The organism is Bacteroides sp. Marseille-P8574 (assembly GCF_902825465.1).
Taxonomy (GTDB): Bacteria; Bacteroidota; Bacteroidia; order Bacteroidales; family Bacteroidaceae; genus Bacteroides; species Bacteroides uniformis.
Genome location: NZ_CADEBE010000001.1, coordinates 1,326,447 through 1,384,117, shown reverse-complemented (window position 1 = coordinate 1,384,117; position 57,671 = coordinate 1,326,447). Strand labels below are relative to the sequence as shown.

Below are 57,671 nucleotides of genomic sequence, written 5' to 3'. Positions count from 1 at the left end.
TAAGAATAAAGGTTATATTCTTAAGAATAAAGGCTGTATTTCTAAGAATAAAAGCTTTATTCTAAGATTGCATTGCATCTTGGCGGACTTTAAATCCCGCCTTTTGCAAGTCTTCCCAGTAAGCAGGGTAAGATTTGGTAACGACCTGTGGTTCATTTATCCGTATTTGGGGCAGTACAAGGCAGGCGGGGGCAAATGCCATTGCCATACGGTGGTCTTCGTAGGTGGCGATGACGGGGTTAGCGTCTGCCGGGCAGCGTTCGCCATCCCACAACAAGATGCTGTCTTGCTCGGAGCGCACGACGTAACCCAGTTTACGCAGTTCCCTAATGAGGGCGGTGATACGGTCGGTCTCCTTTATTTTGAGGCTTTGCAGTCCGGTGAAGCGGAAAGGGATGTCCATCAGGCAGCAGGTGACGACAAAGGTCTGCGCCAGGTCCGGGATGTCCACCATGTCTTCGTCGAGACGGGTGGCGGGAGTACCCTTACGGGTCAGTTTTACTCCCCGGTCTGTATATTCGGTATGGACGCCGAGGCGGGCAAAGACTTCCGCGCCGCGGCTGTCGCCTTGATAGCTGTGGGCGAAGAGACCGAGTAGTTCGATTTCTGCCGTGTGCGCTTCTTCCTTCGTGCTGTCTTCACTTTCTTTTGCGCTACTTCTGTCTCCCCCTTTTATTTTTTCATTTTTAATTCCTTCTATTGCCATCATCTGATACCAGTAAGAGGCGGCGCTCCAATCGCTTTCTACGGTGAAAGGGGTATCCGTGTATCCGCCGGGGCTGACGGTGATGCAATCTTCGGAGACCCAGTCGGCTTGGGCGCCGAAGTCGCGCATCAGTTGCAGGGTCAGGTTGATGTAGGGGCGGGAGATGATGTCACCCGTCAAGTGCAGGCGCAGGCCTTTGGGAAGGACGGCACCAATCATCAGCAGGGCGGATATGTATTGTGAGCTGACATTGCCGGCGAGGGATATTTCGCTGCCGGTCAGTTCTGTTCCGGTGATGCGCAAGGGAGGGAACCCTTCGTTTCCGACGTATTCTATGCGGGCGCCGAGCTCTCGCAGGGCGTCTACCAGTATGCGGATGGGGCGTTGCTGCATGCGTTGCGTACCGGTGATGATTCGGGTGCCAGGAGTTACGCTGAGGTAGGCGGTGAGGAAACGCATGGCGGTGCCGGCGGCAAGGATATCTATATGTCCGGGATTTCCGTCGAGGGCGCGAGTCATCACTATGGTGTCGTCACAATCGCTCAGATTGCAGGGCAGGATATTGCCGTGGGCAAGGGAGTGGAGGATGAGTGCCCGGTTACTGATGCTTTTGGATGCCGGGAGCTGTATGGCTGCGTGCAGTGAGGCAGGAGCGGAAACGGTATATCGCATGGTCGTATTTGTTAAGTTACGGTGGTAAGGCGTTTTTTATTGTCACTGCAAAAGTAGGATAAATCTTTGGGAAATGGAAAAAAGGAAACTTGTTTCTGTGGTTTCAATCTTTCGTTTATCTTTGCGGAAGTAAGTCCTGCTATCGGGACGGATAGATATAATTAAGCATCATTCTTATGGAAATAGATTTAACCACCCCCGCTTTGCTGTTTTCGGCCATATCGCTGATTATGCTGGCCTATACTAACCGTTTCTTGTCCTATGCCCAACTGGTGCGCACCTTGAAGGAACAGTACATGGAGAACCCGTCTTCGGTGAAGGCGGCGCAGATTGCCAACCTGAGGAAGCGGCTCTACCTGACGCGTGCCATGCAGGTGGCGGGTATCGGAAGCCTGCTGCTGTGCGTGGTCAGCATGTTCTTTGTCTATATCCGTCTCCATCTGCTTTCGGCCTATATCTTCGGTTTAGCGCTGATATTGCTGATTGTTTCGCTGGCCATATCAGTGTACGAAATATATATATCGGTGAAGTCTTTGGAGATACATCTCAACGATATGCACGAGTAGCGGCTCTATGGGATGATGTTCCGTACGGGGAGCTCCAGTTCTCCCCAGTCAATCATGGCATTGAATAGTCTGACGGTAGAGAATGAAGGCAAGTCTTCCGGTCTGATGTCTTTTTCCTGCAAGATTCCTTCTTCCAGCAAGGCTGCCCGTTTGGTTCCTTTCAGCAGGGGATGTGCCGGCGTGTACCAGTGGGTGCCGTCGGAAAGGGCGATGTTGGCGATGGAGGTGTCTGTCAGCAGGCCTTGTTTCACAATCAGAATGTCGTCGCATGCGCCGCGCAGGGCAAAGAGGCGGTTCAGCGGTTCGCGTCCGGTGCTTTTGTAGGTGTAGTCGATGTGGTCTGCCTGTATCAGTGCCAGCGAATGCACGTGCCGCATGGTGTAGGGGGAGTAGCTGACATCTTCAATACCTTTCTCACCATACACTACGCGTGCCTTGACGATACCTGCCTCGCAGCCGAGAGACGACAGATGGTCACGCAGTTGTAGCGGTGTACTTTCCGGCCAGAAGTGGGCGCGGGTATCGTTCAGCCTCCGATTGTGGCGGGAAAGGTTGCAGGCTTTTCCGTGGTCGATGCGTATGGTTTCAATAAATAGGCACATATATTTTCTGTATTACTTCGTTGTATTCGCTTTCCCACCGGCTTTTGGCGGTGATGCCGCCTCCTGCCTTGAAGTGGAGCCGGCCGTTTTCCTGCTCGATGAAGCGTATCATGACTGCGCTGTCTAGCTGTCCATCGGCATAATGCCCCATGATGCCGGTGTAGAAGCCCCGTTCGTAATCTTCGGCTTCGGCAATGATTTCCACGGTTTTGGGCTTGGGGGCACCGGTGATGGAACCGGCGGGAAGCAGGCGGAAGAGGATGTCGCCGATGTGTGCGGTATAATCTTCGGGGAGGGTCCCGCATATTTCGGAGCTGGTCTGGAGGATGGGGCCTTTGTTGGTTTGCAGGCGGTCTATGTATCGGTAGGAGGTTACCTCTACGTGCTCTGATACCATACTTAGGTCGTTGCGTATCAGGTCGACGATGGTGGCGTGCTCGGCGGCCTCTTTGGCATCCTGCATCAAAAGCTGTTCCGCATCAGGCAGGGTAGCGTCGATGGTGCCTTTCATGGGGAAGGACTTTATCTTGCCCTTCTCTATGCGGACAAAGATTTCGGGGGAGAAGCAGACGAATCGGTCTTTCAGCCACAGCTTGTACAAGGCTTCGGAGTGGAGGAATATTTCGTCCATTGTCAGATTGGTGCTGACGGGCACCCGGCAGGTGAGGTTTGTCAAGTAGCTGTTGCCCGCCAGTAGATTTTGCTTCACGAGGTCAAACGAGTGTTTGTATGCGGCGGGGGAAGGGGGAGTGATGTCCCACTGAATAAGACCGGCGTATCGGGCGGCTGTTGCAGCTACCCCCACGTTGCCTGCCTTCGGGAATTGGAAAAGGCAAGTGGCGGGATTTATCTGGTCGAGGGGCTCTACGTGCGACTGCTCTTGTGCGTAGTCTACGATGAAGAGGAAGGGCACATTGTCCCCGGCCAGTGCGTTCATGCGGGCGATAGCTTCTGTTCGGTTGTAAGTTTTCATATATCAGTAGACTGCAGAGGATATCACCTGGATTATCAGAATGAGGAATACCATTGCAATGGGATATACCGTGGCATAGGCTACGCTCGGTATGTTGCTGTCCGTCATGGAGTCGGCGGCGGCAAGGCCGGGCGTGCTGGTCATGCCACCGGTGATGGTGCCCAGCAGGTCGAGAATGTTTATCTTGAATACGAACAGTCCGACGATGACGGCCACCAGCATGGGTACCAGCGTGATGGCGGCACCTACGCCGAACAAGAGCCAGCCGCTTTCCTGGAATGTGGCTACCAGGTTCCGTCCTGCCGAGGTTCCCACTTCGGCCAGGAAGAGCAGCAGTCCCAGCTGGCGCAGCAGTTGGTTGGCTGGGCCGGACATAGACCACAGAATGGGACCGGTCTTTCCGATGGCACTGAGGAAGAGGGCCACCATGAGGATGCCTCCCGTCAGTCCCGGTGAGAACGACAGACTGTCCGAGAAGGAGATGTTCAGCTTGCCGAAGAGCACGCCCAGCACGATACCCAGGGCGATGGGAAAGAAGTCGGTGTCGGACAGTTGCTTGTTGTCGTTGCCCAGCAGGCGTGCCACGCCTTTAATACCGTCTTTCTCGCCTACCACCATCAGCTTGTCGCCGAACTTCAGTGCCAGATCTGGCGAGGGGGAGAGGTCGATACCGCTTCGGCGGACGCGGGTGACGGTACAGCCGAAGTTCTTCATCAGGTTGAGGTCGCCCAGTTGTTTGTTTATCATGTCCTTCTTGGTGAGCAGTAGAGATTCAATCTCCTGCATGTCTACGAGTGGCAGTTCGCCTTCTTCGCGCTGGCCCACGAGGACGGCGAGCTGGTTCAAGGCCTCTTCGCTGCCCACGGCTTGTATGTAGTCTCCCTCGTGAAGTATGGTCTGGGCGGTGGGGATGGCTATCTGCTCATTGTGCTTATGGCGTGAGATGACAGCTCCGGTCATGGCGCGCGCATTGATTTGCATCAGGCTCCGGTCGAAGACGGCGGGGTTGGTTACACGGAACAGGCAGGTTGTCAGTTCCGGGAACTGGCTGCGGCGTTCCTTCTCCAGTCGGCGCGCCTCCTTGTCGAGGTCGATGCGCATAATGCGGGGCAGCAGCTTGACGAAGAGGATGACGCCGATGACACCGAAGGGATAGGCGATACCGTAGGCGATGGAGGCTAGCGGAGAGTGGGTGCTGTCGATGGCTACGGCGAGTCCCGGCGTACTGGTCAGCGCGCCGGCTATGAGACCGACCACGCTGGGTGTGTCTATATCGAAAGCGTACTTCAATCCTACGGCTGTGAGGGCGGCAGAACAGATGATGAGCAGGGTGATGACGATAAGTGTCTTGCCCTTGCTCCGGAAGGAGTCGAAGAATCCGGGACCGGCCTGGATACCGATGGTGAAGATAAACAGCACCAGTCCGAAGTTGCCTAACTCTTTGGGGATGATGACGCCGAAGTGTCCGAACAGCAGGGCAATGAAGATGACAGCGGAGACGTCGAGTGAAAGCCCTTTAATCTTGATTCTTCCCAACATGAAGCCTAAAGCCACAATAAGAAAGAGCGCGAAATAGGAGGAGTTTAACAAGTCAGCAAACATAATCAGTTAAAGAGTTAGGAGTTTATGCCACAAAGATAGTGCAAAAAAGTGAGATAGAAAAAGGCATTGTTTTCTTGTGGTATATATTAAGGAGTTAAACCACGGTTTAACTCCTTAATATATATTGGCCTATATGGCCGGTATTCCTGCGTGGGGCAGGGCGGTACTTATTTTTCGAGTTCCTTCAGCAGTTCCTCTACGGCAGCTTTCAGTTGTGTGTCTTCTCCCTTCACGATGGTCTCGGGTGAATTGGCTACCTTGATGTCCGGCTCCAGCTGCGAGTTCTCCAGATAGCTGCCGTCTGGTAGGCGGTAGCCTACGACGGGGATGCCGAATACCAATGACGGGTCTTGCAGGCGCTCCCACGACACGCTGGTCATGGTTCCCGGCACGGGCATACCTACCAGCTTGCCGATGCCGCGGTGGCTGTATACCCACGGCGTGCCGTGCGCATTGGAGTAGTTGGCCTCGCACATCACCATGATGGAGGGTTTGTTCCAGCGGCGGCTGGGCATGTCGCACGCCTCGCGGCCGCGCACCACCTGGGTGAAGTATTTCTGTCCGCTGAAAAGTATTTCTATATCCTCGTGCAAGCGTCCGCCGCCATTGAAACGGGTGTCGATGACGATGCCTTCGCGGTTGTTGTACTTGCCCAGGATGTCCGAGTAGACAGAACGGAAACTGTCGTCTCCCATAGACTCAATGTGCACGTAACCCAATCGGCCACCCGACCATCGGTCAACGTCTGCCGCGCGCTGTTTCACCCAGCGGCTGTAGAGTAAATCGCTGAACGCACCGTTCGTAATGGGGATAATGACCTCTTCCCAGTGCTCCTTGGTCTGCGGGTCGAAGAGAGAAACAAGTGTTTTCTTCCGTGCCTTGTTGTTGAGCAGCGTGTAATAGTCCGCATCGGGGGTGATTTCCACGCCGTCTATCTTTTCGATGACTGTGCCGGCTTTCACCCGGGTGTTGGCTGTGTCGAAGGGGCCTTTCTCTACTACTTCGGCAATGAGCATGCCCCGGCCCGTGTAGTTCCAGTCGAAGAACAGTCCCAGACTGGCAGTAGGCTCGGACTGCCCTTTGGGATAGAAACGGCCGCCGGTGTGAGATACGTTCAGCTCGCCCAGCCATTCGCTCAGCAGTTCGGCAAAGTCATAATTGTTGTCGATATGGGGCAGGAAGCGGCGATAGGCGGCGGTCATCTTCTCCCAGTCCACTCCGTGCATATTGGTATTGTAGAATCGCTTCTGCTGCTGGCGGTACACGTGGTCGAACATGTATTCGCGCTCCGCAGCCAAATCCATCTTGGCATCTACCTGGAAGGTGATGGGGGTCAGCGCATCGGATGAAGTGTCCATTTTCTGCATCTTACGGCTGCCCAGCAGGAAGAGGTTTTTACCGTCCTTGTCCAGCTGCATGTCTGCCCATCCGGCATCCATCTTGTGCAGCAGTTTGGTTTCCTTCTTGCGGAGGTTCATCTTCCAGAGGTCGTAGCCACCTTCGAAGGCTGCCAGGTAGTAGAGTGTCTCGCCATCCTTGGAGATGATGGTGCTGCCCATGTCGGAAGAGTTCGGGGTGAGGCGCACCACACGGTCTTCGATGCCTTTCAGCTCTACGACGATGTCTTTCGGCTGGTCATCTTTTTCGTCAGCATTGCTGTCTTTCTTGTCGTCTTTCTTCTTTTTATCCTTGTTTTTGCCTTGGGGGGTGTCCTTCCCGGCAGACTTCTTCTGTTCCTTCTCCAGCTCCTTGCGCAGTTCGTAGTCTTCCTTGCTCAGGCAGTATTTGTCGTAGGCGTCTTGGTTGAGGAAGACGAGCATGGCGTCGTTCAGCGAGCCCCATGAGGCGTGGGCACGCATGCCGTAGCGTTCGGTGGTGAAGAGGATGGCGTTGCCGTCCAGCGCAAAGCGGGGATAGCCGCTCATGTAGCCGCTATTGGTGAGGTTGATGATGTCTTTGCCTCCCTCTGCGCTGACCAGGCCGATGTCGGAGTAGGGGTCGTGCTTGTTGCCGGTGAACTCAAGTGTAAACCACTTGCCGTCCGGCGACCATGCGTAGTCAAATCCTCCGCCGGTGCTGTACCAGGTGGAGCCGTCCGTAATCTGGCGCACCTTCTTCGTTTCCAGATTGAGCACCATCAGCCGGATGCGGTCTTCGATAAAGGCGAGTTCCTTACCGTCGGGCGAGAATTGCGGATGGGCACGTTCCACGGTGGTGGAGGGCAGCAGCACTTCTTCTTCAATCAGCGTGGCGTTCGGGAAGTTAGGGTCTTCCTTGCGGGCTATCTTGGCAAGGTAGAGCTGCCAGTTGCCGCCTCGCTCGCTGGCGTAGGCCAGGGTGCGGTTGTCTGGCGCAAAGGAGAGGCCCGCTTCGCGTGCCGGTGTGTGCGTCACCTGCTTGGTAGTGGCATAGTCTGCCGAAGTGACAAAGACTTCGCCGCGCAGAGTGAAGGCAATCTGCTTTCCGTCCGGGGACACAACGGCAGAAGTGGCTCCGTCGGAAGACTGCAGGTTGGCGAATTGCGGCCGGTCATCGCGCACCAGTTCTATGGCGACTTTCTTCGGGGTGGCATCCGGCTGCTGGGTATAGATTTCGCCGTCGTAACTGTAGCACAACGTCCCGCCGTCACTCATGGAGAGGAAGCGCACGGGATGTGTCTTGAAGCTGGTGATGGGCTTCACCTCTCGGGGCTGTGCCAGCGGGAAGGCATACACGTTGAATGAGCCGCCGTTTCTCTCACTCAGAAAGTAAACCGTTCTTCCATCGGGTGACAACACCGGGTTGCGGTCTTCGCCCGCGTGGTCGGTGAGGTTGGTATGGGTACCCGTCTTTGCATCATACAGCCAGATGTCGCGGGTGATGGAGGAGATGTGATGCTTTCTCCATTCATCTTCAAATCCCTTGCGGTCTTGGTAGAGGAACTGATGGCCCGCCTTGTCGAAGCAGACCGCTTCGGCAGGGGTGCCCAGCACTTGCTCCGTACGCCCTCCCGTTGCAGGTACTTTGTAAAGCTCGGTCATGGCCGAAGTGGGGAAAAGAGCGCTGCTTGCCGGGTCCTGGATGGAGGCGGAAAACAAGATATACTTTCCGTCCGGAGTGAATGTGGAGGGTATCTCACCGGTGGAGTGGGTAGTGAGCCGTTGGGCGGTTCCGCCGTCTGCCGGCATCACGAATACGTCGAAGTTGCCGTATCTGTCGCTGGCAAAGGCTATTTGTTTGCCGTCCGGCGACCATATGGGGGTACATTCGTAGCTCTCTTGGGTAGTAAGCTGTGTGGCGGTTCCACCTTTGGCCGGCACCTTGTAGATGTCTCCTTTGTAGCAGAATGCGATTTCCGTACCGTCGGGAGAGATTTGCACATCGCGCATCCAGAGCGGCGTGGCGGCATGTCCGGCAATGGCAGTAAGGCCTAGTGCAAGGATTGCAAGGGTTTTCTTCATAAGTGTGTGGGTTGATGTTAATATAGAATGTTTATAAACGTCATGATGCTGTCCACAAGGCAAGGAGCGAGGTACGTCATTTCATACCTCGTGCCTTGTATATCTGTTCTTTGGCATTGTTGATGCTTTGGAACTTCTCTTCTGCGGCTTTCTTGATGTCTTCGCCCAGCGTTGCCACCCGGTCGGGATGGTGTTTCAAGGCTAGGCGGCGGTAAGCGGCACGCACTTCGTCATTGGTGGCAGTGGGTTCAATTTCAAGTACTTTGTAGGCCTCGTTCAGTGAGCTACCGCCTAGGTTAAGCATGGATTCCACTTCCTTGACGGATAGTCCCATGTACATGGCCACTTCTTTCAAGGCTTCTATCTCCTCGTTGCAGACGTGTCCGTCGCTTTTGGCAATTTCTACCAAGAATACCAGCAGTTGCAAGCGTTCCTCGTATGTCAGGTTGGCGGCAATCTGCGTTCCGCAGTCACGGATGGTGTTTTTAAATGCCAGTGGGTTTTGTCTGTCCATCTGCTTGCGCTGTTCGAAGAGGTTGAGTAATATCCGTTCTCCCTCGCCCACGGCAGCCTCACCGAATGTGCTTCTCAGAAAGCGGCGGACGAATTCCATTTCACTATGCATGATGCGCCCGTCTGCACGGATAATGTACGAAGCCATCACGAGCATGGAGAAGAGGAAACTGTTCCGTTGCCCGGTATAGGTAGTGCCGTGCGTTGGTTCTTCTCCATAATAACTGCCTGCGTCACTTGAATCGGTGTCGAACAGTGAACCGAATACAAAACCTGCCAAGGCTCCCAGCGGTCCTCCGGCCATGAAGCCGATGATGCCGCCTATCCATTTAGCTGCTCCCATAATTTTTCTTGTTTAAAGTGCAAAAATAGAGATTTCTTACGAGAATTCCAGTAATTTGATGAGCTATTCCCGCTGAAGCGAATAGGCACCGTCTTCTTTTTGTACATATTCAGCATATTTATGGCAGCAAGTCTGTCATTAAGAAATACTATAAAAATTAAGGAGTTAAGTCTTAGACTTAACTCCTTAATGCTCAACAGTCGGGATGACAAGATTCGAACTTGCGACCACACGCCCCCCAGACGCGTACTCTACCGGGCTGAGCTACATCCCGAATTGCGGATGCAAATGTACGGCTTTATTTTAAAATAGCAAATATTTATAGTGCTTTTTTTATTGAATGAACTTATAATTTGCAGTTTCAAGGCTTTCGGCCAACGTGCCCTGCTCTCTTTTTACTTGTATGCCTGCTTCGCAAGGCAATGGCTTTGAGCGGGCAGGCATACTTTGAATGAAGTTATTGCAGGTTTAGGCTGTTTCTTACGGAAGTGATAGCCGGACTTTCGGGCGTTACGGATTTCCGGGTACAATAATCGAATTCCGCAGATTTTTCGCCGCTAAATGATTTCCACTTCAGTTTCAATTTAACGGTCTTGCCTTCTGTATCAGGCAGGGCATCCAACTTGAAAGCAACCAGTCCGTCCGCATACCTGCCGTAAATGTCGCCCTTGGCATTGTGGCGGAATTCTACTTCATACGGGTTTTCCGGATTCTCGCTCAGCAGCAGATTGACAAAGTGCTTTGTTTGATAGTCTCCTTGCTGAGTTCTAAAGCGAAGGGTCAGATAACCGTCTTCTGCGATGGTTACCCAATCGTTCACTATTTCCACCGGGTCGGTGCCGTATACGGTATCGTTCTCTTCACCCAAATCCGGGGCGATGGGTTTGGTAAGGATACTGTCTATCCAGTTTATATGTACAGCTTGGGTGTAGATATCGCTGGGCTCGTCCACTTCCTTGTAGTTTACCAAAGCGCGGACTTCCTTCTCGCCGTAGGGAGATTTCGTCATGTTGGTAGGCAGCAGAGTGGTCTTGTCATCCAATTGCAGAAAGACTGTCTGGTCTGCATCGGTCTTTACCGTTACCAGGGCATTGGGGAATCTCATGGCATAATTATCATCGTCGTCCAGGCACGATTGGAGGCTTAAGGAGCTGATGGTTGCAATAGCGATTAAAATTTTCTTGTTAAAGATTGACTTCATTTTCATAGTGTACTCTTTTAAATTAAACATTTGGAATAGGTCTTGCTTTTATAGAAATAGCATATTTGCGAAAACCCTGCATGCAGCATTGTTAATTAATGATAAGAGCCGGAGTAAGCTGGTGCGGAATATTATTCCCCGATACATGAAAGATATTTGTATATCAGGTGGAATATGATTACCTTTGCTGTATGAGATGCACATCTCGCGTGTGTTGAGATGTATGTCTCGAACTGCATGAGATGTGCATCTCGTGCATGTTGGGGAATAGCTGTCCGGCCGTATGGAAACTGGCTTTCTGTTGAGGGGAAGTAAACTTCGGGTGGGGTGTCGGCAGTCTGGTTGCAGTAAGAAACATTATGTTCATTGTGAAAAGAGTATGAGTATAGTCTATTTGGTTCGAAAGAAGGTTTTCCGCACGGCGGAAGGGGTGAAGCAACTCTATTATGCTGTGCAGCGTGTGTTACAGCGGCGTGGAGGTGTGACGGCAGAGCTGCTGGCGCAGCGTATGGCATCCAGAAAAGGGATGAGTTCGGGAGACGTGCAGAGTGTATTGATAGATTTGCCGAAGTTTATAGAGGAAGCGCTGATGGAGGGAGAGTCGGTGACCATTAAGGGGCTGGGTTCCTTCCATGTGGCGGTGACGAGTGACGGGTTTGAGCATCCCGACGATGTGATGCCGGGCAAGGTGCGCTTATCTCGTGTCTATTTTCGTCCGGATAAGTCGCTGGTGGCGAGGCTGAACAGCGGGATGGATTTCTACCGTTATCCGCTTAGCCGATATTTCCCTCACGATATGTTGCGGCCGGAAACGCTGCGAAAGGAGCGGGCCGAGGGAAAGACGGGAATTCCGGATGAAGACCCGGTTGGGATGGAAAATGATACGGAGGACTTTTCGGGGGAGGAGTGAGCGATGAATGTGGAAGAATTCAGAGAATACTGTCTCTCCTTGCCGGGAGTGCTATGCTCCCATGCACTCCCTATAAAAGTCGAACATCTCGAAGATAGTATCCTTGTCTGCCGTCTGGTTGAGACAGATGTTACCCACTTCTTTCAATAGGGTGAAGTTGATGACTCCGGCGGTATTCTTCTTGTCATGCTTCATCAGTTCGTACAGCTGGTCGTACTGTTTGCAGTTGAAGGAGAAGCTGCCATAATTCTCTTTGACGAATTGGATGGTCTGGCGCATCTTGTCCTTCGGGAATCCGGTCTTTATATAAGAAAGGTATAGTTCGCAGACCAGCCCCCATGCCACTGCATAGCCGTGCAGCACCGGACGGTTTTCGGCAAGGGCGAGGCTTTCGAAGGCGTGTCCCACGGTGTGCCCCAGGTTCAGGGCTTTGCGGATGCCATGTTCCTGCGGGTCTTCTTCTACGATGTGTTCCTTTACCTGCACGGAACGTCCTACCATGGACTTCAGCAAGGCATAATCTATCTTCTCCGTATCGAAGGCCAGCAGTTCCGCCAGATGTTCCGGGGTACTGATGAGGCCGTGCTTCAGCATCTCCGCATAGCCGGAGAAGAAGTTATGGGCATCGAGGCTGCGCAGGAACTCGGTTTCCAGCAGCACGCAGGCGGCAGGAGCAAAGACGCCGATTTCATTCTTCAGACCGTTGAAGTTGATGCCCGTCTTGCCTCCCACGGAAGCGTCGACCATGGCGAGCAGCGTAGTGGGAACGTTGATGTAGGCGATGCCCCGCTTGAAGGTGGAAGCGGCAAAACCGCCAAGGTCGGTCACCATGCCACCGCCCAGGTTGATGAGCAGGGAGTGGCGGCTGGCCCCTTTCTCACTCAGGGCTTGCCATACGGCAGCCAGCGTTTCCAGATTCTTGTGTACGTCTTCTGCACCGATAATAATTTCTTCCGCTTCTTCCAAGGCGGGGATACCGTCCAGATGCGGGCGGCAGAGGCGGTGGGTATGCTCGTCGGTAAGGATGAAAAGCTTGTCATGGGGACACTTCGCTATGGCATGCGTCAGGCTGTTTGCCAGTCCTTCGCAAAGGATTACTTCTTGTTTACTCATCTTGTTAATTACAAATTACGAATTACCAATTACTGATGTTACGGATTATGAAGGAAAGGGGGCCTTCTTCATTATATTGTGGCACAAAGATAGCTCTTTTGGCAATAAAACGTTATCTTTGTCCCGTGAAATTCTATGGGTGGCAAGGCGTTTCCGTCATCTGCCTCCCACTATTTGTAATTAGTAATTTGTAATTGATTGATAGAAATGAGAGCATTACTTCCCGTTTATTGCCGTCCGCTGGGTTATTTCATCATAGCTTTGGCGTTGTTCCTCCCTTTCATATTCCTATTGTGGGGAAAAGTGACAGATGCCAACTTGCTGTTTTACAAGGAATGCTCCAAACTCCTGATGATGATGGGGGCACTGATGATAATCTTTGCCTTGACGAAGAACGAGAATAAGGAGATAGAGCAGGTGCGCAACAAGGCCACGCGCAATGCCATCTTTCTGACCGTTCTTTTTATCTTCGGCGGTATGCTCTACCGGGTGGCGCAGGGTGACCTCCTTTCGGTCGATTCTTCTTCTTTTCTCATATTTCTTATATTGAATGTGCTTTGCTTGGAATTTGGTATAAAGAAAGCGACAGTTGATAGATTATTTAAGCGGAATAGTCGATAAACGGAGCAAATCGTCATGTGGGGCATTAAACCTTTTGCCCGGAAGTCTGTCAAATGAAACAGTGAATAAAAGGCATTGTTCATTTAAGAATAGACAAAGAATAGACACATGAAGAAAATTATCACGGGGATGGCGTTGCTGTTGGTAACAACGCTGTCTGCATTCTCACAGACCAAAAACATTACGGTATCGGGCCGTGTCGTGGAGGACACCAAGGAGCCCGCGATACAAGCTACCGTGCAGTTGCTTTTGTTGCCAGACAGTGTCCAGGCATCGGGTACGGCTACTACGGCACAAGGTTATTTCACTCTTCCCAAAGTCAGTGCGGGTAAATACGTGCTAAAGGTTTCTTATATCGGGTTCAAGAGCCGGTACATCCCTTTACATCTTTATGCCACGACAACCGCCAAGAACGTGGGTACCCTGACACTGGAAACGGATGCGGTGATGCTGGCCGAGGCTGTGGTTACGGCAGAAGCGCCGCAAGTGCAGGTGGTGGAAGATACATTGGTCTATAATTCCTCTGCTTATCGTACCCCCGAGGGAGCCATGCTCGAAGAGCTGGTGAAGAAGTTGCCCGGTGCGGAGATTGATGACGAGGGGAATGTGAAAATCAACGGTAAGGACTTGTCGAAGATTATGGTCGACGGGAAGGAGTTCTTTGGTGGAGACGTAAAGACCGGTTTGAAGAATCTGCCGGTAGATATGATAGAGAAGCTGAAAACCTACGACAAGAAGTCCGATTTGGCACGTATCACCGGTATTGACGACGGTGAGGAGGAGACGGTGCTCGACCTGACCGTAAAGAAAGGCATGAACCAGGGGTGGTTCGGTAATGCCGATGTGGCCGGAGGTACGGAAGACCGCTACATGGGACGTGTTATGCTGAACCGTCTTGTTGAAAATACTCAAGTTACTCTTATTGGCTCTGCCAATAACGTGAACGACCAAGGCTTTTCAGGCGGTGGCGGTCCTCCGCGCTGGCGCAGGAACAACGGACTTACTGCAACGAAAATGCTGGGTGTAAACTTCGCTACCCAGACCGATAAACTGGAACTGGGTGGTAGTGCACGCTACAACTATCAGGATGGGGACATTGCAAGCATTGGCTCTACCGAGGACTTTCTGCCGGACGGCAACTCTTACTCCAACTCGAACAGCAAGCAACGTAACAAAGCCAAGAATTTCAATGCCGATTTCCGTATGGAGTGGAAGCCGGATTCGATGACGAATATTATTTTCCGCCCCAACTTCTCGTATGGTAAAACGGACAATCTCTCCAATTCTGAGAACGGTACGTTCAATTCCGACCCTTACAGTCTGGTGAGCGACCCCAATAACTGGCTGAATCTGGAGAAGATTCTCAATCCGGACGATGACCCGTTGAGAAGTATCCGTATAAATGCCATCAATAGCGGTTCGCTGAGTGACAATAAGAGTGTGTCTACGGATGCAACCTTGCAGTTGAACAGAAAGCTGAATGACAAAGGACGCAATGTCACGTTCCGTGGAAGGTTCGGTTATACCAATACTGACAACAACCAGTATACGGAGTCGGAAACGCACTACTTCCAGTTGTTGAATGCTTTGGGAGGAGACTCCATCTTGGTACGTAACCAGTACATCACTACTCCTACCAAGAACTACAATTACAGTGCACAGCTGACTTACAGCGAACCGATAGCCCGTGCCACTTTCCTGCAATTCAGCTATCAGTTCCAGTACAAGTACAGTGAGAGTGACAAGACGACGTACGATTTGCAGGGCTTTCCGGATTGGGGATTGTCAACCCAGCTTCCCACGGGATATGAAGAGCATGCGGTGGACAGTCTGGGTAAGTATGCGGAATATCGCTACTACAACCACGATGCATCCGTGTCCTTACGCTTTATCCGCGAGAAGTATCAGCTGAGCGCAGGTATGTCGTTTCAGCCGCAACATTCTGTGTTGTCCTATAAACGTGGCGACTATATGATTGATACCACCCGCAATGTGTTCAACTTCGCTCCGAACCTGGACTTGCGCCTCCGTTTCTCCAAAGTGAGCCAGCTGCGTATAACATACCGCGGGCGTAGCAGCCAACCGAGTATGGAGAATCTGTTGCCGATTGTGGACAACTCCAATCCGCAGAATGTGCGTATCGGTAATCCGGGCTTGAAGCCTTCCTTCACGCACAGCATGAGATTTTTCTATAATACGTATAATGCCGAAAAGCAACGCGGTATTATGTCGCACGTCAATTTCTCGGCAACGCAGAATAGCATCAGCAACAGCCGTGTGTACAATTCGGAAACCGGTGGATGGACTACAACTCCGAAGAATATCAACGGTAATTGGAATGCGTTCGGCTTGTTCGGCTTCAATACAGCGCTGCCCAATAAGAAGTACACCATCAGTTCTTTCTCCAATGCCAGATATCAGAACAATGTGGCTTATCTGACGTCCGGTAAGGGAGCAGATGCCGTGGAACGGAAGAATACGACCACCAACCTGACGCTGGGCGAACGTCTGAATGCCGCCTATCGTAACGACTGGTTTGAATTCGGCTTGAACGGAAGCATTTCCTATTCAATAGAGAAGGATAAACTGACGCCTGACAATAACCAGGAGCCCTATACCTTCTCCTACGGTGCCAATACGCAGATTTCCATGCCGTGGAACATGACGCTCTCTACCAACATTGCCAATCAGAGCCGTCGCGGATATACGGACAGTAGTATGAACCGTAATGAGCTTATCTGGAATGCGCAGTTGTCGCAGACTTTTCTGAAAGGAAATGCCACTGTCAGCTTCGAGATGTACGACATTCTGAAGAGGCAGAGCAACATCAGTCGTTCGCTGACTGCAAGCGGTCGCTCGGTGTACGAATATAACGGCGTGAACAGCTATTGCATGCTTCACTTCATCTATCGTCTGAATATTTTCGGCAGCAAGGCCGCACGCGACAAGATGCAGGGTCGACGTGGCTTCGGTGGTCCGGGCTTTGGTCCGGGGCATGGTCCTGGCCGTTTCGGAGGGCATAGGCCGTTCTAAAATCCTTTTCTGTATAAGGTTTGTAAAAGACACAGAGGCACAGAGCTTATTCTTTATATTATATAAGCTCTCTGTATCTCTGTGTCTTTGTGATTTTCCTTTTCTTTTTCTTTCATTTCATTTTTTGTACTTCATTTCTTTTTCCTACATTTGTTTCACACTTAATTGTCTGTGAACATGCTTGATTGGAACTTCATTGCCAGCCAGATTGCTACGATAGCCTTCGACATTGTTTATTTCGGTGCCATCATCGGAACGATTGTCGTCATTATCCTCGACAACCGCAATCCGGTGAAAACCATGGCATGGATACTGGTATTGATGTTCCTTCCTATCGTGGGGCTGGTGTTTTACTTCTTCTTCGGGCGTAGTCAGCGCCGTGTGCGCATGATAGGGAAGAAGAGTTACAGCCGCTTGTTGAAGAAACCTATGGCGGAATATCTGGCGCAGGATTCATGTACGCTTCCCATCAATTACAGCCGTCTCATATCTTTGTTCCGTAATACCAACCAGGCTTTCCCCTTCGATGGAAACCGGGTGGAAGTCTATACCCTGGGGCTCTCCATGCTGCAATCCCTGCTGCGCGAATTGGGGAAAGCAACGAAGCATATCCACATGGAATTCTATATCTTTGAGGACGATGCCATCGGGCGCTTGGTGCGTGATGTCCTGATGGAAAAGGCGCGTGCCGGGGTAGAGGTACGTGTGATTTATGATGATGTGGGTTGCTGGCATGTTCCCAACCGTTTTTTTGAAGAGATGCGCGAGGCCGGTATCGAGGTACGCAGCTTCCTGAAGGTACGTTTTCCGCTTTTTACCAGCAAGGTGAATTATCGTAATCATCGGAAAATAGTTGTCATTGACGGGCACATCGGCTTTGTGGGGGGGATGAATCTTGCCGAACGCTATATGCGCGGATTCTCATGGGGCATCTGGCGGGACACACATCTGCTGCTGGAGGGCAAGGCTGTTCACGGATTGCAGACCGCCTTCCTGCTCGATTGGTACTTTGTGGACCGTACACTGATTACGTCTACCCGCTATTTCCCGAAAATAGAAAACTACGGTACTTCCTTGGCACAGATTGTAACGAGTGAGCCCGTGGGCCCATGGAAAGACATTATGCAGGGCCTTGCCATATCTATTTCCAGCGCGAAGAAATACTTCTATATCCAGACTCCCTACTTCCTGCCAACCGAAGCCGTACTTGTTGCCATGCAGACAGCTGCCTTATCAGGTGTGGATGTGCGTCTGATGCTGCCCATGCGTGCTGATAATCGCTTGACACATCTGGGCTCCTGCTCTTATCTGGCAGATGTGCTCTATTCGGGAGTCAAGGTCTATTTCTATAAGAAGGGCTTCCTACACTCCAAACTGATGGTTTCGGATGATGAGTTGTCCACGGTAGGCTCCACGAATGTGGATTTTCGCAGTTTTGAACATAACTTTGAGGTGAATGCCTTCATCTATGACACAGAAACAGCGCTTCAGATGCGCGAAATCTTCCTCCAAGATCAGCGCGACTGCGTACAGGTATTCCTGAAGAACTGGGTGAAGCGCCCTTGGTATCGTAAGGCTGCAGAGAGTGTGGTGCGGCTGATGGCGCCGCTTTTGTAATTGTGATAATTATCAATTAAAGAACGTGAAGTTCACGCTACCGTACACCCTTCTCTCCACAAAGTGCGGATGTCCTTCGAAACTGTTTTTCTTCCCGTGTTCCAGAACGAAGAGGCCGTCTTCTTTCAGCAGGTTGTTTTCGAAGATAAGGTCGGGCAAAGTTTCCAGCCCGGCAAGTTCGTAGGGAGGATCGGCAAAGATAAAGTCGAATTGCTCCCGTCCGCTTTTGAGGTATTTGAATACGTCACCGCGTATGGGCAGGCACTTGTCCGTCTTTAATTCCTGCATAATCTTGCAGATGAAGGCATAGTGGTCGCGGTCTTTTTCCACGCTGATTACTTGGTCGCAGCCTCTGGACACAAGCTCGATGCTGATGCTGCCCGTACCGGCAAATAGGTCGAGGGCACGGATGCCGTCCTCAAAGTCCATGTAGTTGGAGAGTACATTGAACAGATTCTCTTTGGCAAAGTCTGTGGTGGGGCGTGCCTTGAAGGAGTGGGGCACGTCGAAACGTCGTCTTTTGTATATTCCACTGATTACTCGCATAGGGTTATGGCTTGCAGGTCAAGATTAGTGGCGGGGTTCATGATGAATACCTGCCGGATGAATTTTCGCAGTTCGGGCAGTAGCAGCTCTTTGTCGTTCAGGTCACCGGTTAGGTGCAGCTCATCGCGCTCCTGCTCGAAGCCGAGTTGTTTCCATATATATAATAGGTAGTAGACACGGTCGGGTGTGCTTCTGCACTCAAAGGAATTGGCTAGAAGCAGGCGTCCGCGCTCGTAGCCGTATACGTCTACGGCATCTTTTCGCAAGTGTGCATACATTTTCCGGCTGTTGCCCAAGCGGCTCTTTGAAGAGAAGAACTCAATGAAGGGGCTGGCTTGGGAATAGAACTTGACACCGGGATACTGTTCGCGAAGGAAGGAACAGGCACTCTTATCCATGCCGAACAGTACGACAGTGTTGTTCTTATGCAGTATGTTGTATTGTACGGTTTCATTTTCCCGTTTAGGGTGGTTGTGATAGAAGATGATTTCCGTTTGTTCGTCTTCGAAGAACTCCAGGGGAATGAACGTGAAGCGTTTGTCTGCCATGAGCACATTGACACGGCGGAAGGGGCGTTTCAGCCACTCCAGCTCGCGGAAAGTCTGTTTCAGATTGGCAGTGAGGGAGAGGGACTCATCCACTTCACGGTCGTAGTAAGAAAACTCACCGTCGCCCAGAGGATTGAACACAGAAAAAGAAAATCCATCCGTGCTGAGACGGATGGATAATGTATACTGTTCCGATTTATTAAAATCAGTCGTTTCTATCATACGTTTGTCGGGGTGAGATTATTCCCAGTTACCGGCGTTGTTGTTAGCTGTTTCCAAGCTACCAATCATCAGACCGCAGTACTTGCCAAGTTTGGTTTGTACGTCCTTGATGTTAGCAATTTCCTGCTTATCCAGACCGTTCAAGTAAACTTCATACGGAGTCTTCACTTCGAGCAAACAGAAAGGAGCACCGGATTTGGCTGTATCGTTCTTGATGGCCATTTCGAATTGTGCACCGTTTCCGAAGGGAACATATCTCATTGAATCGGGGTTGAAACCTTTCGGGAAGATAGTGTCCAATACGGCTACCCACAAGGTATCACGTTTGAAGTTTTCCAATCCCCATTTCTTTACTTCATCATATTTGCCGGTCTTCTTGGCTTTATTGATGATGTTGATGGCTTTCTTTTCAGTCAGACCGTCTTCCAGCTGCTTATCGTTCAGTTCTCCTTGCTTGAAGATGAACGGAAGTTTCTGGTTTTTAACAAAGTCAATCAGAGAGTCGAAGCTTGCAGTATATTGCTGGTCATGTAAAGTACGATATTCCAATTGTGCTTTACGGATGTCAATCAGACGTGCAATGACAGCTGCATCTCTGTGCTTCTTTGCTTTTTCAAAGTTGATAGGACCCATAATGCTGGCGTAACAAATATAAATTAGCACCAAAGCACATAAGCCTAAAATGACATTAAATACTGTTTTCATGATAAATATGTTTTTTAGTTGTTATATTCGCACCGCAAAAATAAAAGAAATTAATTTAAAAACGATAGTTCCCTTTACTTTTTTCTGTTACAAAAATGATAAATAACTATTTAGAAAGGCAAATTAAGGAAAATTTTCCTTACCAACCAACTCCTGAGCAAGAAATTGCTGTAAAATCTTTATCGGAGTTCCTTCTATCACCTTGTAGCGAGGTGGTTTTTATGCTTCGTGGTTATGCGGGGACGGGTAAAACATCGTTGGTCGGTGCCTTGGTGCGGACGTTGGATAAGCTGCAACAGAAGTCGGTATTGCTGGCACCAACCGGGCGGGCGGCAAAAGTTTTTTCATCGTATGCGGGGCATCCGGCGTTTACAATTCATAAAAAAATCTATAGACAGCAATCTTTCTCCAACGAGCTGAGCAATTTTTCTGTGAACGATAATTTGACAACTCACACTCTCTATATAGTGGATGAGGCCTCGATGATTTCCAATGAGGGACTGTCCGGTTCCATGTTCGGCACGGGCAGGTTGCTGGACGACCTGGTGCAGTTTGTCTATTCCGGCCAGGGATGCCGTTTGCTGCTGATGGGCGATACGGCACAGCTGCCGCCAGTGGGGGAGGAGCAGAGTCCTGCCCTCTTTGCCGATGCCTTGAAAGGCTACGGGCTGGAAGTGGTGGAGGTGGACTTGACGCAGGTAGTGCGTCAGGAGCAGCAGTCGGGTATCTTGTGGAATGCCACCCGCCTGAGGCAGTTGATAGCGGAAGACGATTGTTACAGCCTGCCAAAGATAAAGGTTTCGGGGTTTGCCGATATTAAAGTTCTGCCCGGTAATGAGCTGATAGAGACGCTGAGCTCTTGCTACGACCGCGACGGGCTGGATGAAACCATCGTGGTGTGCCGTTCCAATAAGCGGGCGAACATCTACAACAAGGGCATCCGTGCGCAGATTCTCTGGCGTGAGGATGAATTGAACACCGGTGATTTGTTGATGGTGGCGAAAAATAACTACTTCTGGACGGAAAAAGAGAAGGAGATGGACTTCATTGCCAACGGTGAGACTGCCGTAGTGCGCCGCGTGCGCCGTACGCGGGAGCTGTATGGTTTCCGCTTTGCGGACGTGACGCTGGTCTTTCCTGACTATAACGACTTTGAACTGGAAGTGAACATGCTGCTCGATACGCTGCATACCGACTCGCCTGCGCTGCCTAAGGCAGAGAACGACCGGCTTTTCTATTCCGTCCTCGAAGACTATGCCGACATCACCGTGAAGCGTGAGCGGATGAAGAAGATGAAGGCAGACCCGTATTACAATGCTTTGCAGGTGAAGTATGCCTACGCCGTGACTTGCCACAAGGCGCAGGGCGGGCAGTGGAGGAATGTATTTCTGGACCAGGGCTATATGACGGACGAATATTTGACACCCGATTACTTTCGTTGGCTCTATACGGCTTTTACCCGTGCCACGGGAACGCTCTACTTGGTGAACTATCCGAAAGAACAAATCGTTTGAAAAAGAGAGGGGTACCGATGCAGTATTCCGGTATTTTTTGTATTTTTGTAGATAGAACAACTATAACAGAACAAGTATGAAGAAGCTATATTCTCTCTTTGCCTTGATAGCACTGCTGTTTACCGCTTCCGGTTGCGAGGACGATTACCGGAGCATGGTACTTTTCGAAGGCGTGGAGCCTATTTATCAGATTGGGACATGTGATAATCTGGTGTCTAATCTTTCTTATTATCTTTCTGAAACAAACGAAGATACAGTGCTGGGCATTGACGGTGGTGACGGTTCCTATAATGTGATTAACGAACATGAGTCGGTGGCTTCCGTGACTTTTACCGATGAGGTCAACGGTTATCAGCGTATCAAAATTCATCCGTTGGCAGAGGGAGAGACGATTGTGAAGGTGATGGATGGTTCCGGTGAGGAGACCCAACTGCGCATCACGGTGAAAGGTCGCAGGCAATATACGTTGACGAAGATGGGCTCCGAGTATGGTATCAGTAATGGTGCACTGACGGAACTGCTGAGTGATGTCTCTAAGGCGCTTGCCGAGCGTCCTTGGGTGAAGGATGGCGGGTATTATGTGCTGGTACCCGAAGATTTCTCCAATAGTATGTGGAAAGGTGTATTGGAAATCTATCCGACGGGGAAAGAGGAGGAACCGCTAATGGGAATATACGAGACAGTTCCAGTGGAAGATGAGAACGGAGATACATATGCACTGTGGCAGTTTACTTATAATGGAGAGAAGAGGCTCTTTACGCGGACGGTCTCGGGAAATGGTAAATGTGTACTTGCGGAAAATGTAACTCCTTTCTGTCCTTCCGGTTTGTTGCCCGAAGGTGCACTGGTGGTTTATCGCGAGATGTTTCTACTTCGGACGGAATGAGGTTTTAGTGAAAATCTTGTCAAGAGTAGATTTACGAAAGATTAACAGACGGGAGGCTTAGGCTTCCCGTTTTTGTTTCTGTTGTGCATCATCTGTCTGTTCTGTATGCATCATTCGTTTGCTTCGAATGTATTGTCTGTTTGTTCTGGACTAATCATCCGTTCCCTCCACTTCACTGTCCCAAACCTCAGGGCTTTTCACGGAAACCCCAGGGCTTTGGAGGGTAAATGCCAGCCATTTCACTTGCTAAGGTGTGGCATTTAGGATGGTAAGGTGTGGAGTTTGGGGAGCCGGCATGTGGCATTTCAAATGGAATACTGTGGAGGGTAAAAAGAAAAGGAGAAGCAATGCTCCTCCTTTCCCGGTAGTTTAATTTTTAAATATCTAAAAAATGACGTTACAAATATACAACATCGCAGAGGCGATGTCAAGTGTTTTGCCAATTATTTTCGATTATAATCCTGCCAATTCCAATACTTTGTCAATGGCAGCGTTCAGTCCATCAACATTCTTACCGCCGGCAGTTGCAAAGTGGGGCTGGCCACCGCCACCGCCTTGGATAAGTTTGGCGGCTTCTTTCACCAGGTTACCGGCTTTCAGTCCACCTGCCACAAGGTTGTCGCTCAGCATGACGGTCAGCATCGGCTTGCCTTCGGCTTCTGTTCCGGCCACGAAGAACAAGTTTTCCGTAATCTGGCCACGCAGCTGGAAGGCGATGTTCTTCACTGTTTCTGCCGGCAGCGGGGCACAGAACTTGATGACTTTAACGCCATTGACTTCCTGCACGTTCTTCAGCAGTCTTTCTTTCAGCTGTGCTTCTTTCTCTTTCATGAAGTCCTCTACCTGCTTCTTCAGTCCGGCGTTCTCGTCGATATACTTGCGGATGGTTCCGGCAAGGTCGGGTGCGTTGTTGAAGAGCGCCTTCAGGTCGTGCAGCGTGTCCTCGATGGTGTTCATCAATTCCTCCACGCGTGCACCCGTGTAGGCTTCGATACGGCGCACACCGGCAGCCACGGAGCTTTCGGAGATAATCTTCACCATACCGATGTTTCCGGTTGCAGCCACATGTGTACCACCACAGAACTCTACGGAAGAACCGAACTGGATAACGCGTACATGGTCGCCGTACTTTTCGCCGAACAGAGCGATGGCGCCCAGTTCTTTGGCTTCTTCGATAGGAATGTTGCGGTATTCCTTCAAAGGTATGTTGGCGCGAATCTTTGCATTAACGATGTGTTCCACCTTGCGGATTTCCTCGTCCGTCACCTTTTGGAAGTGTGAGAAGTCGAAACGCAGGGAGTCTGGTGTAACCAAAGAGCCCTTCTGCTCTACATGTTCGCCCAATACTTCGCGCAGTGCGGCATCCAGCAAGTGGGTGGCAGAGTGGTTGGCAGCACAAGCAGCACGTTTGTCGGTATCTACGCATGCCATCATCGGAGCTTCCAAATGTTGGGGCAGCTTCTTGGTGATGTGGATGGGCAAGTTGTTTTCCTTCTTGGTGTCTACTACTTCGATGGTTTCGAACTCGTTTACCAATACACCGGTATCGCCTACCTGACCGCCGCTTTCGGCGTAGAATGGAGTCTTGTCCAGTACAATCTGATATAAGGTCTGGTTCTTCTGCTTCACTTGGCGGTAGCGCAGAATGGATGTCTCGTATTCCGTATAGTCATATCCCACGAATTCAGTGGTACCTTCTTTCAGCGTAATCCAGTCACCGGTCTCTATGGCAGCGGCATTGCGGGCACGTTGTTTTTGCTGTTGCATTTCGGCGTCAAACTCCTTGATGTCGGCAGTCATGCCGTTTTCGCGGAGAATCAGCTCCGTCAAGTCAAGCGGGAAACCGAAGGTGTCATATAAAGTGAAGGCGTCCTTTCCGCTGATTTTGTTCTTGCCGGCGGCTTTGGCGTCTGCCATGGTCTTTTCCAGCAGGCGGATACCCGTCTCCAAAGTGCGGAGGAAGGAATCTTCTTCTTCCTTGATAACTTTGGCAATCAGTTCCTTCTGTGCATTCAGTTCGGGATAAGCGGCACCCATGTTCTCGATGAGTACGGGGAGGAGCTTGTACATGAATGCCTGCTTCTGTCCGAGGAACGTGTAGCCGTAGCGAACGGCACGGCGGAGAATACGGCGGATGACATAACCTGCTTTGGCATTACTTGGAAGCTGTCCGTCGGTAATAGAGAAGGCGATGGTACGGATGTGGTCGGCAATCACACGCATGGCGATGTCCGACTTCTCATCGTCGCCGTACTTCTTGCCTGCTATGTCTCCGATGGCTTTCAGTATCGGTTGGAACACGTCGGTGTCGTAGTTGGAGGTCTTTCCTTGCAGTGTGCGCACCAGTCGCTCGAAGCCCATGCCGGTGTCGATAACCTTGGCGGGAAGTCCTTCCAGGCTGCCGTCTGCCTTGCGGTTGAACTGCATGAACACGAGGTTCCAGATTTCAATCACCTGCGGGTGGTCTTTGTTCACCAGCTGGCTGCCGGGTACTTTGGCCTTCTCTTCTTCCGAACGGGAGTCCACATGGATTTCCGAACACGGACCGCACGGTCCCGTATCGCCCATTTCCCAGAAGTTATCGTGTTTGTTGCCATTCAGAATGTGGTCTTTCGGCAAGAACTGCTCCCAGTAAGAAGCAGCTTCGTTGTCGCGTTCCAGTCCTTCTTCGGCGCTACCTTCGAATACGGTGGCGTAGAGGTCTTTGGGGTCGAGTTTCAATACATCCACCAGATACTCCCATGCCCAGGAGATGGCTTCTTTCTTGAAGTAGTCGCCGAACGACCAGTTGCCCAGCATCTCGAACATGGTGTGGTGGTAGGTATCGTGACCTACTTCCTCCAGGTCGTTGTGTTTTCCGCTTACGCGAAGGCATTTCTGCGAGTCAGCAACTCTTTTGTATTTCGCCGGGTGGTTGCCCAAAATGATATCTTTAAACTGGTTCATTCCCGCATTGGTGAACATCAACGTGGGGTCATCCTTAATCACCATCGGGGCCGAAGGCACTATCTGGTGACCTTTACTTTCGAAGAAACTCTTGAAAGAGTCTCTGATTTCGTTTGCAGTCAACATACTCTCTATTGATTTATCTGATTCTAGTTTGATTTATCTTCTTCTGTCGTTTTTTGTCCGTTTCTTACTACTAACTACTTGCTACTTAGTCTTAATATTCTTGAAAAAACTGTGCAAAGATAGCTTGTTTTTATGATATAGCAAAGCTTTATTTCAATATATTCTGGAAGGGGTGATAATGTGGAAATACCTATGCAAATAGTCTCATTAATAACCAAATGTAATAACCGATTTTAATAACGTTTGGCAATAAACAGTGATGAATGAACAAGTGTTTCTTGAATTTACTCTAAATTTCAATCTAAGGCAGACTAGGTTGAATAAACCGACTATTATTTATGCTCTATTTTCATTTAGGGGAAAGCAGTATAAGGTAAATATTGGAGTGAAAGTTTATCCTTCGCAATGGAATAAGCGGAAACAAATTGCTACTATTAGTAATGGGCAAACTAGATTGGATAATAGGAATAATGAAATTGTTAATAAAAGAATAAGGTCTATACTTGCTTCTTTTGAAGAGAATAAGAATTATCTTTGTGAAGATATGGAAAGAATCAACTTCCTTTTTGAAGAAATGAAGCAAATTATTAATCCTAATTTGAAGCAACGTAATGCTATGGGAGAAAAAGAAAAATTATCTGCAACTTTTATTTTAAGGCAGATGGTAGAGAAGTATATCGATGGAGAAAATAGTAAGAACATATATATGGGATATGTTAGGTCTTTTGAGAACTTTTTGAAAACTAGAGATATTCTTAATAGTGTATCTTATATTAATGGAGATACTATGGAAGATTATCAGCAGTATTTATTGTCGCTTAATTCTAAGATTGCAACGATTTTAAATAAACTCAATGGAATTAAAACATTGATTAATCATGCTAACAAAGACAAGGAAATAAAAGCTGGTATAGACATAACATCTTTCACTCCTATTAAGGATAGGCGAACTAAAGAACAAAAAAAGAGTAAGCAAATTCCATTAACAGAAAAACAACTTTTAGCTATTTATGGTTACTCAAATCTTAAACCAAAAGAAGAAGAGGCTAGAGATTTGTTTATCTCCCAGTGCTTACTAGGACAACGCATATCTGATTTGCCTAAGATTTTTAAAGGTGAATATACTGTTACGAAGTTAGAAGGTAATGTTGAGGTTATTTCTTTTGTTGTTCAAAAGACTGGAGAACAAGCTACAGTGTATTTATTTCCCTTGGTAAAAGAGATTTTGAATAAATATAAAGAAAAGGGGTTCGAGCATATCAATTTATTGGGAGAAGATGCTAACGTTGTAAGAAATAATGAGGCTAAATTAAATAGAGTAATTAAAAATGTATGCAAGAAGGTTGGACTAGATAGTGATGTAATTTATACAGAACAAATAGGTGAGGAGGTTATTAATAAAAAAAAGAAATTATATGAGTTAATTCATACTCATATTGCTAGGCATACATTTATTACTTTGATGTGCCGTTCTGGGATTCCTAAAGAAGATGTAATAATAGCAACTGCGCATACAGACACCACAATGATAGACGATGTTTATTTGCATGAAACTGTAAACGATAAAGGAACAAGGCTTATTAATTCTTTAAAGAAAATCAAAAACAGTAGATTATTCAAGGTTGAAGGGACTGATAATATGGTAGATGCTACAATGAATAAACAAGAAACGGTCAAGAAGCCAATTTCAAGGGCGAGCGTGGCTGACAATATAACCTTTGAAACCTTGTTAGACACTCAATTTTTTGCATCCAAAATCAATAAGGCTGTTGAACTACAATCACAAGTAGGTCACTTGAAAGATGGGAAACTATGTAGCTATGACAATGAAATTGCGTCCCTTATAAGCGAGATAGAAAAGTTCTCCCAATCTTCCACTTCAGATTCTGATGTGGCAAAGCAATATGTGAAACAGTTATCTGTTGGGAAGCTGTCAGACTTGTATGACTGTTTTAGGGAAATGATTATCAAGTGCGTTAAGATTGGTATCAGTAAGGATGCAATTATGCAGTTTATCAATAAGGCTTTGGAAATAGGCTTGTTGGATAATGCAAGATTCACCAATATAAAAGAAATCACTACAGCCTTATTGGATAAAAGAAATCAAGACTGACAAGTTTTTTAGGAAATTAGGGTTTCTGGTAAGGCTGAACAGCATATTCTCCCCGAACAGCTACGGTTATGGGGAGAATTTTTGCTTTATTGCCCCCTCAACTCAAATATTCCACAATTTCTACTTGTCGTTTGGTGATGTAGTCGGGACTTTATACCTTTGCACTGTGATTGAAAGTCAGAAATGACCGAGTTCCTCGTCTCCCAGATTCTCCACTACAAACCTAAATCCACTTCAAATGAAAGAACTGACCTACGCTGACATTCGTAAAATGGCCCTGGAGCACGGTATCAAGGACACAAGGCTGCACATTGGGCTTTGGGCTTCTGACCGATACATCAAGAAACGAAAAATGATTCAAGGCAAGATGTACATGGTTTACCTGCCGTATCACAAACCGGAGCAGGAATAGTTTTCAAGTTCCAAACTTACTTCCAAGCTATCAGAAGAGGACATACCCTCACTCCATGAAGCTCCCTACACGAAGTTTTAAGAAAGTTGTCAAAGTGTTTTGGCACCTCACCAAAGTGCAGTATCTTTGCAACATCAACATGAGATAAGGGCGGTATCACTGAAACCACTGAATTACCGACTTGAGGCACATCTGAAATTGAATTGTCTGAATTTACCTGCCATTTCAATCCACCTTATCTTGCCAGATTATCTATTTAATAATTATTTATGGGACTAAGAATGAATGGAGAAACAGAACTTACATTCAAGCAACTACGTGAGCTTGCACTAGCCCACCAGGTAAAGGACAGCAAGACTGTTATTGGAATATGGGCTAAGCTGAACGGCTATTCCAAGAGACGCAAGCAGAAAGATAACAAGGTTTACACCGTTTACATCAAGATGAGCAATGATAAATCCAATAAAACTAACAACTATGAGAACGCATAGACTACCACAATTAATCAAGTACATTGACGTTAGAGGCGTTAACAAATCAATGATTGAATTTAAGGCAAATCTAGACAAACTGAACGACTTCTTTAGTATATTTCCCAAGTGGGGAATTTCTGTAACAATTAAACTGCTTAAAGAGTTAAGGAATGATTCTGAAGCCATGTGTAACAAATATTTCAGTATCATATCAGAAAGAATCTTGAATGAACTTTCTGCACGACCAGACGGTCTGGATGTTGAGAGCTACAAGAAAGAGGCTAGCCAATTAAAGGTGCATTTCAATCGCATTAAACTGTGCATGCGAAATACAGATTTCAGATTCTTCATTCATGAAGGATTGAACGAGGACATGTTTTATGTCTCAAATAATAAAGTTTATGGAAACCTAAACACAATGTACTTCTATATCAACGAAAATTCACGCTATGCAGAATGTGGAGATGAATCTTTTATTTTAAACAAATTGCAGGACATCTGTCACGAACTGAACGAACTCAGACAGTATGACATTTTGAATGCGTTACCAAAATTGATAAAGGATAGTCCCAACGAGGGATATGTAGTTGACTCAAACGCTTTCGACGAATGTATGGATAAGGTATTGTATAAGAGATGACAATAAAATGTATAAGGGAGGACTGTGCAAACGGTTCTCCCTTTTCGTGTTCATACCCACCAGACATATATCCCCAACTGTATATGTAACCAAGTCCAATACCCTGCCGCCATGCGAGCCAAGAACAGAAGTGATAAATACAGATGTACATCTAGTCTGGAATTTACCTATTCCCTATTTTGAGACTCCAATAAGTATTCCCGATTTTAATACCGGTACACTCCCTAAAATGATACCCTAGTAACATACCTATTATATAACATACCTTATATATGAAAAATGAAGTTCCTACGGAACTACAATTTTCTGGAACGGGAGTTACAGATAATTCCACTAATCAGATGAATGACAACCAATCAATTCTAACGCTAAAGCAGTATGATATGGTATAAACCAGACAACATTATTTTTAAGAACAGGAAGGAAGCCAAGAAGTATTTTGGAACTAATAAATATTACAAGATTGAACGGGAGAAGAAAGATATAATATTTATAGACGACCACAAATCCATAGCTACTGATGGGGGCAATCAGACAGACATTGATAAGTAAGGATATTATCAGTTTCAAGAAGACACTGAACGCTTATATCTACTCCATTATAAAAATGAACAGCAATTATTATAACGGGATGTCAGAAATCACCTATCCTAAAATAGCTGGACTGTCAGATATATCAGAGGGCATTATAAAGGCACATCTAAGTGAGAAAGATGAGAAGGGGAAGTTTGTTTTTAAGGACAATCCACTATTTCTAGGCTGGGAATATTTCTATGTTAACAGTAAAACCCATATCAGTTATAAAATGAATACCAAGCCAGAGTACTATTTCATATTGAGGAATGACTTTATTCTGGATAAGAATCTAACCCCTAAAGAAAAAGACTTCTTGCTAAAGTTCATGGATATTTGTACTAATAACACACATTACTTAAAAGCAAGCAAACAAGACATTAAAGATAAAATAGGAGTAGGTAAAAACAGCACTGTAATTGACAGCCTCATCAATAAAGGGTATATAGTTCTTATTAATGGATATTATATTGCCAGATGCAAAGACATGCCATTATCCAGAGACTTGGAAAGAGCCAATATCTACCAGATAATAGAGGACTTCTGTATAGGACACGGAGTTATACCACCAGCCTATGACAGAAAGAAAATAAATCTTATTCTTACTAAATACACTACTGTTGGCAAAAGCAACCGTCAAGACTTCAAACAGACACTAATTAAGAAATGCAAGCATATAGAGCAAGGGAATTATCAGTATTTATTAACTGCACTAGGTCTATATAAGAAGGAGATTAAACCATATCCCCAACCAGAAAAATTTGAAATCATATTATAGGGGAAAGCTCCAGACTGGCAGATAAGGTCTGGGGCTTTTTTTGTGTCATTCCCTTAACCTTATTTGGGTGTCAATAAAGTACAAGTTCCCGTCAATGCCATAGAGCACATTGTTTGGGACTGCATCAAACACTTCATAGAGTGCGTTATGGTACTCGTCGTAATAGTCCATCTCAAATCCCAATGCCTGCATACATTCAGCTATCTCAATCTTTCGTGGTTTCCTTTTCTATCTTTAATAGATATATAATATAGCTATTGTGATTACTGCTGAAAGTATATCTGATTTTATGTCTCTATTCATATAATTGTTTGTTATTCGTTTGTATGTTTTAACTTTTTAACAAACAGCTGTCGTCGTAACGCTGAGTTATTAACTCTATACATCATGTTTTTTCATCCATATAGGAACTACGATTTCTTTCATAAGTCTTACAGTTATATAAGAAACTAGCACTCTCAATGTATTGGGAATTTATTGAGCTTTTTATAGTTCTTTTACTCATCATCTAATCTCATAGTGAGGTATAGAATGTGAAATACATTAAAGACAAGATAAAAGATTAAACCATTGATTCCTCCTATAATGTAATAACAAAATAGAACAGATAAAATGTTCAATAGTCCGTGTATTAATGAATACATAGGTAAAATTATTATATTGTTAATAAATGTTTGTTTACAAAATAAACAAAACCTACATGATATTGGCGATGTTTGTCATTCATAGCTGTTTATGATGTTGAATTATTTTAATGACATCAGCTGCATTTTTGCATAAAATGTAGGAATCTAATTCATTCCTCGTTCAAAAGGGCGTTTATAAAGAGCATCAGTGCTACCATCATTTTTAGTACATGTGAAATTAATATTCTTATATATTTACCCTTATCTAGTTATCTGACGGACAAGGTGTGACAAGTCAATCCATAGACCGTTGTCATTGGCAAATTTTATCAGTTCTTCCGTTTGCCTTCCCTTATAGCCCTCTGTTGGTTCAGTTTCTCCTGCTGCCTCCTTACATCTTCCAATGATGCAGGCTGCCTGCTCCAAGAGGCTATTGATTGGCGTGTTCGCTCTATCCATTGCTTGTGAAATTCATTGATATAGTCCATAACCGCATAATCATGAGTTTATGCAAATGTAGTCAATTCATCTGGAATTGGCAAGCCAAATGCCCAACTCAAAAATATAGGTACTTAAAATCACACCCCTCCCCCTTTAGTTCTGGGAAGTGTTTCCATATAAGGTACAGAGCTATATAGGGTGGAATTACTGGCAGTAGAAAAATGGCTGGCATGTATATCCGTATCTGGTGTATGTCTCAAGCGCTTCTTTACTGTTACTCCTAACTACCCTCACCGTATCTTTAGGGGAAATGAACACCAGATGCGAAATCACCTTCCAACCCCAAACGCTTGAAATTCTGTAACAGCCATTACGGGCAGATACAGATTTATTACAGAAATACACATGCGTACAAGGCTGGAAGGCTTTTTGTTTCTGGTTATCATTCCCTTTTAATTCACTCATTACTAATCATAAATTATCGCTTATGGAAGATTTAAAGGCAATTCTGACGGTTGGTGCAATACTCGTTGTACCGTTCATTGCAGCCCCAAAGGTAATGTTTGCCATAGTGCTGTACATTATCATTTATATGGCATTCAGATGGAGAAATTTCTAATTATCAACTTAATAATTTACAGATTATGGAAGCATTACAGATTATGCCAGCCATGGCACAGAGAAGTAACAGCAATTTAGGAGAATTTGCAGAGGATGCAACGGTAGTTGTGGAAGAAACAGCAAAACCAAGTATTACTTTCTTGGAAGCCAATACAGATTCTATTACACTGGAAGAACTTGCAAACAAATGTGTTGTGCCTACTTGGGCAAACCAGGAATTAACCGTTGCACACCAAGACTTTGTTTCTTGTGTGCATGAGGCTGCAAGCTCATTCTATGCAGGTGAAAAGGTGAACTTTCCAGAAATAAGAGTTTCACATATAGTACGTGGCAGAATACCGTCCGCACTAGGCAAGAAAGCAAGTGAACTGTTAGAATGTGAAAAGACACAATTCTATCAAAGACTTGCTTTTGCCTTTACCGTTCCAACCATTTTTGAAACGATAAGAGGGCAAAGGCTTGAACTGTGTATAGGTGGGGTAAGGAATTACAGTGATTTGAATTTGTACCGTTCTTCCAAAGGCTTGGAAAAGTTCTCTGTCTTTATTGGCTGGAGAATGAAAATCTGTTCCAATCAGATTCTTACTGGTGAAGGTGTGAGGTTCAACATGGAAGTAACCAATATCAGTGAGCTTTACAGAAATGTACTGGAATTGTTTAACAGCTTCAATGCTGCCAAAGAAATACATTTGATGCAGACATTATCAGATATTTATCTGTCTGAAACACAATTTGCACAAGTGATAGGCAGAATGCGAATGTACCAAGCGCTTTCACCAGCGAGACAGAAAGCAATACCAAGACTTTTAATCACTGACAGCCAGATAAACAGTGTTTGTCGCGAGTATTACACGAATGAAGTGTTTGGAGTGAAGGATAATGCTATATCAATGTTCGATTTCCATAACCTTTTGACACAAGCAAACAAAATGAGTTATGTGGACGCTTATCTGCAACGGGCTGTTAATGCTACAGAACTGGCAACGGGCATTGCATCCGCTCTGCATGGTGATGAAAAATACAGCTGGTTTCTTTCTTAGCTGTATCTGGAATTATATCCTATTACTGGTTTCTCAAAACTGGAGATTATGCTACGGAATTTATTCTATGTGTTACTGGCTACTTTGGTATTCTTCATTGCAATGGCATTGTTTCCATTTATAGCGGTGGGATATATCCTGCTGCTGGGCTATGCCATTATCAAAGGATAGCTTAGTATGGAGGACATCTATATAATAAGGTATAGGTGTCCTTTTTATTTATAAACCTCTTAAATATTAAATGATATGGTAATAGAAGACAGTCGCGAATACAAGGCAGCGCAAGAACTTGAAAGAGCCTTGAACGATTATAGTTGGAATCCTAAAAGGTTTGCAGAGAGTACGAGGTATTATCACCGTACACTACAGCAGGAGCTTATGAGAACCATTGTGGCAATCATTCAAATGGTTGGTGATGAAAGCTATGGTACAGACCTTAGAAATCAAGCCTCACATGAACTTTGTAAAAAGATTATTGAGAGCGGTGCATTGGATGAAGCCTATTTGCCGTTCATATAGGCTTGAACGTAACAAAGGACATCATTAACTTGGTGTCCTTTTTTATTATATTCACTTCTTTACAAAGTGAATGTTTCTTTGATTATCAACAAGTTGGATATTCCAACTTAAAAATGACATTCACTTTTATTCATTTACATACAAAACTGAACATTATGAGTTTAAAATATTCAAGCACTACAGCAGATTATCTGCAATGGAGCGAGGCAATGAACTTGATAAGAAAACTGGCTAAAGATGGAAATTACAGAATTTCCCTTCTTGTAGCTCTGGGCTGTTTTACTGGCTTAAGAATATCTGACATTCTGGCTTTACACTGGAAGCAGATACTAAATACCAGTGAATTTACAGTGATAGAGAAAAAGACAGATAAGGTAAGAACTATTAGGATAAACGCCCAACTTGGGCAGCACATTAAAGAGTGCTATGAACAGATAAAGCCTATAGGGATTAACGCACCTATTTTAGTGAGCCAGAAAGGGACTGTTTTCACTATTCAAAGAATCAATGTGATACTGAAAGAGGTGAAAAAGAAGTATAAATTAAAGGTTAAGAACTTTAGTTGTCATTCACTTAGAAAGACTTTTGGCAGGCAAGTTTATAATATGAACAGTGATAATTCAGAGCTTGCCCTAGTAAAACTCATGGAACTGTTCAATCATAGTTCTGTAACCATTACTAAAAGATACTTAGGTTTGAGGCAGGAAGAACTACTAAATACCTATGACTGTCTTAGTTTTTAACACATTATTTTTGTTGTAAATACAATACCTTTCGTTATCTTTGTGGCAATTCTAACAGCCTAATGCGTTGGGAAGTTGGAAGGACATAGTTAACGAAAGGTGTTATTGAAATTATCTTCTAAAGTCAAACTTCGCAACTTTGATAAATAGCATGAAGATGATGGCAATAGCACCACATCATTTGATATATACCTGCCTTATATGTCATGTAAGGTCTTTAGATATTATCAAACTGGTGTGGGCTATTGTTTTATCCATGCTATTGGTAATGCGAAGACCAGACTTTAGGATAAAACAGTAAGTTCCCACACCTTTCTTGTATGTAGAAATTACATCTTTGGGAACTGGATGTACAATTAAATGCAAGAATTATGAAACACATATCCATACAGTTGTCCCCAACCTTGTTTGTGCTTTGCATGGCAGGTAAAATGTTAAATCCTTTGCAAATTCATAGATTAGGCATTTTTATCTAAAAATCTTTGTGTAGGAATGTAAATTAATTAATATCTTTGGAAGCAAATAAGAAGGCATTGCATTAGCCTTTTTCATAGAGGCTATTTCAGTCCTCCAGTGTCTTGAATACTATGTGAAACAACTTCTGAAAGGGGACAAGGAAGTAGAAATTTACATTTAGAGGGAAGAGGTTATTTAACTAATCTGTAAATGGGACTGCTACCATAAAGCAGAAAGACTGTTCATTTAATAGCAACATAATTTTTAATAAGATATGATAAAGGAGACAGATATTACTGCAATTTCAGCTTTCTTGCAGCAGTTTGCCACCAAGCAGGAAGATAGGGAAAGATTACAATCATTGCTGATGGCATTTGGTTATAAACTTCCTATGTCCCAAGCTACATGTAACAATATGAATCAAATCCTTTTGGGTTTAGGTCAAGAAACAAAAAAGGATATGGCAAATGTACTGTTCTGCTATTTAACTGGTATGGGACAAACTATTACAGACGTGTTCTCTACCATAGAGAATATGAAAACTGCAATGGCTAAAATTAAGTTGGCAGGAATGACTACAGTGTTCATTAAGTATAATTTAAAATTGGATAATCATTAAAATATCAATTTGAAAATCGAAGGAGGTTATTAGATGAGAAATCAATTATTAGTATTATTGTATTGTTTAATGGGCACAACACTTTTTGCTCAGGATTTGACAACAAAACAGCTTATAACAAAGGTTGAGAATGCTATATTTACAGTCTTTGCTACAGACGAACAAGGAAATACCTATTCGCAAGGAAGTGGTTTTTTCATATCTGCAAATGGTATAGGTATTACTAACTATCATGTTTTAGAGGAAGCACATGGAGCCTATATTAAAAGTAAAAATGGGGAGAAATATAAAATTAAATATGTTTTAGATTATAACCCTAATACTGACCTTGTTAAATTTCAAGTGGAGAATTCTAGTTTGAAGGTTTTTAACTATCTTCCGATTTCATATAGAACATTGGTAAAAGGAGAACAAATAATAAATATTAGCTCTCCCTTGGGGCTTGAACAAACAGTTTCAACTGGAATAATATCATCAATTCGTGCGGATGAAATGCATGGTTCTATTCTACAGATTACTGCACCAATTTCTCATGGAAGTAGCGGGTCACCAGTTATGAATATGAAAGGATATGTAGTCGGAATTGCCACCTTTTGTAGAGAAGGTGGGCAAAGTTTGAATTTTGCAGTAAATGCTACTCAAATATCAAAATTAACTCATAGACGAAATATCACAGTTTCTCAAATGAATACAAATCCATTAGAAACCTCAAATATAAAATCTGCAAACGAGGCTTATTTAATGGGAAATACAAATAAGGCACTGACGTTGCTAAACAATGAGTTGAAAACGAATTCTTCAAACCATTTGGCTCTCTATATGAGAGGTATGATAAAATTTAATATACAAGATGTGGAGTCCGCATTTGCTGACTTGATTAAAGCATGTGAAGTTGGAAAGGATATTCCATTTTATTATAAGCAGTTGGGAAAGTGTTATTTTCAAGTATATATTTATACCTATGATACATCATATTGTCAGTCCGCTCTTGATGCATATTCTAAAGGATTGAAACTCACATCAGAGGATGCAGAACTTTTTTATCAAATAGGTATATTGTTTTACCAATATGCAATAAAAAGTACAGAAAACCCATATTCTGATGACAATAAACAATTGTATTCTAAAGCCCAAGAAGCTTTGGACTATTCGATTGAAGTATATCCAACTGCGGAGGCATATGCAGCACGGGCTAATGTAAAGAAAATGGTTCGAGACTATGGTGGTGCTATTTTAGATTGTGATAGGGCTATTGAATTAGCTCCAGACTACTATCGTGGCTATTTTATAAGAGGAGATGTAAAAATATTTGATACGGGAAGTTATGAGGGGATGGCGGATTTGGAAAGAGCATTATCCCTCGTTCTTGACCCTAAAGAAAAAGCAGATATTTTGGGCATTAGGGCAACCGCTAATGAAAGACGTGCCTTTCAAGAACTAGGTGCTAATGCAGGTGATTTGGTATCTAAGGCTCTTTTAGACTATGAAGAAGCATATAAATTGAGCAATCAAAAGATGTATCAAGAACTAAAAAATCAGTTAATAACTAAGATAACAGAATATGTAGAACGAAAAGGTGCTTTTCCTTAAATGTAAATTATTTTATTTACATATAGAGGGTTAATAATCATGATAATTGGGATTAATTTCACTAATAGGTAAACATTATAAAGATATGGAGGCATTAATAATATTATTGGATAGAGGTAAAATGTCTGACTATTCAGATACTTCCGATTTTGGTGCTGCATTATTCCTCGCTGTAGTAACGTGGGGTTTATATTGTATGCTATAGTGGTACGTTGGAGAGAAAAACATAAATAATTTTATATAAAATGAAATTAAGAAAGATATTTTTTATATGCTTGTTGGCTATATTTAGTACAAATGCTTTTGCTGACAATTATAAGTTTGATTATGCTGTAATTGGTAATGAGAAGGTGACTACAGTCAATGCTCCCAATATTGTAGCCAATATTATCAGTACTACTAAAGCACCGGTTGCTTATCAGAATGAAACTATTACTTTGACTTCGCAAAATGGTTATGAATACAAAGGATATGGGAAAAATGGAGTTATAGTAGTTGCCAATAAAGTTAATGGGGTGTTGGGTAGAATAACAATAGGTGCAACAGTCAATAACCAAACTGTTATGCTTATTTATAAACGAATTAATAATTAAATTTGTCATGAAAGCAGATGTACTTAAAAATTTAATACAAATTGTTAGATATTATGAAAGCATTTAGATTATTAGCTACTTCATTGGTAGCTGCATTAAGTATTTGGTTGGGTTCTTGTAGTAATAAATCACAAAATTCAGATTCCATAGTTGGTATTTGGAAGGAGTACAGAGCCGATACGAATGATGACTATGGATTATCCTCTTGGAAATTTAATAGTGATGGAAGTGGACTATTTATAGTTAAAGGAATAACTAATACACAGAAAGTCAGCTTTACTTGGGAAATCACAAACTCTTCTACTGTTACAGTTAATCTGAATGGAGAGGAATCAACATTAGAATTAAGTAACGGATTGTTGATAGAAAATAGTGCATTGGGAAGTGTAGTCTTTAAAAAACAATAACATGGGAAAGTTAATTTGGATATTCATAGGACTTGTCGCTTATTTGGGCGGTGGATGGATTGCCAAAGATATTGTATTGTCTATAATAGGAGACACGATTTTAGGAGATATAACGTTTTATGAATGTCTAACTTATTCTGCTATAGCAGCTATTTTTTCTTTAGTAGCTACAAATATTCCTGACATAGGTGATAATGACAACCCTAAAGGACTTATTTGGTTTTTTGCTATAATGATAGTAACGATATTAATAAAAGAGATGCCTTTATCGGTAGGGCTTATTGTTTTATATAATATCGTGAATATAGCTGCTATCATTCTATCAGTAGTTACAAATAAGAATATTAAATAGTAAACTTATGTGGATTTGGATTATTATTATTGCCATTATTATTGGTGCAATATGGGGGGCTTCAAACTCTAAGGATGGAGAAAAGGGGGCTGGGGCTTTCGCTGGCGCGATTACAAGTGGTATGGGGTGCGGATATGTATTATTCCAGATATTTCTTTTTGGGGTTGGTATAATGATAATGCTATGGCTGTTTAGATTCTTATTTGGATAATATTGGTTACAGAAAAAACTACTGCTGCGTAGCTATTTTAAGATTACTGATAATGATTCAAAGGGACAAGCAGAAGTGGGTTTAGTATAAAAATCATTATTGTATAGGAAAGAATTAAGAACTAATATTGCAATTAATATATTTTTACAATAAGAACCATTAAATTGTAACCTTTTATTTTTAACGCTTCTTGTGTGTTAACATTTGTTTTAGAGAATAAGTAATAAAGATGGTATGAAAACATTCTTACTGGACAGCTTTAACAGATATAAAAGATTTAGTGAGGAATTGGATGTTAGGACTATATTGTGTAATAAGCCTTGGCTGATATTCAATGATTGTGGGGACAAGGAATTATATATTTTTCAAGAAGACGGTTCTCTCATTGCATCAGTAAATGGTAATGTTACCAATGCAAAATGGCAATATATACCTGCCAATAAATCCCTTATTGCCTCTTTCAAGGAACAATCCTACATGCTTCATCCTGCGTTCTTTGACAACACCATATTTGCTTTACAGCAAGATGGAACAGATAGATATGTTTTTATGATTGACGAACAACAAAGTAAATCCTTTCACCTCAAATCTCTATCAGAATTAAATTCTTATTTTCAACGTATAGAGTATGAACGAGTTGAAGCGGAACGACGTAGGGAAGAGGCTTTATTGGCTCAACAAAAATCTGAACAGCAGCGAATAGAAAAGGAGCGAGAACGGCAGCGTATAGCCCGAGAGTGGGAACTGGAAGCTCAAGCTCAAATGGCAAGAGAAGAACAGCAACGGCTTTCTAATATTGCAAGAGAGAACCATATACTGAAACAATATAAGATATTCTTAATTTATAAAATTGTTGGAATTATGCTTATAGCTGCCTCTGTGTTAATAGTGTGGCTCCCTTTGGGTTTAATGGCATTTCCTTTATTCCCCTTACCTGCCATAGCTAGTTATTATATTATATATAAACCATTAAGAGAACTACTAAAGCAATATTTATTAAAGAAACATGAACAAAGGTTAGAAGCGGAGAATCAAATGAGGGAGAAGAAAGAGTTGGAAGCAATAAAGAGAGAAGTGAATAAGAAAAGATTACAAGCAGAAGCACTAAAAATAGAAAACAAATTGAATAACAATCAAAGTTCTATTGAATTGGCAAGACAAATATCATTGAACGTGGAATATGCTAAAATAGCACTTTGTAAACATACACTTAAAATAAATTGGACGTGTCCCAATAAAATATACAAAGAGGTTACATTGATAATTAATAATGGAAGTGATGTTCTTCTATATGAACATTTAACTCTTTGGGGCAGTAAAGAGATTGAGTTAAATGAGGTGAAATCAACAATTAGAATCACTTTAAGACTTGTTTGGAATAACATACCCGTCTATAAAATCATTTTAATAAATGGAGAATGAAAATATTTAGAATATTAATAGTATTGATGGTATTGGCTTCTGGGTTTTATGCTTGTGTAAATAAAGAAAACGAAACTAGAGATAATGCCATTGACAGTACATTACAGACCAGTGCTACTGCCATACTGGAAAGCAAGTTGTCTGAACTTAATGCCCAATCTGGGCAGGTAATTGTTATGGAAGTCCAGACTGGGCAAATAAAGGCTCTGGTTGGACTTGAAAGGAAAGACAGTGCAGACTACCAACCATGCGAGAACTTCTCTGTACAGCAGCCTACTGGCTTGATGCAGGGTGTTTCACTATTGGCTGCACTGGAAACTGGAAAGGTGAAAATGAGTGATAAGGTGAATGCTGGCAATGGCATTTATGTCTGTAAGGGAGATACAGTTTTCGACCATAACTGGCATAGAGGCGGATATGGTGAAATTACAGTAAAGCAAGGACTGGCTAGCGGTTCAAACATCGCTACAGTCAAGACTATGGAGAATGCTTTTGGTAACAATGCACAAGCATACTTTGATGTATTGTCAAAAATGAGCTATGGCAAGCCAGACAGTATCAATGGCATTCTGCAACCTTATAGGATTACAGAAAAAAATATCACTTGGAACTGCATAGGATATGGACTGTCTGTTTCTCCTATTCAAGTCCTTACATTCTACAATGCTATCGCCAACAATGGGAAAATGGTGCAGCCTCAACTATACAAGGACAGTGTAGTGGTTATCAATCCCCAGATAGCAGATAAGGCTAATATCGACAGCTTGAAACTGGCACTGGCATATAATGTAACAGACGGACTGGGGCAACCTGCCAAGTCAGATAAGACTACCGTAGCAGGAAAACAAGGCACTATCATAGTCTCTACAGATAATGGCAATACGATGTATGCAGTGGAGTTCTGCGGCTACTTTCCTATTGACAATCCCAAGTATAGTATTATTGTTTCCATTAATAAGACAGGTTTGCCTGCTAGTGGTGGGTTGATGGCAGGTGACGTGTTTAAGAAGATAGTTAACAGTGTGGTATTTGAATAATAACAAGATATAATATGGAAGGTTGGATAGTTTTGGGCATAATACTTATAGTTGCTGCTTATTTCTTTGGCAGGATTGGGTATTCATTTAATGACGAAGACCAAGAACACTCTGACTATACTAAAATGAATGAGGCTGTAGATGTGGCTATTGATGCAGAAGATAATAAAACAAGGAATCTGGTAGTTAAGACCTTAAAAGAAATTGGTTGTCAACCAGAAGTTGATGATAAGGACAGAATTCGTTTTAAATATCAAGGTGAGATTTTTTTTATTGATGCAGATAATAATTATCAGTTTGTCACTCTTTGGGATGCTTGGTGGTTATGTATAGATTGTGACAATGCAAATGTTGAGCATTTAAAGAAGGCAATAAACTCAAACAATATAAATACCATAGTCTCCACTTTTTATACTATAGATGAAGATAGCAAACAGATGGGAGTACATTGTAAGGCTATATTTATGCTTACTCCTTCGATAGTGAACAAGGAGAATTATTTAAAGGTGATACTGAATGATTGTTTTAAGGCTCATGACCTATTAAGAGAACGGTTCATACGTCTTGATTTTAAGCAGGAGAAACATGAGCATAGAAGAGTGGTTGTCAAAGGATTTAATTAATAACATATTATGAAAAAACTTTTTGGTTCAATATTTGGTAACTCTTCCAAACCAGAAACCATTTCTAAAGATAAAGAGGAGGAGAAAGATGATTTTATTGACAGATTGGAAAATGAAACGTATCTACCAAATGAATTTAGGTTTCAGCATCAAATTGAAAAGTGCCAATTACGTGCTGCTCCTAATGAGAAAGTGACTTTAGGGGTACTGCTTAATAGAACTTTTGATATTAGGGAAGAAGAAGTTTCTGATTTATATGTAATCACAGACAACATACAAGAGAAGACTGGTACGCTAATCACAGAGAAAGATAAAATCTGGAACTTTGATTTATGTAACGCCGTCCTTGTCAAGCATGACAATGGAGATATAGGTTATAAATATAGCGAAAATGTCACTCTGTCAATATCTTATAGGAAAGGATATGCCTCAAAAGAAGATAATGACAAATCTATTGGAAGAGTAAATGACAACATCATTGTACATTTGAGAGGATGTGGTGGAAGTAAAGATACTTGGTTTATTCGTGCATCTATTATGTTGCCAACATTCAGCCATGAAGGAGATAAAACTTATACTAGAACGGGAAACCAACCGCAAACGTTAAGTGTTTTATTCGCTTATGATAATACCACCCCAGAACAAAGGATTGCAGAATATAAGGCAGTCTATGATAGGACGATTGAAAAGCTGAACAATGGGAAGGAATTGAATTTCAACGAATATTGTATTGCATCCCAAATGATACCTGCTATTGGGCAGGACTTTTATTGGGGTAATGAGGTTTTAAAGGAAAATAGATATTGGGATGCAATTGTATATTTGGAGAATGTATATCATGCTTTGAAGGAAAGTTGGCTAAGGGGTGATGTTACAGATGAAGATAAGAGAATGTTTTATCAAACATGTTACGTAATAGGATATTGTTATGCAGAAATGGCATTGTGGGAAAAGGCTCTATTCTATTTGGAAATAGTTCGTCCTTTAAATAATATTACCTATAACATAGAGTACATAAATTGCTTGGCAAACAGCAGGGATTTCAGAACCATTTATACTATCCATAAAGAACTTAATCAGCTGGCACAGTTAAAGGAAAGTGAAATAACGGATGATATTATATATTACCATAATTTTTTACGAAGACGTAGGGCATATACCTTTGTTGACATGGGACGGTTGGATGATGCGGAGGAAGCATTTAAAGAAATGTTGAATGAGGATGCCAATAAAGAATATGCCAAAAGCGAACTGGAGTATATTCAAGAACTGAAAAAGCGAAAGAGCACTGAAAGTTAAATAGAAGATATTATTATATCTGATATTAGTAGAGAATAGCCTCTTAATAAGTGGTGGACTGATGGCAGGTGATGTATTTAAGAAAATAATAGTAAATTTAAAACAGAATTGAAATGACAAAAATGTCTCAATGTAGTACATGTATTGGAGATGGAGTTCATTGTGAACATTATCGACCAACCGATGATAGTCCTTGTCCTAATTATATATTTGATACTTCAAGTACGGAACAAGGTACTATTAAATATGAAGTTAAAAAAGCTTTATATCGATATATCGCGCTAATTGTTATGGTCTTTATACTTCTTTCTTTTATTGGAGCAGTAACTTTTTGGGATTATATATTTATTATTCTTTATCTAAGTTTTGGGGTTTCTATCTATTTAGTGATTGCGCACTTTGATAGTATATTGCGATTGGTTAAGGAGAAATTTTGGAATAGAAAGATAAAACATCATGAAACAAAGAATATTGAATTCGTCACTGGAAAAAACCAAAAACAGTCTAATCATTCTGAAATAAGTGAGATTGTAGATACGGTTATGAACACATCAAATAACAGAACGAGAGATTTGGTTATCAATACTTTAAAAGAAATTGGTTGTCAACCAGAAGTTGATGATGATAAGGACATCTGTTTTAAATATCAAAATGAAGACTTTTTTATTGACGCAAATAATCGAACCGCTTTTATCATAATCTGGTCTAACTTTGGAAGTCTTTCTTTAAATGACCCTGATATAAATATTCTGAAAGATGCTATAAATCAAACTAATATGGACGGACGTATTACTTTAGCATATTTTGTTAGTAATGAAGAGAATGCTATAACTGTATATTGTAAGCATTATCTACCATTTGCACATAAAATACCTTCAATTCAAGAATATCTACGAAGTAATTTGGACAATTTCTTTTGGACACATCAATATTTAGAAGATAAATTTAACACTTTAAAAGAGAATCCTATAATGCAGAGTTCAAGAGAACGAATCATTATAAAGGGTTTTAATACCAAACGTGATGATGCATAAGAAGAAAGGCAGCATTTGAAGTTTATTCGTTGTTAGTTTTCTGTTATTGGCATGGAAGTGATTGATTGTATAATTCTTAGTAATAGAATATCATGGAAGCAATTTTAGTAATAGTAATCACTGCAATCCTTTTCTACTTTTTTATAAAGCAAGGGAATGCTGCCACTAGTAAGCAAGATAATAATATTAGTAAATATATAGTACCTAATAAGAATATACCTAGTGAGAAGGATGGTGTTGTGAGAGCCATTTGTGTTAACAATTATGATGGCTGGCTTGAACAGAAACACAAGAATCTGAAGATTGGTAAACAATACACTATAGAATACGCTATAATAGGAAGTTCGACAAGCCATGTTTACTTAAGTGAATTAAAGGAACAACTGTTTGGCTATAGCCTTTTCAATTGTTATATAAACGGACAAGAAATAGGCTTGATAGAGGATGCACGAATATTTTGGAATGTATCACAACAAGATATGCCAACAAGAAGTACGCGTATCCTACAATATCGTGGAGCAACAAAAGAAGGACTTAAATACATAAGGAATTTTTTTCCTAATGTTCCCATTATTGACCGTTCTAATATGAATAAGCTAACTTTACCTCCAATACCAGACATTAAAGAGATAAAACAATTTGCAATCAATGGTTGGACACTTGGAGAAATTCATGGTTTGTCACATTGGCAAAGAGTAGAGCGTAATGGCATTTTATTGAGTTTAATCATGTGTAATGGTGAACTATGTTTCCGTAAAGAGGTGAATATAAAAGTGGTATGCTTATTTGCCTATCTACACGATAAATGCAGGTTGAATAATGAAACAGACTTAAAGCATGGCGAGAGGGCAGCAGATATGCTTTATACAATGAGAGATACCTTGCTAAAAGATTTGGACAATAAGGAGTTCTCTTTATTGGAACAAGCTTGCAGACTGCATACAACAATACATAAAACGGGCAATCCAACTATTGATATTTGTTTTGACGCAGACCGTTTGGATTTAAAGCGGGTTGGTATAACTCCATGTCCAGACAAAATGGCAACATCTTGTGGAGAATATTATGCAATGGACACACTCCGTTTTATGGCATTAGATATGAATATTCCACCAATTACCACTGATGTTTGATTACAAAGTTAGTTATATAGATGAGGTGTGATATTGTCAAATACTTTACAGATTGGAAAACTGCATATCTTATTTGGATAGTATGCAGTTGGTTGCTTACTAATAAACCGTCACCCAACTATTACGGTTATCTATTTGAGGAATACGAGTTGGCATGGTGGATTATTGGTTGTATTATCACACTGATTGCGGTCTGGCATTTATACAAAAGAAACTGGATGCAGGCAACCTTATTGTTTTTGCTATTTGCAGTGCCTAAGTTCCTTGTGTATATAGGTAATATGGAAATAGTAAGTGAATCCATCTTTGAAGTATTGGGTATATGAAATATCTAAAACAGATAGAATATTCTATACTGGCTGCCATGACATTCAGTTTGATTAGAACGTTTGTTCACAGTCTGATAAGCGAACAGAATAGATACAGTCGTATATACCAAGCTGTTTTTAAAAGACGGTTAGACTATATTGACAACCTTGAAACTTGGATTTGTGCTGCTAGTATGATGATACTTCTTGTACCATTGATTTACAAATTGGTAAATAAGGAATGGAAGGATGCAGGGGTGCTACTGTTATTTTCATTGCTACTTATACCGTGGGTATTTAATACCTACTGCATTAAATAAAAAAATATGGGGGAATTAAAGCAATATGAATGTCCTAAATGTGGCTACACAACACCGGTACTGCATTTTGGTTGTGGGTTCAGAGACTATTATGAAGTTTATATTTGTAAGGCTTGTCAAACAATACAGAGTTCTTTGGTTGCAACAGAGGATTGTATGTCTGAGTTTGATGAAGAAAGTGAACTTGATAATGTTAACCTAGTAACAGTCTATGGTGAGGATTACAACAATAAGGAATTGGTAGAATATAGCAAAAGAGAGAAAGCTAAAAAGTGCAATCACTGTTCATCACAAGTTATTTCTGAAATTCCGTATCAAATAGAAATAGACTTTCAGAATATGACAGATGTTGACAAGAGATTACCACACATGAAGTACTATACAACTTCAAAAGACATTGTTAGAATGATAAGAAGAGGTAAGAAGCAAATTATTCATTGTAATGATTGTAACAATGATGTGACTTATAATAGTTTTGTGGATGATTTCAATATCAAATGTGTTCATTGTGGTAGTATTCAATTAGAAGTTTGGGATGAAAAGCATTGTCCTAAATGTGGTGAAAAAATGGTATGGGGTGGAGACTGGGGAAGGAATATACTTGAAGCATTTTGGGATTAATATTAACAGATAAATATCTCATATATCCATTAATAGGAACTACATTAATGAAAGGAATAAATTATGAGAGAGGTAACGATGAATGAATACATAGAGCTTATAGATGAGCTTTGTGCTAAATGTAATTCTGGGGAATAAAGGGAAGAAGGAGGAATGAACTATGATAAGAATGACAAGTAATGATTATTATGACTTCTTGGAGAAGGTTTTAGAGAGATACGAAGAGTTATCAGAGAAAGTATATTTTATAGGGGAAATAGAAAAAAGTTCTCTATCTTTATAGAGACCAATTAACATGTTTGGATTATGCTCAAATGGTTTAATAAGAAGAAAGCAGAAGTTCTTAAAAGTGAAAAGCCACATACCATTATTAAATGTGGCATTACCCCTACATACATAAAAGTTCTAAAGGGAAACGAGGTATTTGTATTTGGAAGTAACTTGCAAGGCATACACGGTGGCGGTGCAGCACGAATTGCCAGAGAATGTTTTGGCGCAATCATGGGGCAAGGTGTAGGGCTACAAGGACAGTCTTATGCCATACCTACTATGCAAGGTGGAGTGAAAACAATAAAACCGTATGTTGATGAATTTATAAAGTTTGCTCAAATTCATACAGAATTTCATTTTTTGGTAACAAGGATTGGCTGTGGCATTGCAGGCTTTAGGGATGAAGACATTGCACCATTGTTTGAGAATGCCATAAATCTATCTAATATAAGTTTGCCAAAAGAATTTGTAGACATTATTACATTTTGATTATTTTTTAAGTGTAGGTGATATGTGTTGGCAGTAGTTGATTATATAAATCTTTAATAGCTTTTGCGATGAAAATTATATTTCTGGATTTTGACGGTGTAATGGATACCGCTTATTACGATATGGTTCTTGTTAGTAAAGGCTTGCAAGAGGTTGATGAGTATGGTGTATTATTTGACCCTGCATGTGTTAGGAACTTAGAAACTATAATTAGAAAAACAAAAGCGGATATTGTTGTAACTTCTTCTTGGAAATACCTAATGTCTTATGAAGAGTTTTTAGAAATGTGGAATACAAGAAATCTACCAGGCTTTATAACAGATACTACACCCAATATTAGTAATCACCGTGGGGATGAGATAGACGCATGGATTAGAGAATGCGAAACAGAATGTGAGTATGTCATTATTGACGACCTTGATGCAAATAATTTCAATGAGCATCATTTACCGCATCTGATAACGGTCAATCCTTATAATGGATTAGACGAAATTGCAGCGAAACAAGCTATTGAGATATTAGGTATGGATGTTAGCTAAATAATAGAGTGTTGAAGTGACAACATTTGATTTTACCGTATGGCTTAAATGTGAGAATGGAGGTAAATTATGAACATTAAAAGAGTAAATGGAACTGTGTGCTACCAAAAAACAATACTCATACTATATATTAATTTAGTTATCTGATAATTGATACATTTTTTGCACATAAAATGGCATAAGTGGAATTATGAAACGTGAATTTAAAAGCGGTGAAGTAGTATTGGAAGTATATGATGCGTCCCTTAGAATTGTAATGGACCATTTACTTCCACCATACGAAGAAAATGGAGAATGTAGCTATACTATTAATATAGCAGGTAACGAGAACTTTGGAGGGGGATTTCCACGTAAGTATGTGGAAAAGCAAGTAGATGAATATCTAGATACAATAAGAGACTTCATTATAGAAGGGTTAATCAGTAAAGGCAACACTAAATGAATTAATATGGATAATGAAACAAAGACAGCAAGTGAAATGTGGGATATTATGGAGGAATTAGGAATTGCAGTAGACAAATCTTTCATTGAGCCTTGTGATTTAACTCCACCCACTTTAGAGGAATTATGTAGAATGTTTGGAGTTAACAGCTTAGAAGAACTTAGAAACATGCCTCCTAGTCCAATGGCTTTTTGATACAAAGAGATAAGCCAGTAATAACTAATAAAACTAATGATTATGTTACTAAAGACACTAAACAAGTTAATAGAGGAGAATAATATAGACCCAGAAGAGTTCGATAAAGACCCTTATGGTGTTATTGACAGATTAGAAGATGAGAAGTTAAAGTGGCTATTGTTAATAGCAATGGAGATACAGGATTAATAATTATAAACCTTAAATGAATTAATATGGCTGGTAAACTAATGCCAAATAAACAACCGGAGTTTTTCACTCCCAATGCTCCAGTTAAATACGCAATGGCAGGAGGAAGAGGAGTAATGATAGGTTGCGGAATTATGACAACCTTATATGTCATAGGCGTAATTGTAGGGTTGTGTTTGTGCTATGGTTGGAGCAGCCTATTTTTTCCCATACTTCCATTTATCATCATAGGTGTTATGGTGGAATTTCCATGCTGTATATGGAAAGGCTTTAAGAAGTTCTACAATCTGGGATATGATAAGGAACGGAGAATATAAAAATGTTTTTCTCATGTTAGACTGATAAATAGGTAAAACAATGAGATATATGAGAAAGAAACTAATTATTGAATATCTTTTTGTTTTGTTAAATAATTTCGTGAATTTGTAATAATGCAGTAAGATTACTATATTTGCCAAAAAGATAAGATGCAAGTGTATGGTTAGAATGTCGTCAAAAGAAGATTTAAATGTTCCTACCTATCTGATTGAGCATTTATTGGCTATCATTAAGATTACTAATGAATCCCCCAATTTATTGCAAACGCAAGCGGACTATTCAACCATTTTTGAGACGATTGAAGATGTGAGATCATATATTTGTAAATGTGCTCAAGAATATGAAATCATAGAAGAGTTTACTTCTAAAAAAATTGAGGACTTAATTAATTGTTTTGATTTCCTTATTTGTGACCATAAACTAATTCGTCTCTGTAATTTATTGTTGTTATTTAAAAAGGCACAAGAGATTAAACTCGTATCTGATACCAATGAGCGTAAAACCTTAGAAGCTGACGAGCAGAAAATTATAGAAACAGCTATACAGAACGAATTATTTGAGCACTTGAAGATAAGCCATAAGTTGGAAGAATATGCCCCATTAATAGTCTGGAACCGTTCCAATCCTCCCACCAGTTTTATTTATGAGAAAAAGGAGGGTATATACACCTATGCTGCTAGTAATCCACGACCTATTTCTATTGACAAAAGTGCTCTTAAGCAAATGAAGAATAAAGAGGCTGAAATTTTAAAATCGCAAACTTATATTACTAACCACTTATATAAAAGATTGATACAAAAAGGATTTGTTCTTCCTTCTCCATCACGTACAAAACTAAAGACTAAACCTGCATGTTTCATTTATGATACTTTGATGTTTTTGGGGTATTTCTCTAATGATTATTCCATTATGAATAACAAATATCGAATCAATAAGGCTAAGAGAGACCGTATAAAAGAGATTATAATATTCACAAAATGAAGGTTATCCAATCCATTTAAAATTGGGGGAATCATTAACACAACATCTCATTCTATCCCCCCCTAGGACAAATTCTTATGTCCCGTTTTTTATCGACCTTTGCCACCAGAAAGGAACGAGAGTAGAAATGTTTCTACTGGGATGTCCTATTTTTATTATGAACAAAAAAAATGAGCTAGCACTTCAAGTTTTAACACTAGCAGTGCTAGCCAGTAAAGGACTCAAGATAGCTAGGCTGTCAGGTAATCGTAACTTTGACGAAAAGGTGGTTAAAGCCAAAATGAAGTCCATGAAGGCAAATGGAATGTTAGTTCCTGCTATCATACTGGATGCAATGAAGGTTATAGAAGCCGGATTGGAAATTGTAGATTTTGAAACGGGAGAAATCATTAGCGCAGCTGATGCAGCCCGGTACGTTGTGTTAGCGGATGCAAACCACCGTTACAAAGCTCATCTAAATCTTCTGGAAGCTAACAAGGACTTAAAAGACGAAGAAAAGTACAAAGGTGAGTTCTATCTTATCTATGCTTTGAATGAAGAAATTACAGTCTCGAGAATGTTTTCAGAAATTAACATTTGTACAAATCCTTGGAAGGGAGGCGACTTTCCTAAGGGGGCTAAAATGGCGTGCAAAGAGGAACTTCCGCTACTTGATTTTATCGTGAAGCTTACTGAACAAGGTTATCCATTACCAACTGCCTCAAAATGGGGAACGTTTAAAGCGAGTATTACTAAAGAGATAATGGCAGATGCAATGGCAGGTAAGATAAGTGATAAATTACGGAAAACTAATGGATTGGAAAGAGGTGAGAAATTATTAAAAGCAGCAGCAAAACACCTCTCTAAAGAGGTTCTCAAAAGTCGAACTCTCGTTGATTGGGTTATCAATAAATACGATGAAGCAGACGATGAACAAAAAGTTAGTGTGATTGGCAATCTGGTTGACTTCTTTTCAAGTTTGAGCGAAGAGAAAGCAGAGCAGATAGAGAAAGCCAAAGGACAACGAGGTGGCGATACCAAAGAGACCATTATAAATCGTCTTCTTAACAAATTCTACGAGCAGTTCACACAATCTCAAAGAACTTCTACTGATGAGTAAAATTAAAAGCCGGTTATCGAGATGATAGCTGGCTTTTTTATCTCTATTACAAGTGATACCAAGAAATTATATCGTGAACCAACTAGTCATTGTTATGTTGGAAGAATGTCGTATAGAATATTCTGATAGGATAAATGTTTTATTTTAATTGCTTTCTTTTCTTAAATAATTGGCTGTTATGGCTAGAAGATGTATTTTTGTAGCGGTTGAGGTGAGATATTTGTTACGGAATTTAATAACCATATGTTTAATCGCTTGGTAATCAGTATGGGTAATAAAGATAGCTTGTTTTTATTACTTTTGTCGCATTGACAAGCGAAATATTTCCTAAGATGCGCAAAGTTTACTACATTTATAATCCCCAGACGCAGACGTATGACCGTATTTATCCTACCGTGAGGCAGCGGGCGTTGAGCATTCTCCGCCGTTTGTTCATCGGTATGGGGCTGGGTGCGGGCAGTTTCATCGTATTGCTGCTTATCTTCGGTTCTCCGTCGGAGAAGGAGCTGCGGAAGGAGAACAGCAAACTGCAGGCGCAGTACAACGTGCTCTCCCGTCGGCTGGACGAGGCGATGGGAGTGCTGCAGGACATACAGCAGCGTGACGACAATCTGTACCGGGTGATTTTCATGGCCGACCCTATTCCTTCTGCCATCCGTCAGGCTGGATATGGCGGCACCAACCGCTATGAGCATCTGATGGATATGGCAAACTCTGACCTGGTTATCAATACCACCCAGAAGATGGACATGCTGACGAAGCAGCTCTATATTCAGTCATGCTCTTTCGATGACGTGGTGGAGATGTGCAAGAATCATGATGAAATGCTGCGTTGCATTCCTGCCATACAGCCTGTTTCGAACAAGGACCTCCGTAAGACTGCTTCCGGTTACGGTACGCGTATCGACCCCATTTATGGTACCAGCAAGTTCCATGAGGGTATGGACTTTTCGGCTCCTCAGGGTACAGACGTCTATGCCACGGGAGACGGTACTGTGGTGCAGATGGGCTGGCAATCGGGCTATGGCAATAGAATCGTGATAGATCACGGATTCGGTTACCAGACAGTATATGCACACTTGCGCGATTTCCGGACGAAGTTAGGCAAGAAAGTGGTACGTGGTGAGGTCATTGGCGGGGTAGGCAGTACGGGCAAGAGCACTGGTCCGCATTTGCACTACGAAGTACACGTCAAGGGAAAGGTTGTGAATCCCGTCAACTACTACTTTATGGACCTCAGTGCTGAGGATTATGACCGCATGATACAGATTGCTGCGAACAATGGTAAGGTGCTTGATTGACGGATGATTGATAAAGAAAGGATTACATCATGTTGAATACAGATAAGAATTTGAAGTTATATTACTCCATCAGTGAGGTGGCTGCCATGTTCGACGTCAACGAATCGCTGCTCCGTTTCTGGGAAAAGGAGTTTCCGCAACTCAATCCGAAGAAAGGAGGGCGGGGAATACGCCAGTACCGTAAGGAGGACATTGAGACAGTGAAACTTATCTATCATCTGGTGAAGGAGCGCGGGATGACCTTGCCCGGCGCCCGCCAACGGATAAAAGACAATAAGGAAGCTACGATACGTAACTTTGAAATCGTAGATCGCCTCAGAGCTATCCGCGAAGAACTGGTAGGCATGAAACTGGCATTGGATGAGTTTACCTACGAGGATGTGGAGAACTTGAAGGAAAATATCCAAGGACTGAAGTAGAATACCACTCCGTTTATTCCTCTACTCTCGTCACTTGTTTTATATTCTGTATCTGCTTCAGATTATTGCAGATAGTGCGCACGTCGTCCACATCGTGTACATAGAGCTGTATCTTTCCTTCGAAGATGCCATCGTTGGTTTCGATGGTCAGTTTACGGATATTCACGTTGAGCTGGCGGGAGATGACTTGGGTCACTTCGTTCAGCAATCCCATGCTGTCTATACCTTTTATATATATGGTGACGAGGAACGACAAATCCTTGTGAGTGTCCCATTCGGTGGCGATGATACGGTTTCCGTAGCTACTTTTAAGGCGGGTGGCAACGGGGCATTGGCGCTTGTGGATGACAACACGGTTCTGTTCGTCGATGTATCCCAGTACGTCGTCACCCGGAATGGGGTGGCAACAGTCAGCCATGATATAGTTCTTTGAGATGGTCTCTTCCGTCAGCTTCAGAATCTGCTTGGTGTTGATTTTCTCTTGCGGTGCTTTCTCTTCCGGTTGTTCTTTGGCATCCTTGTTGTCCTTGTTACCGAAGGAGAAGGTCAGGAACTTCTTCCAGTTGCTGTTCTGTTTTTCCTTGAACACATTCTTGTCGGCATCGCCCAGCACAACCCGCTTGTTACCAATGGCAACGAACAACTCGTCGCGGGTGTGGAAGCCGTGCAGCCTGGTCAGTTTGTCCAGAGCGGCATCATCCATACGTATATCCTCGTTTTTGAAGAATTCGTTCAGTATGGTTTCACCTTCTTTTTGATAGGCTTTTGCTTCTTTACGCAAGATGGTGGCAATCTTGGTACGGGCACGGGCAGTGGTGGCATATACTTCCCACTCCGGCTGCACGCGTTGCGATTTGGAGGTCAATATCTCTACCTGGTCACCGCTTTGCAGTTTGTGGCTTAGGGGGACCAATTTGTGGTTTACCTTGGCGCCGATGCAGTGGCTGCCGATGTCGGTATGCAAGGAGAAGGCAAAGTCCAGTGCCGTAGAGTTCTGCGGCATGGTCTTGAGGTCGCCTTTCGGGGTGAAGACGAAAATTTCCGACGCGAACAAGTTTAGTTTGATGGTATCGAGAAAGTCGATGGCGTCCGGTTGCGGGTCATCCAGAATTTCTTTGATGGTACGCAGCCATTTCTCCAGTTCGCCTTCATCTTCGCTGCCTCCGCCTTCTTTGTATTTCCAGTGGGCGGCAAAGCCTTGTTCGGCAACGTCATTCATACGCTCACTGCGGATTTGTACTTCAATCCATTGCCCGTTGTTACCCATAAGGGTGACGTGCAGGGCTTGGTAGCCGTTGGCTTTGGGATGGCTCACCCAGTCGCGCAGGCGGTCGGGGTGGGGCTTGTATATCTTGGATATGGAGACGTAGATGTCGAAGCAGTCGTTTAGCTCTTCCTCTATATTGCGAGGCTCGAAGATGATGCGGACAGCAAGCAGGTCATAGATTTCCTCGAAGGGGACATGTTTGGTCTGCATTTTGTTCCAGATGGAGTAGATGGACTTTACACGGGCAAGGATACGGTATTTCAGTCCCATTTTGTCCAGTTGCGCCCGTATCGGAGCGGTGAACTCATTGAATACCTTGTCGCGCTCCACAGCGGTGGCTTCCAGTTTCTCTTCTATCTCGTGGTACTCTTCCGGATGTTCGTACTTGAAGCTCAGGTTTTCCAGTTCTGTCTTGATTTTGTACAAGCCGAGGCGGTTGGCGAGAGGAGCATAGATGTAGAGTGTTTCGCCTGCAATCTTGAACTGTTTGTTGGGCAGCATGGAGCCGAGTGTACGCATGTTATGCAGACGGTCAGCTATCTTGATGAGGATAACCCGGATATCGTCGGACATAGTGAGCAGCAGCTTCTTGAAGTTCTCCGCCTGCGCCGAGGCACGGTCGCCGAAGATACCGCCGGAAATCTTTGTCAGCCCGTCTACAATCTGGGCGATTTTGGGACCGAAGATGTTTTCGATATCCTCTACGGTGTAGTCAGTGTCTTCCACCACATCGTGCAGCAATGCCGAGCATATGGAAGTAGACCCCAGTCCTATCTCATTACAGACAATCTTTGCCACAGCAATGGGGTGCATGATGTAGGGCTCGCCGGAACGACGCTTGATGCCCTTATGCGCCTGGTTGGCAAAGTTGAATGCTTTGGTTATTATTTCGACGCGCTTGCGGTGTTTGGTGGCCAAATAGTCGTTCAACAGTTCTTGGAATGCTTGTTCGATCATTTCCTCTTCGGCTTTTTCCTTTTCCTTCTGACTTATATTTTCTTCCATATACTGCTTTCTCCTTTCTTCACTTCACTTTTTGCAAAAATAAGCAATTTTCAACACCGGGCAAGCGTTTATGTCTTTATTTATAAATCTTCAAACGCTTTCCTGCGGAGATTCTGGTACTACGCAATCCATTCCAACTTTTTAACTGATTGACTGTGACGCCGTATTTTCGTGCAATGCTGCCGAGATTGTCCCCCTTGCGTATCTTGTAGTAAGTGACATTCCCCGTAGTGGTACTGCTTTTGCTGCTGCGTGCCGTCGAGCGTGTATTGGAAACGGCCACGACTCTGCGGTTCTTGAACAGCTCATTGCTGCGGTGGGCATAGATTGTATCTTGTTTGTCGATGAAGGCACTGATATAATTGATGGGGAGGCGTAGCGTCTGTGGCTTGCTCTCTCCGGGGATGATACTTTTCTTGAATTGAGGATTCAGACTCTTTATCTGATCCAGACTGATGCCGCATAGGTCGGAAATCTGTTCGAAATGAAGGTTACGGCTTACCTGCACCGTATCGGTTGCTTCCGGAATGTCGGTTTCCATGGGGCAGATGTTGTGCTTGCAGTAGTAGGTCATTACGTAGTTGGCGGCAATGAAGGCGGGCACGTAGCCACGTGTCTCTTTGGGCAGATAGTTGTAGATTTCCCAATAATCAGTTTTCCCTCCCGAACGACGGATGGCTTTGTTGATGGTGCCCGGACCGCAGTTATAGGCGGCAATCACCAGGTTCCAGTCTTTGTAAATGTCGTACATGTCCTTCAGGTAGCGTGCTGCCGCCCAGGTTGCCTTTATCGGGTCGCGGCGTTCGTCTACGAGGCTATTGCTTTCCAGTCCGTATATCTTCCCGGTGGCGAGCATAAACTGCCATAGTCCGCAAGCTCCAGCGCGGGATACGGCAGAAGGGTTGAGAGCGGATTCTATGATGGGCAGATATTTCAGCTCGAGCGGCAGACCGTAGGCATCCAGCGCTTCTTCGAAGATGGGCATATAGAAGTTGCAGGCGCTCAGCATGAAGGCAACTTGGTTGCGCAGGCGTCCGGTATACATGTCGATGAATTTGCGTACAATCTCGTTGTACGGCATTTCCATGACGGTCGGCATGCGCGACAACCGGTCTATGTATACAGAGTCACTGAACATCGGGTTTACGGTAGAGGTGCTGCAGTCTTTTCCCAAGTCTATGTAATTCTTGGCTTTCCAGTCATTGAGCAGGCTGTCCAGCGGATAGGTCATGCTTTTGGGCAGCTCGATGGATTCCTGGCGTTCTGTACCGTTTTCGCGGATAAGTACTTCCACGCTTTCTTGCGCATGCATGGCCGGAACGGCGAAGAGGGCGCAAAACAGAAGCGAGGAACCGAGAATAATTCTTTTCATATATATGGCCTTGTGTATCATTAGGTAATAATTTATGCTTTAATTTTCGTTTTTAGAATCGGAAACTGCATTGCACGCCGACGTTCTTATTAGAGGAACCGGTCATCTGACTGTTGATTATGGCAGGTTCCACTTTCATGCTGAGGTCGGGGGTGATGTCGAAGTTGGACAGTTCTGCGTCTACGTATGCGTCGACAACGGACAATAGATATACACCGATAAAGGCGAAGATGCTCAAGTCGCGGTATCGTCGGAAGGTGTCCTTACGCTTCCGCAGTGTCTCCGTCAGCTGGCTTTCGGTATAGTTATAGTTGGGAGGCAGCAGGTCGGTAATGGTACTGGAGTTGAAATTACCATTTACGGCATCCTTGTAGGCGGCCGAATAGTCCTTATACATCTTGCTGTTCCACGTGAGGGCATAGGCACAACCGGCAAATCCTCCATAGAAGATGGGCAGTTTCCAATATTTGCGGTTGTAGATTTGTCCACCGCCGGGAATGACGAGGGCAAGCCAGGTGGCTTTTGTGGGGTTGGGCACCCATCGCTTGGGGTCGATGGCCTTTTGCAGGCTGTCTGTAGGTACGGGCTGTTCCTTCAGGTCGGGGCTGGCGGTCATTTCCAGCATCTTCCGTTTGTTTTCGGCCGCAAGACTGTCGGCAACAGCGAGGCTGTCCCGGTTTACCACGGTGTTGAGTGTATCGGTCTGATGCCGCTGCGCACGCTTGGAAGCGGCACGCGGACGGTCCTGACCATACATAGCAATCCCTGCCGTCTGTAAAAAACAGAGCAGCAGGGTAATGGCTAACTGATATATTCTTCCTTTTTTTCTCATTTATTTCTTCAGCGTATCAAGAATGCCGATGATACGTTCCAATTCTTCTTCGTTATTGAACGGGATACTGATTTTGCCTTTTCCTTTCTCCGAGCAGGTGAGTTGCACCTTGGTACTGAAAAAGCCCGAGAGTTGTTGTTTCAGCATATTGAATTCTTCGGGCAGTTTGGCGCGCTTGGGGGCAATCTTACGACCACCGCTTTTCACGGTTTCGCCTTCACTCAGTGACTTTACTATTTCTTCCACTTTGCGTACGGAATACCCGTGCTCCAGGATTTCCTCGAAAATCTTTACTTGCAGTTTGGGGTCGCCGAGCGTTACCAACGCGCGGGCATGTCCCATGTCTATCTGCTTGTTCTGCAGCCCCATCTGGACGGGAGCTGGCAGTTTGAGCAGCCGCAGGTAATTGGCGATGGTGGTGCGCTTCTTGCCTACACGTTCGCTGAGGCGCTCTTGCGTCAGCCCGTATTGCTCCAATAGATGCTGGTAAGCGAGAGCTATTTCTACGGAGTTCAAGTCTTCGCGCTGTATGTTTTCGATGAGC

At 43.5% G+C, this 57,671-nt stretch carries 58 protein-coding genes and 1 tRNA gene (1 of these 59 only partly in view); 40 read left to right on the top strand and 19 right to left on the bottom strand.

Annotated elements, in window-relative coordinates; genetic code table 11:
* Window positions 1-61: 61 nt before the first annotated feature.
* A complete protein-coding gene (locus tag HUX74_RS05900; RefSeq protein ID WP_117951628.1) occupies window positions 62-1,378 on the bottom strand; it encodes a 3-phosphoshikimate 1-carboxyvinyltransferase in 1,317 nt (438 codons plus the stop codon).
* 176 nt (window positions 1,379-1,554) lie between these two features.
* On the opposite strand from HUX74_RS05900, the gene HUX74_RS05895 reads away from it, so the two are divergent.
* Complete coding sequence (locus HUX74_RS05895; protein ID WP_057097244.1) at window positions 1,555-1,944, top strand: DUF2721 domain-containing protein; 390 nt, start codon at window positions 1,555-1,557, stop codon at window positions 1,942-1,944.
* A gap of 5 nt (window positions 1,945-1,949) precedes the next feature.
* On the opposite strand, the gene HUX74_RS05890 is transcribed toward HUX74_RS05895, so the two are convergent.
* The 7 genes from HUX74_RS05890 to HUX74_RS05860 all read right to left on the bottom strand — a co-directional run bounded on the left by HUX74_RS05890 (window position 1,950) and on the right by HUX74_RS05860 (window position 10,624).
* On the bottom strand, window positions 1,950-2,546 hold the full coding sequence (locus tag HUX74_RS05890; protein WP_138345851.1) for an aminotransferase class IV family protein: 597 nt from the start codon (window positions 2,544-2,546) through the stop codon (window positions 1,950-1,952).
* Window positions 2,530-3,519, bottom strand: coding sequence for an aminodeoxychorismate synthase component I (locus tag HUX74_RS05885; protein WP_117964905.1), 990 nt, complete (start codon window positions 3,517-3,519; stop codon window positions 2,530-2,532). The genes HUX74_RS05890 and HUX74_RS05885 overlap by 17 nt, the downstream gene beginning before the upstream one ends.
* Before the next feature lie 3 nt (window positions 3,520-3,522).
* Window positions 3,523-5,121 (bottom strand): aspartate:alanine exchanger family transporter, encoded by a 1,599-nt coding sequence (locus HUX74_RS05880; RefSeq protein WP_117599288.1) that lies wholly within the window; start codon window positions 5,119-5,121, stop codon window positions 3,523-3,525.
* Between the two features lie 167 nt (window positions 5,122-5,288).
* On the bottom strand, window positions 5,289-8,561 hold the full coding sequence (locus HUX74_RS05875) for a S41 family peptidase (RefSeq protein WP_174646361.1): 3,273 nt from the start codon (window positions 8,559-8,561) through the stop codon (window positions 5,289-5,291).
* A 76-nt stretch (window positions 8,562-8,637) separates the two neighbouring features.
* Window positions 8,638-9,417, bottom strand: a complete 780-nt coding sequence (locus tag HUX74_RS05870) for a DnaJ domain-containing protein (RefSeq protein WP_005824158.1) — start codon at window positions 9,415-9,417, stop codon at window positions 8,638-8,640.
* 200 nt (window positions 9,418-9,617) lie between these two features.
* A tRNA-Pro gene (locus HUX74_RS05865) sits at window positions 9,618-9,691 on the bottom strand.
* 183 nt (window positions 9,692-9,874) lie between these two features.
* The gene (locus HUX74_RS05860; protein ID WP_008665687.1) at window positions 9,875-10,624 is read right to left on the bottom strand and encodes a NigD-like protein; all 750 of its coding nucleotides are present in this window, start codon (window positions 10,622-10,624) and stop codon (window positions 9,875-9,877) included.
* 373 nt (window positions 10,625-10,997) lie between these two features.
* Between HUX74_RS05860 and HUX74_RS05855 the strand changes: the two genes are divergently transcribed.
* A complete protein-coding gene (locus HUX74_RS05855) occupies window positions 10,998-11,528 on the top strand; it encodes an HU family DNA-binding protein (RefSeq protein WP_008665685.1) in 531 nt (176 codons plus the stop codon).
* A gap of 51 nt (window positions 11,529-11,579) precedes the next feature.
* Here the strand turns inward: HUX74_RS05855 and aroB are convergent, their stop codons facing one another.
* A complete protein-coding gene (aroB, locus tag HUX74_RS05850) occupies window positions 11,580-12,641 on the bottom strand; it encodes a 3-dehydroquinate synthase (protein ID WP_117974686.1) in 1,062 nt (353 codons plus the stop codon).
* Window positions 12,642-12,848: 207 nt separating this feature from the next.
* Between aroB and HUX74_RS05845 the strand changes: the two genes are divergently transcribed.
* The 3 genes from HUX74_RS05845 to cls all read left to right on the top strand — a co-directional run bounded on the left by HUX74_RS05845 (window position 12,849) and on the right by cls (window position 17,912).
* Window positions 12,849-13,262: a hypothetical protein gene (locus tag HUX74_RS05845; RefSeq protein WP_016274145.1), complete on the top strand. Its 414-nt coding sequence runs from the start codon at window positions 12,849-12,851 to the stop codon at window positions 13,260-13,262.
* Window positions 13,263-13,370: 108 nt separating this feature from the next.
* A complete protein-coding gene (locus HUX74_RS05840) occupies window positions 13,371-16,295 on the top strand; it encodes a TonB-dependent receptor (protein WP_138345855.1) in 2,925 nt (974 codons plus the stop codon).
* A 177-nt stretch (window positions 16,296-16,472) separates the two neighbouring features.
* Window positions 16,473-17,912, top strand: a complete 1,440-nt coding sequence (gene cls, locus HUX74_RS05835; RefSeq protein WP_119961780.1) for a cardiolipin synthase — start codon at window positions 16,473-16,475, stop codon at window positions 17,910-17,912.
* A 12-nt stretch (window positions 17,913-17,924) separates the two neighbouring features.
* On the opposite strand, the gene rsmD is transcribed toward cls, so the two are convergent.
* The 3 genes from rsmD to HUX74_RS05820 are packed head-to-tail and all read right to left on the bottom strand — an operon-like array spanning window position 17,925 to window position 19,933.
* Window positions 17,925-18,458 (bottom strand): 16S rRNA (guanine(966)-N(2))-methyltransferase RsmD, encoded by a 534-nt coding sequence (rsmD, locus tag HUX74_RS05830; RefSeq protein ID WP_119961781.1) that lies wholly within the window; start codon window positions 18,456-18,458, stop codon window positions 17,925-17,927.
* Window positions 18,449-19,228, bottom strand: coding sequence for a DUF3822 family protein (locus HUX74_RS05825; RefSeq protein WP_117588673.1), 780 nt, complete (start codon window positions 19,226-19,228; stop codon window positions 18,449-18,451). Before HUX74_RS05825 ends, rsmD begins: the two co-directional genes overlap by 10 nt.
* An 18-nt stretch (window positions 19,229-19,246) precedes the next feature.
* A complete protein-coding gene (locus HUX74_RS05820) occupies window positions 19,247-19,933 on the bottom strand; it encodes a hypothetical protein (RefSeq protein ID WP_117964889.1) in 687 nt (228 codons plus the stop codon).
* Between the two features lie 95 nt (window positions 19,934-20,028).
* On the opposite strand from HUX74_RS05820, the gene HUX74_RS05815 reads away from it, so the two are divergent.
* Window positions 20,029-21,447, top strand: a complete 1,419-nt coding sequence (locus HUX74_RS05815) for an ATP-dependent RecD-like DNA helicase (RefSeq protein WP_117588671.1) — start codon at window positions 20,029-20,031, stop codon at window positions 21,445-21,447.
* A 76-nt stretch (window positions 21,448-21,523) separates the two neighbouring features.
* Window positions 21,524-22,333 (top strand): hypothetical protein, encoded by an 810-nt coding sequence (locus HUX74_RS05810; protein ID WP_117588670.1) that lies wholly within the window; start codon window positions 21,524-21,526, stop codon window positions 22,331-22,333.
* Window positions 22,334-22,786: 453 nt separating this feature from the next.
* Here the strand turns inward: HUX74_RS05810 and alaS are convergent, their stop codons facing one another.
* Window positions 22,787-25,405: an alanine--tRNA ligase gene (alaS, locus tag HUX74_RS05805; RefSeq protein WP_117588669.1), complete on the bottom strand. Its 2,619-nt coding sequence runs from the start codon at window positions 25,403-25,405 to the stop codon at window positions 22,787-22,789.
* Window positions 25,406-25,664: 259 nt separating this feature from the next.
* Between alaS and HUX74_RS05800 the strand changes: the two genes are divergently transcribed.
* The 6 genes from HUX74_RS05800 to HUX74_RS05775 all read left to right on the top strand — a co-directional run bounded on the left by HUX74_RS05800 (window position 25,665) and on the right by HUX74_RS05775 (window position 30,394).
* Window positions 25,665-27,518 carry a tyrosine-type recombinase/integrase gene (locus HUX74_RS05800; protein ID WP_174646360.1) on the top strand — a complete coding sequence of 618 codons (1,854 nt, stop codon included), beginning with the start codon at window positions 25,665-25,667 and terminating at the stop codon, window positions 27,516-27,518.
* Window positions 27,519-27,756: 238 nt separating this feature from the next.
* Entirely contained in the window at window positions 27,757-27,930 is a 174-nt protein-coding gene (locus tag HUX74_RS05795; protein ID WP_165853583.1) for a hypothetical protein, read from the top strand.
* Between the two features lie 269 nt (window positions 27,931-28,199).
* A complete protein-coding gene (locus HUX74_RS05790) occupies window positions 28,200-28,421 on the top strand; it encodes a hypothetical protein (RefSeq protein WP_120178125.1) in 222 nt (73 codons plus the stop codon).
* The gene (locus HUX74_RS05785) at window positions 28,408-29,043 is read left to right on the top strand and encodes a hypothetical protein (protein WP_133303487.1); all 636 of its coding nucleotides are present in this window, start codon (window positions 28,408-28,410) and stop codon (window positions 29,041-29,043) included. Before HUX74_RS05790 ends, HUX74_RS05785 begins: the two co-directional genes overlap by 14 nt.
* A gap of 378 nt (window positions 29,044-29,421) precedes the next feature.
* On the top strand, window positions 29,422-29,595 hold the full coding sequence (locus tag HUX74_RS05780; protein WP_165853582.1) for a hypothetical protein: 174 nt from the start codon (window positions 29,422-29,424) through the stop codon (window positions 29,593-29,595).
* Between the two features lie 55 nt (window positions 29,596-29,650).
* A complete protein-coding gene (locus HUX74_RS05775) occupies window positions 29,651-30,394 on the top strand; it encodes a hypothetical protein (protein WP_174646359.1) in 744 nt (247 codons plus the stop codon).
* Between the two features lie 45 nt (window positions 30,395-30,439).
* Here the strand turns inward: HUX74_RS05775 and HUX74_RS05770 are convergent, their stop codons facing one another.
* Both HUX74_RS05770 and HUX74_RS05765 read right to left on the bottom strand, forming a co-directional pair.
* Entirely contained in the window at window positions 30,440-30,586 is a 147-nt protein-coding gene (locus HUX74_RS05770) for a hypothetical protein (RefSeq protein WP_371808675.1), read from the bottom strand.
* Between the two features lie 695 nt (window positions 30,587-31,281).
* Window positions 31,282-31,479 carry a hypothetical protein gene (locus HUX74_RS05765; protein ID WP_120178122.1) on the bottom strand — a complete coding sequence of 66 codons (198 nt, stop codon included), beginning with the start codon at window positions 31,477-31,479 and terminating at the stop codon, window positions 31,282-31,284.
* A gap of 626 nt (window positions 31,480-32,105) precedes the next feature.
* On the opposite strand from HUX74_RS05765, the gene HUX74_RS05760 reads away from it, so the two are divergent.
* The 27 genes from HUX74_RS05760 to HUX74_RS05635 all read left to right on the top strand — a co-directional run bounded on the left by HUX74_RS05760 (window position 32,106) and on the right by HUX74_RS05635 (window position 52,651).
* Entirely contained in the window at window positions 32,106-33,122 is a 1,017-nt protein-coding gene (locus tag HUX74_RS05760; RefSeq protein ID WP_117878658.1) for a DUF3871 family protein, read from the top strand.
* A gap of 48 nt (window positions 33,123-33,170) precedes the next feature.
* The gene (locus HUX74_RS20900; RefSeq protein WP_255501490.1) at window positions 33,171-33,293 is read left to right on the top strand and encodes a hypothetical protein; all 123 of its coding nucleotides are present in this window, start codon (window positions 33,171-33,173) and stop codon (window positions 33,291-33,293) included.
* A gap of 75 nt (window positions 33,294-33,368) precedes the next feature.
* Entirely contained in the window at window positions 33,369-33,641 is a 273-nt protein-coding gene (locus tag HUX74_RS05755) for a hypothetical protein (protein WP_009037602.1), read from the top strand.
* 155 nt (window positions 33,642-33,796) lie between these two features.
* Window positions 33,797-34,384, top strand: coding sequence for a tyrosine-type recombinase/integrase (locus HUX74_RS05750; RefSeq protein WP_174646358.1), 588 nt, complete (start codon window positions 33,797-33,799; stop codon window positions 34,382-34,384).
* A gap of 730 nt (window positions 34,385-35,114) precedes the next feature.
* Window positions 35,115-35,459: a hypothetical protein gene (locus HUX74_RS05745; protein WP_174646357.1), complete on the top strand. Its 345-nt coding sequence runs from the start codon at window positions 35,115-35,117 to the stop codon at window positions 35,457-35,459.
* 33 nt (window positions 35,460-35,492) lie between these two features.
* Window positions 35,493-37,049, top strand: coding sequence for a serine protease (locus HUX74_RS05740; RefSeq protein WP_174646356.1), 1,557 nt, complete (start codon window positions 35,493-35,495; stop codon window positions 37,047-37,049).
* 245 nt (window positions 37,050-37,294) lie between these two features.
* Window positions 37,295-37,642, top strand: a complete 348-nt coding sequence (locus HUX74_RS05735) for a hypothetical protein (RefSeq protein WP_174646355.1) — start codon at window positions 37,295-37,297, stop codon at window positions 37,640-37,642.
* Window positions 37,643-37,695: 53 nt separating this feature from the next.
* On the top strand, window positions 37,696-38,049 hold the full coding sequence (locus tag HUX74_RS05730; protein WP_174646354.1) for a hypothetical protein: 354 nt from the start codon (window positions 37,696-37,698) through the stop codon (window positions 38,047-38,049).
* A gap of 1 nt (window position 38,050) precedes the next feature.
* The gene (locus HUX74_RS05725) at window positions 38,051-38,401 is read left to right on the top strand and encodes a hypothetical protein (protein WP_174646353.1); all 351 of its coding nucleotides are present in this window, start codon (window positions 38,051-38,053) and stop codon (window positions 38,399-38,401) included.
* A gap of 7 nt (window positions 38,402-38,408) precedes the next feature.
* Window positions 38,409-38,612 (top strand): hypothetical protein, encoded by a 204-nt coding sequence (locus HUX74_RS05720; protein ID WP_174646352.1) that lies wholly within the window; start codon window positions 38,409-38,411, stop codon window positions 38,610-38,612.
* Between the two features lie 234 nt (window positions 38,613-38,846).
* Window positions 38,847-40,034, top strand: a complete 1,188-nt coding sequence (locus HUX74_RS05715) for a hypothetical protein (RefSeq protein WP_174646351.1) — start codon at window positions 38,847-38,849, stop codon at window positions 40,032-40,034.
* 26 nt (window positions 40,035-40,060) lie between these two features.
* Window positions 40,061-41,071 carry a penicillin-binding transpeptidase domain-containing protein gene (locus HUX74_RS05710; protein ID WP_371808701.1) on the top strand — a complete coding sequence of 337 codons (1,011 nt, stop codon included), beginning with the start codon at window positions 40,061-40,063 and terminating at the stop codon, window positions 41,069-41,071.
* Window positions 41,072-41,085: 14 nt separating this feature from the next.
* Complete coding sequence (locus HUX74_RS05705) at window positions 41,086-41,694, top strand: hypothetical protein (RefSeq protein WP_174646349.1); 609 nt, start codon at window positions 41,086-41,088, stop codon at window positions 41,692-41,694.
* A gap of 9 nt (window positions 41,695-41,703) precedes the next feature.
* Window positions 41,704-42,993, top strand: a complete 1,290-nt coding sequence (locus HUX74_RS05700) for a hypothetical protein (RefSeq protein ID WP_174646348.1) — start codon at window positions 41,704-41,706, stop codon at window positions 42,991-42,993.
* 113 nt (window positions 42,994-43,106) lie between these two features.
* Window positions 43,107-44,027: a hypothetical protein gene (locus HUX74_RS05695; protein WP_174646347.1), complete on the top strand. Its 921-nt coding sequence runs from the start codon at window positions 43,107-43,109 to the stop codon at window positions 44,025-44,027.
* 92 nt (window positions 44,028-44,119) lie between these two features.
* Window positions 44,120-45,160, top strand: coding sequence for a hypothetical protein (locus HUX74_RS20680; RefSeq protein WP_254592833.1), 1,041 nt, complete (start codon window positions 44,120-44,122; stop codon window positions 45,158-45,160).
* A 634-nt stretch (window positions 45,161-45,794) separates the two neighbouring features.
* Window positions 45,795-46,409 (top strand): hypothetical protein, encoded by a 615-nt coding sequence (locus tag HUX74_RS05685; protein ID WP_174646346.1) that lies wholly within the window; start codon window positions 45,795-45,797, stop codon window positions 46,407-46,409.
* 369 nt (window positions 46,410-46,778) lie between these two features.
* Entirely contained in the window at window positions 46,779-47,168 is a 390-nt protein-coding gene (locus HUX74_RS05680) for a hypothetical protein (protein WP_174646742.1), read from the top strand.
* A gap of 68 nt (window positions 47,169-47,236) precedes the next feature.
* Entirely contained in the window at window positions 47,237-47,707 is a 471-nt protein-coding gene (locus HUX74_RS05675) for an HAD domain-containing protein (protein WP_174646345.1), read from the top strand.
* A gap of 190 nt (window positions 47,708-47,897) precedes the next feature.
* A complete protein-coding gene (locus tag HUX74_RS05670) occupies window positions 47,898-48,149 on the top strand; it encodes a hypothetical protein (RefSeq protein WP_174646344.1) in 252 nt (83 codons plus the stop codon).
* Between the two features lie 6 nt (window positions 48,150-48,155).
* Window positions 48,156-48,344: a hypothetical protein gene (locus tag HUX74_RS05665; RefSeq protein WP_174645969.1), complete on the top strand. Its 189-nt coding sequence runs from the start codon at window positions 48,156-48,158 to the stop codon at window positions 48,342-48,344.
* A gap of 42 nt (window positions 48,345-48,386) precedes the next feature.
* Window positions 48,387-48,533 (top strand): hypothetical protein, encoded by a 147-nt coding sequence (locus tag HUX74_RS05660; RefSeq protein ID WP_174645968.1) that lies wholly within the window; start codon window positions 48,387-48,389, stop codon window positions 48,531-48,533.
* 26 nt (window positions 48,534-48,559) lie between these two features.
* The gene (locus HUX74_RS05655; RefSeq protein WP_174646343.1) at window positions 48,560-48,850 is read left to right on the top strand and encodes a hypothetical protein; all 291 of its coding nucleotides are present in this window, start codon (window positions 48,560-48,562) and stop codon (window positions 48,848-48,850) included.
* A 169-nt stretch (window positions 48,851-49,019) separates the two neighbouring features.
* A complete protein-coding gene (locus HUX74_RS05650) occupies window positions 49,020-49,832 on the top strand; it encodes a hypothetical protein (RefSeq protein WP_174646342.1) in 813 nt (270 codons plus the stop codon).
* A gap of 157 nt (window positions 49,833-49,989) precedes the next feature.
* Window positions 49,990-50,931 (top strand): hypothetical protein, encoded by a 942-nt coding sequence (locus HUX74_RS05645; RefSeq protein ID WP_174646341.1) that lies wholly within the window; start codon window positions 49,990-49,992, stop codon window positions 50,929-50,931.
* Between the two features lie 332 nt (window positions 50,932-51,263).
* Complete coding sequence (locus tag HUX74_RS05640) at window positions 51,264-52,232, top strand: M23 family metallopeptidase (RefSeq protein WP_117588668.1); 969 nt, start codon at window positions 51,264-51,266, stop codon at window positions 52,230-52,232.
* A gap of 29 nt (window positions 52,233-52,261) precedes the next feature.
* Window positions 52,262-52,651: a MerR family transcriptional regulator gene (locus tag HUX74_RS05635; protein WP_117588667.1), complete on the top strand. Its 390-nt coding sequence runs from the start codon at window positions 52,262-52,264 to the stop codon at window positions 52,649-52,651.
* Window positions 52,652-52,664: 13 nt separating this feature from the next.
* Here the strand turns inward: HUX74_RS05635 and HUX74_RS05630 are convergent, their stop codons facing one another.
* From HUX74_RS05630 to HUX74_RS05615, 4 genes are all read right to left on the bottom strand, one after another.
* On the bottom strand, window positions 52,665-54,923 hold the full coding sequence (locus tag HUX74_RS05630; protein WP_174646340.1) for a bifunctional (p)ppGpp synthetase/guanosine-3',5'-bis(diphosphate) 3'-pyrophosphohydrolase: 2,259 nt from the start codon (window positions 54,921-54,923) through the stop codon (window positions 52,665-52,667).
* A 76-nt stretch (window positions 54,924-54,999) separates the two neighbouring features.
* Window positions 55,000-56,316 carry a lytic transglycosylase domain-containing protein gene (locus tag HUX74_RS05625; RefSeq protein ID WP_119961784.1) on the bottom strand — a complete coding sequence of 439 codons (1,317 nt, stop codon included), beginning with the start codon at window positions 56,314-56,316 and terminating at the stop codon, window positions 55,000-55,002.
* Window positions 56,317-56,347: 31 nt separating this feature from the next.
* Complete coding sequence (locus HUX74_RS05620) at window positions 56,348-57,127, bottom strand: DUF5683 domain-containing protein (protein WP_117964879.1); 780 nt, start codon at window positions 57,125-57,127, stop codon at window positions 56,348-56,350.
* A protein-coding gene (locus HUX74_RS05615) for a ParB/RepB/Spo0J family partition protein (protein ID WP_061411439.1) crosses the window boundary here: on the bottom strand, window positions 57,128-57,671 show its 3' portion. It continues 341 nt past the right edge of the window; only the last 544 of its 885 coding nucleotides appear in the window; its start codon lies off the right edge, out of view; it ends in the stop codon at window positions 57,128-57,130.

Bases quoted from the DNA above. Each gene is read 5' to 3' on its own strand.
- HUX74_RS05900 (WP_117951628.1), bottom strand. From the start codon at position 1,378: ATGCGATATACCGTTTCCGCTCCTGCCTCACTGCACGCAGCCATACAG.
- HUX74_RS05895 (WP_057097244.1), top strand. From the start codon at position 1,555: ATGGAAATAGATTTAACCACCCCCGCTTTGCTGTTTTCGGCCATATCG.
- HUX74_RS05890 (WP_138345851.1), bottom strand. From the start codon at position 2,546: ATGTGCCTATTTATTGAAACCATACGCATCGACCACGGAAAAGCCTGC.
- HUX74_RS05885 (WP_117964905.1), bottom strand. From the start codon at position 3,519: ATGAAAACTTACAACCGAACAGAAGCTATCGCCCGCATGAACGCACTG.
- HUX74_RS05880 (WP_117599288.1), bottom strand. From the start codon at position 5,121: ATGTTTGCTGACTTGTTAAACTCCTCCTATTTCGCGCTCTTTCTTATT.
- HUX74_RS05875 (WP_174646361.1), bottom strand. From the start codon at position 8,561: ATGAAGAAAACCCTTGCAATCCTTGCACTAGGCCTTACTGCCATTGCC.
- HUX74_RS05870 (WP_005824158.1), bottom strand. From the start codon at position 9,417: ATGGGAGCAGCTAAATGGATAGGCGGCATCATCGGCTTCATGGCCGGA.
- HUX74_RS05860 (WP_008665687.1), bottom strand. From the start codon at position 10,624: ATGAAAATGAAGTCAATCTTTAACAAGAAAATTTTAATCGCTATTGCA.
- HUX74_RS05855 (WP_008665685.1), top strand. From the start codon at position 10,998: ATGAGTATAGTCTATTTGGTTCGAAAGAAGGTTTTCCGCACGGCGGAA.
- aroB (WP_117974686.1), bottom strand. From the start codon at position 12,641: ATGAGTAAACAAGAAGTAATCCTTTGCGAAGGACTGGCAAACAGCCTG.
- HUX74_RS05845 (WP_016274145.1), top strand. From the start codon at position 12,849: ATGAGAGCATTACTTCCCGTTTATTGCCGTCCGCTGGGTTATTTCATC.
- HUX74_RS05840 (WP_138345855.1), top strand. From the start codon at position 13,371: ATGAAGAAAATTATCACGGGGATGGCGTTGCTGTTGGTAACAACGCTG.
- cls (WP_119961780.1), top strand. From the start codon at position 16,473: ATGCTTGATTGGAACTTCATTGCCAGCCAGATTGCTACGATAGCCTTC.
- rsmD (WP_119961781.1), bottom strand. From the start codon at position 18,458: ATGCGAGTAATCAGTGGAATATACAAAAGACGACGTTTCGACGTGCCC.
- HUX74_RS05825 (WP_117588673.1), bottom strand. From the start codon at position 19,228: ATGATAGAAACGACTGATTTTAATAAATCGGAACAGTATACATTATCC.
- HUX74_RS05820 (WP_117964889.1), bottom strand. From the start codon at position 19,933: ATGAAAACAGTATTTAATGTCATTTTAGGCTTATGTGCTTTGGTGCTA.
- HUX74_RS05815 (WP_117588671.1), top strand. From the start codon at position 20,029: ATGATAAATAACTATTTAGAAAGGCAAATTAAGGAAAATTTTCCTTAC.
- HUX74_RS05810 (WP_117588670.1), top strand. From the start codon at position 21,524: ATGAAGAAGCTATATTCTCTCTTTGCCTTGATAGCACTGCTGTTTACC.
- alaS (WP_117588669.1), bottom strand. From the start codon at position 25,405: ATGTTGACTGCAAACGAAATCAGAGACTCTTTCAAGAGTTTCTTCGAA.
- HUX74_RS05800 (WP_174646360.1), top strand. From the start codon at position 25,665: ATGAATGAACAAGTGTTTCTTGAATTTACTCTAAATTTCAATCTAAGG.
- HUX74_RS05795 (WP_165853583.1), top strand. From the start codon at position 27,757: ATGAAAGAACTGACCTACGCTGACATTCGTAAAATGGCCCTGGAGCAC.
- HUX74_RS05790 (WP_120178125.1), top strand. From the start codon at position 28,200: ATGGGACTAAGAATGAATGGAGAAACAGAACTTACATTCAAGCAACTA.
- HUX74_RS05785 (WP_133303487.1), top strand. From the start codon at position 28,408: ATGAGAACGCATAGACTACCACAATTAATCAAGTACATTGACGTTAGA.
- HUX74_RS05780 (WP_165853582.1), top strand. From the start codon at position 29,422: ATGATATGGTATAAACCAGACAACATTATTTTTAAGAACAGGAAGGAA.
- HUX74_RS05775 (WP_174646359.1), top strand. From the start codon at position 29,651: ATGAACAGCAATTATTATAACGGGATGTCAGAAATCACCTATCCTAAA.
- HUX74_RS05770 (WP_371808675.1), bottom strand. From the start codon at position 30,586: ATGCAGGCATTGGGATTTGAGATGGACTATTACGACGAGTACCATAAC.
- HUX74_RS05765 (WP_120178122.1), bottom strand. From the start codon at position 31,479: ATGGATAGAGCGAACACGCCAATCAATAGCCTCTTGGAGCAGGCAGCC.
- HUX74_RS05760 (WP_117878658.1), top strand. From the start codon at position 32,106: ATGGAAGCATTACAGATTATGCCAGCCATGGCACAGAGAAGTAACAGC.
- HUX74_RS20900 (WP_255501490.1), top strand. From the start codon at position 33,171: ATGCTACGGAATTTATTCTATGTGTTACTGGCTACTTTGGTATTCTTC.
- HUX74_RS05755 (WP_009037602.1), top strand. From the start codon at position 33,369: ATGGTAATAGAAGACAGTCGCGAATACAAGGCAGCGCAAGAACTTGAA.
- HUX74_RS05750 (WP_174646358.1), top strand. From the start codon at position 33,797: ATGAGTTTAAAATATTCAAGCACTACAGCAGATTATCTGCAATGGAGC.
- HUX74_RS05745 (WP_174646357.1), top strand. From the start codon at position 35,115: ATGATAAAGGAGACAGATATTACTGCAATTTCAGCTTTCTTGCAGCAG.
- HUX74_RS05740 (WP_174646356.1), top strand. From the start codon at position 35,493: ATGAGAAATCAATTATTAGTATTATTGTATTGTTTAATGGGCACAACA.
- HUX74_RS05735 (WP_174646355.1), top strand. From the start codon at position 37,295: ATGAAATTAAGAAAGATATTTTTTATATGCTTGTTGGCTATATTTAGT.
- HUX74_RS05730 (WP_174646354.1), top strand. From the start codon at position 37,696: ATGAAAGCATTTAGATTATTAGCTACTTCATTGGTAGCTGCATTAAGT.
- HUX74_RS05725 (WP_174646353.1), top strand. From the start codon at position 38,051: ATGGGAAAGTTAATTTGGATATTCATAGGACTTGTCGCTTATTTGGGC.
- HUX74_RS05720 (WP_174646352.1), top strand. From the start codon at position 38,409: ATGTGGATTTGGATTATTATTATTGCCATTATTATTGGTGCAATATGG.
- HUX74_RS05715 (WP_174646351.1), top strand. From the start codon at position 38,847: ATGAAAACATTCTTACTGGACAGCTTTAACAGATATAAAAGATTTAGT.
- HUX74_RS05710 (WP_371808701.1), top strand. From the start codon at position 40,061: ATGGTATTGGCTTCTGGGTTTTATGCTTGTGTAAATAAAGAAAACGAA.
- HUX74_RS05705 (WP_174646349.1), top strand. From the start codon at position 41,086: ATGGAAGGTTGGATAGTTTTGGGCATAATACTTATAGTTGCTGCTTAT.
- HUX74_RS05700 (WP_174646348.1), top strand. From the start codon at position 41,704: ATGAAAAAACTTTTTGGTTCAATATTTGGTAACTCTTCCAAACCAGAA.
- HUX74_RS05695 (WP_174646347.1), top strand. From the start codon at position 43,107: ATGACAAAAATGTCTCAATGTAGTACATGTATTGGAGATGGAGTTCAT.
- HUX74_RS20680 (WP_254592833.1), top strand. From the start codon at position 44,120: ATGGAAGCAATTTTAGTAATAGTAATCACTGCAATCCTTTTCTACTTT.
- HUX74_RS05685 (WP_174646346.1), top strand. From the start codon at position 45,795: ATGGGGGAATTAAAGCAATATGAATGTCCTAAATGTGGCTACACAACA.
- HUX74_RS05675 (WP_174646345.1), top strand. From the start codon at position 47,237: ATGAAAATTATATTTCTGGATTTTGACGGTGTAATGGATACCGCTTAT.
- HUX74_RS05670 (WP_174646344.1), top strand. From the start codon at position 47,898: ATGAAACGTGAATTTAAAAGCGGTGAAGTAGTATTGGAAGTATATGAT.
- HUX74_RS05665 (WP_174645969.1), top strand. From the start codon at position 48,156: ATGGATAATGAAACAAAGACAGCAAGTGAAATGTGGGATATTATGGAG.
- HUX74_RS05660 (WP_174645968.1), top strand. From the start codon at position 48,387: ATGTTACTAAAGACACTAAACAAGTTAATAGAGGAGAATAATATAGAC.
- HUX74_RS05655 (WP_174646343.1), top strand. From the start codon at position 48,560: ATGGCTGGTAAACTAATGCCAAATAAACAACCGGAGTTTTTCACTCCC.
- HUX74_RS05650 (WP_174646342.1), top strand. From the start codon at position 49,020: ATGTCGTCAAAAGAAGATTTAAATGTTCCTACCTATCTGATTGAGCAT.
- HUX74_RS05645 (WP_174646341.1), top strand. From the start codon at position 49,990: ATGAACAAAAAAAATGAGCTAGCACTTCAAGTTTTAACACTAGCAGTG.
- HUX74_RS05640 (WP_117588668.1), top strand. From the start codon at position 51,264: ATGCGCAAAGTTTACTACATTTATAATCCCCAGACGCAGACGTATGAC.
- HUX74_RS05635 (WP_117588667.1), top strand. From the start codon at position 52,262: ATGTTGAATACAGATAAGAATTTGAAGTTATATTACTCCATCAGTGAG.
- HUX74_RS05630 (WP_174646340.1), bottom strand. From the start codon at position 54,923: ATGGAAGAAAATATAAGTCAGAAGGAAAAGGAAAAAGCCGAAGAGGAA.
- HUX74_RS05625 (WP_119961784.1), bottom strand. From the start codon at position 56,316: ATGATACACAAGGCCATATATATGAAAAGAATTATTCTCGGTTCCTCG.
- HUX74_RS05620 (WP_117964879.1), bottom strand. From the start codon at position 57,127: ATGAGAAAAAAAGGAAGAATATATCAGTTAGCCATTACCCTGCTGCTC.